49 protein-coding genes, 3 tRNA genes and 7 pseudogenes (2 of these 59 only partly in view) are annotated in these 57671 nt (G+C 59.4%); 31 read left to right on the forward strand and 28 right to left on the reverse strand.

Annotation, left to right across the window (positions count from 1 at the left end):
* The 6 genes from tgt to N4R57_08775 form a co-directional block, all read left to right on the forward strand.
* A protein-coding gene (gene tgt / locus N4R57_08750) for a tRNA guanosine(34) transglycosylase Tgt (GenBank protein ID UYV39081.1) crosses the window boundary here: on the forward strand, positions 1-1024 show its 3' portion. 107 nt of this gene lie to the left of the window's left edge; 1024 of the gene's 1131 nt are visible here — the last part of the coding sequence; its start codon lies off the left edge, out of view; its stop codon occupies positions 1022-1024.
* A gap of 446 nt (positions 1025-1470) precedes the next feature.
* Positions 1471-3879: an endopeptidase La gene (gene lon, locus N4R57_08755; GenBank protein UYV39540.1), complete on the forward strand. Its 2409-nt coding sequence runs from the start codon at positions 1471-1473 to the stop codon at positions 3877-3879.
* Positions 3880-4177: 298 nt separating this feature from the next.
* Positions 4178-4795 carry an HU family DNA-binding protein gene (locus tag N4R57_08760; protein UYV39082.1) on the forward strand — a complete coding sequence of 206 codons (618 nt, stop codon included), beginning with the start codon at positions 4178-4180 and terminating at the stop codon, positions 4793-4795.
* Positions 4796-4814: 19 nt separating this feature from the next.
* A tRNA-Val gene (locus N4R57_08765) sits at positions 4815-4889 on the forward strand.
* 440 nt (positions 4890-5329) lie between these two features.
* Complete coding sequence (locus N4R57_08770) at positions 5330-5836, forward strand: hypothetical protein (GenBank protein UYV39083.1); 507 nt, start codon at positions 5330-5332, stop codon at positions 5834-5836.
* Positions 5837-6020: 184 nt separating this feature from the next.
* Positions 6021-6593 carry a histidine phosphatase family protein gene (locus N4R57_08775; protein ID UYV39084.1) on the forward strand — a complete coding sequence of 191 codons (573 nt, stop codon included), beginning with the start codon at positions 6021-6023 and terminating at the stop codon, positions 6591-6593.
* Positions 6594-6656: 63 nt separating this feature from the next.
* On the opposite strand, the gene N4R57_08780 is transcribed toward N4R57_08775, so the two are convergent.
* Positions 6657-7121 (reverse strand): MaoC family dehydratase, encoded by a 465-nt coding sequence (locus tag N4R57_08780; protein UYV39085.1) that lies wholly within the window; start codon positions 7119-7121, stop codon positions 6657-6659.
* A gap of 135 nt (positions 7122-7256) precedes the next feature.
* On the opposite strand from N4R57_08780, the gene N4R57_08785 reads away from it, so the two are divergent.
* From N4R57_08785 to N4R57_08810, 6 genes and pseudogenes are all read left to right on the forward strand, one after another.
* Positions 7257-7332, forward strand: a tRNA-Val gene (locus tag N4R57_08785).
* Between the two features lie 116 nt (positions 7333-7448).
* Positions 7449-7982, forward strand: coding sequence for a response regulator (locus N4R57_08790; GenBank protein ID UYV39086.1), 534 nt, complete (start codon positions 7449-7451; stop codon positions 7980-7982).
* A 48-nt stretch (positions 7983-8030) separates the two neighbouring features.
* Positions 8031-8762, forward strand: a complete 732-nt coding sequence (locus N4R57_08795) for a hypothetical protein (GenBank protein UYV39087.1) — start codon at positions 8031-8033, stop codon at positions 8760-8762.
* Positions 8750-10564 (forward strand): ATP-binding protein, encoded by a 1815-nt coding sequence (locus tag N4R57_08800; protein UYV39088.1) that lies wholly within the window; start codon positions 8750-8752, stop codon positions 10562-10564. Before N4R57_08795 ends, N4R57_08800 begins: the two co-directional genes overlap by 13 nt.
* Positions 10565-10764: 200 nt before the next feature.
* A pseudogene (locus N4R57_08805) lies at positions 10765-11897 on the forward strand (long-chain fatty acid--CoA ligase).
* A 126-nt stretch (positions 11898-12023) separates the two neighbouring features.
* Positions 12024-12257 carry a hypothetical protein gene (locus N4R57_08810; GenBank protein UYV39541.1) on the forward strand — a complete coding sequence of 78 codons (234 nt, stop codon included), beginning with the start codon at positions 12024-12026 and terminating at the stop codon, positions 12255-12257.
* Between the two features lie 248 nt (positions 12258-12505).
* Here N4R57_08810 and N4R57_08815 read toward each other — a convergent pair.
* The 4 genes and pseudogenes from N4R57_08815 to trpD form a co-directional block, all read right to left on the reverse strand.
* Positions 12506-13677 (reverse strand): annotated as a pseudogene (locus N4R57_08815) (molybdopterin molybdotransferase MoeA).
* On the reverse strand, positions 13674-14150 hold the full coding sequence (moaC, locus tag N4R57_08820) for a cyclic pyranopterin monophosphate synthase MoaC (GenBank protein ID UYV39089.1): 477 nt from the start codon (positions 14148-14150) through the stop codon (positions 13674-13676). Before moaC ends, N4R57_08815 begins: the two are co-directional and overlap by 4 nt.
* A 1-nt stretch (position 14151) precedes the next feature.
* Complete coding sequence (gene trpC / locus N4R57_08825) at positions 14152-14979, reverse strand: indole-3-glycerol phosphate synthase TrpC (protein ID UYV39090.1); 828 nt, start codon at positions 14977-14979, stop codon at positions 14152-14154.
* A complete protein-coding gene (gene trpD / locus N4R57_08830; protein UYV39091.1) occupies positions 14976-15998 on the reverse strand; it encodes an anthranilate phosphoribosyltransferase in 1023 nt (340 codons plus the stop codon). Before trpD ends, trpC begins: the two co-directional genes overlap by 4 nt.
* 216 nt (positions 15999-16214) lie before the next feature.
* On the opposite strand from trpD, the gene N4R57_08835 reads away from it, so the two are divergent.
* On the forward strand, positions 16215-18239 hold the full coding sequence (locus N4R57_08835; GenBank protein UYV39092.1) for a divergent polysaccharide deacetylase family protein: 2025 nt from the start codon (positions 16215-16217) through the stop codon (positions 18237-18239).
* A 180-nt stretch (positions 18240-18419) separates the two neighbouring features.
* On the opposite strand, the gene N4R57_08840 is transcribed toward N4R57_08835, so the two are convergent.
* The 8 genes and pseudogenes from N4R57_08840 to fabI form a co-directional block, all read right to left on the reverse strand.
* Positions 18420-18992: a pseudouridine synthase gene (locus N4R57_08840; protein UYV39093.1), complete on the reverse strand. Its 573-nt coding sequence runs from the start codon at positions 18990-18992 to the stop codon at positions 18420-18422.
* Between the two features lie 241 nt (positions 18993-19233).
* Positions 19234-20040 (reverse strand): hypothetical protein, encoded by an 807-nt coding sequence (locus tag N4R57_08845; protein UYV39094.1) that lies wholly within the window; start codon positions 20038-20040, stop codon positions 19234-19236.
* Between the two features lie 73 nt (positions 20041-20113).
* The gene (locus tag N4R57_08850) at positions 20114-21076 is read right to left on the reverse strand and encodes a SurA N-terminal domain-containing protein (GenBank protein UYV39095.1); all 963 of its coding nucleotides are present in this window, start codon (positions 21074-21076) and stop codon (positions 20114-20116) included.
* An 80-nt stretch (positions 21077-21156) separates the two neighbouring features.
* Positions 21157-22328 (reverse strand): annotated as a pseudogene (locus N4R57_08855) (aminotransferase).
* Positions 22329-22585: 257 nt separating this feature from the next.
* On the reverse strand, positions 22586-23107 hold the full coding sequence (gpt, locus tag N4R57_08860) for a xanthine phosphoribosyltransferase (GenBank protein ID UYV39096.1): 522 nt from the start codon (positions 23105-23107) through the stop codon (positions 22586-22588).
* A gap of 11 nt (positions 23108-23118) precedes the next feature.
* The gene (locus N4R57_08865; GenBank protein UYV39097.1) at positions 23119-23730 is read right to left on the reverse strand and encodes a LysE family transporter; all 612 of its coding nucleotides are present in this window, start codon (positions 23728-23730) and stop codon (positions 23119-23121) included.
* Positions 23731-23775: 45 nt separating this feature from the next.
* Positions 23776-24534, reverse strand: coding sequence for a hypothetical protein (locus N4R57_08870; GenBank protein UYV39098.1), 759 nt, complete (start codon positions 24532-24534; stop codon positions 23776-23778).
* Positions 24509-25315 (reverse strand): enoyl-ACP reductase FabI, encoded by an 807-nt coding sequence (gene fabI, locus N4R57_08875; GenBank protein ID UYV39099.1) that lies wholly within the window; start codon positions 25313-25315, stop codon positions 24509-24511. The genes N4R57_08870 and fabI overlap by 26 nt, the downstream gene beginning before the upstream one ends.
* Before the next feature lie 142 nt (positions 25316-25457).
* On the opposite strand from fabI, the gene pdxH reads away from it, so the two are divergent.
* The 3 genes from pdxH to N4R57_08890 all read left to right on the forward strand — a co-directional run bounded on the left by pdxH (position 25458) and on the right by N4R57_08890 (position 27257).
* Complete coding sequence (gene pdxH, locus N4R57_08880; protein UYV39100.1) at positions 25458-26063, forward strand: pyridoxamine 5'-phosphate oxidase; 606 nt, start codon at positions 25458-25460, stop codon at positions 26061-26063.
* Between the two features lie 113 nt (positions 26064-26176).
* Positions 26177-26713 (forward strand): cold shock domain-containing protein, encoded by a 537-nt coding sequence (locus N4R57_08885; GenBank protein ID UYV39101.1) that lies wholly within the window; start codon positions 26177-26179, stop codon positions 26711-26713.
* Between the two features lie 103 nt (positions 26714-26816).
* Positions 26817-27257, forward strand: a complete 441-nt coding sequence (locus N4R57_08890) for a DUF192 domain-containing protein (GenBank protein ID UYV39542.1) — start codon at positions 26817-26819, stop codon at positions 27255-27257.
* 212 nt (positions 27258-27469) lie between these two features.
* On the opposite strand, the gene N4R57_08895 is transcribed toward N4R57_08890, so the two are convergent.
* The 6 genes and pseudogenes from N4R57_08895 to N4R57_08920 form a co-directional block, all read right to left on the reverse strand.
* Positions 27470-28417: a glucokinase gene (locus N4R57_08895; protein UYV39102.1), complete on the reverse strand. Its 948-nt coding sequence runs from the start codon at positions 28415-28417 to the stop codon at positions 27470-27472.
* A 93-nt stretch (positions 28418-28510) separates the two neighbouring features.
* Positions 28511-29593, reverse strand: a complete 1083-nt coding sequence (locus N4R57_08900; protein ID UYV39103.1) for a methyltetrahydrofolate cobalamin methyltransferase — start codon at positions 29591-29593, stop codon at positions 28511-28513.
* Positions 29594-29677: 84 nt separating this feature from the next.
* A complete protein-coding gene (locus N4R57_08905) occupies positions 29678-30181 on the reverse strand; it encodes a hypothetical protein (protein ID UYV39104.1) in 504 nt (167 codons plus the stop codon).
* 75 nt (positions 30182-30256) lie between these two features.
* Positions 30257-31208, reverse strand: a pseudogene (locus tag N4R57_08910) (methylenetetrahydrofolate reductase).
* Positions 31209-31236: 28 nt separating this feature from the next.
* Positions 31237-31533 (reverse strand): virulence factor, encoded by a 297-nt coding sequence (locus tag N4R57_08915; protein UYV39105.1) that lies wholly within the window; start codon positions 31531-31533, stop codon positions 31237-31239.
* 280 nt (positions 31534-31813) lie between these two features.
* Positions 31814-33694, reverse strand: coding sequence for a PhoX family phosphatase (locus tag N4R57_08920; GenBank protein ID UYV39106.1), 1881 nt, complete (start codon positions 33692-33694; stop codon positions 31814-31816).
* A 197-nt stretch (positions 33695-33891) separates the two neighbouring features.
* Here N4R57_08920 and N4R57_08925 point away from each other — a divergent pair.
* The 3 genes and pseudogenes from N4R57_08925 to N4R57_08935 all read left to right on the forward strand — a co-directional run bounded on the left by N4R57_08925 (position 33892) and on the right by N4R57_08935 (position 36344).
* Positions 33892-35003, forward strand: a pseudogene (locus tag N4R57_08925) (Ppx/GppA family phosphatase).
* Positions 35004-35015: 12 nt separating this feature from the next.
* Entirely contained in the window at positions 35016-35609 is a 594-nt protein-coding gene (locus N4R57_08930; protein UYV39107.1) for a LysE family translocator, read from the forward strand.
* A 13-nt stretch (positions 35610-35622) separates the two neighbouring features.
* A pseudogene (locus N4R57_08935) lies at positions 35623-36344 on the forward strand (RlmE family RNA methyltransferase).
* A 241-nt stretch (positions 36345-36585) separates the two neighbouring features.
* Here N4R57_08935 and N4R57_08940 read toward each other — a convergent pair.
* Together N4R57_08940 and N4R57_08945 are read right to left on the reverse strand one after the other, a co-directional pair.
* Positions 36586-38049, reverse strand: coding sequence for a hypothetical protein (locus N4R57_08940; GenBank protein UYV39108.1), 1464 nt, complete (start codon positions 38047-38049; stop codon positions 36586-36588).
* Positions 38050-38430: 381 nt separating this feature from the next.
* Positions 38431-39216 carry an FkbM family methyltransferase gene (locus N4R57_08945; GenBank protein UYV39109.1) on the reverse strand — a complete coding sequence of 262 codons (786 nt, stop codon included), beginning with the start codon at positions 39214-39216 and terminating at the stop codon, positions 38431-38433.
* Positions 39217-39724: 508 nt separating this feature from the next.
* Between N4R57_08945 and N4R57_08950 the strand changes: the two are divergent.
* Positions 39725-40464, forward strand: a pseudogene (locus tag N4R57_08950) (transposase).
* A gap of 141 nt (positions 40465-40605) precedes the next feature.
* Here N4R57_08950 and N4R57_08955 read toward each other — a convergent pair.
* The 6 genes from N4R57_08955 to N4R57_08980 form a co-directional block, all read right to left on the reverse strand.
* Positions 40606-41952 (reverse strand): HlyD family type I secretion periplasmic adaptor subunit, encoded by a 1347-nt coding sequence (locus N4R57_08955; GenBank protein UYV39110.1) that lies wholly within the window; start codon positions 41950-41952, stop codon positions 40606-40608.
* A gap of 3 nt (positions 41953-41955) precedes the next feature.
* Entirely contained in the window at positions 41956-42141 is a 186-nt protein-coding gene (locus N4R57_08960; protein UYV39111.1) for a hypothetical protein, read from the reverse strand.
* A gap of 113 nt (positions 42142-42254) precedes the next feature.
* Positions 42255-43823, reverse strand: a complete 1569-nt coding sequence (locus N4R57_08965; GenBank protein ID UYV39112.1) for a type I secretion system permease/ATPase — start codon at positions 43821-43823, stop codon at positions 42255-42257.
* 172 nt (positions 43824-43995) lie between these two features.
* Entirely contained in the window at positions 43996-45936 is a 1941-nt protein-coding gene (locus N4R57_08970) for a hypothetical protein (GenBank protein UYV39113.1), read from the reverse strand.
* Between the two features lie 118 nt (positions 45937-46054).
* Positions 46055-46261, reverse strand: coding sequence for a hypothetical protein (locus N4R57_08975; GenBank protein UYV39114.1), 207 nt, complete (start codon positions 46259-46261; stop codon positions 46055-46057).
* Positions 46258-47430 carry a hypothetical protein gene (locus tag N4R57_08980; protein ID UYV39115.1) on the reverse strand — a complete coding sequence of 391 codons (1173 nt, stop codon included), beginning with the start codon at positions 47428-47430 and terminating at the stop codon, positions 46258-46260. The genes N4R57_08975 and N4R57_08980 overlap by 4 nt, the downstream gene beginning before the upstream one ends.
* A gap of 1286 nt (positions 47431-48716) precedes the next feature.
* On the opposite strand from N4R57_08980, the gene N4R57_08985 reads away from it, so the two are divergent.
* From N4R57_08985 to N4R57_08995, 3 genes are all read left to right on the forward strand, one after another.
* Positions 48717-49436, forward strand: coding sequence for a response regulator transcription factor (locus N4R57_08985; protein ID UYV39116.1), 720 nt, complete (start codon positions 48717-48719; stop codon positions 49434-49436).
* A gap of 10 nt (positions 49437-49446) precedes the next feature.
* Positions 49447-49941, forward strand: coding sequence for a hypothetical protein (locus tag N4R57_08990; protein UYV39117.1), 495 nt, complete (start codon positions 49447-49449; stop codon positions 49939-49941).
* 215 nt (positions 49942-50156) lie between these two features.
* Positions 50157-51527: an efflux transporter outer membrane subunit gene (locus N4R57_08995; protein ID UYV39118.1), complete on the forward strand. Its 1371-nt coding sequence runs from the start codon at positions 50157-50159 to the stop codon at positions 51525-51527.
* Between the two features lie 510 nt (positions 51528-52037).
* Here the strand turns inward: N4R57_08995 and N4R57_09000 are convergent.
* Positions 52038-52127: transfer RNA gene (locus N4R57_09000), tRNA-Ser, on the reverse strand.
* A 146-nt stretch (positions 52128-52273) separates the two neighbouring features.
* Between N4R57_09000 and N4R57_09005 the strand changes: the two genes are divergently transcribed.
* The 8 genes from N4R57_09005 to proB form a co-directional block, all read left to right on the forward strand.
* Entirely contained in the window at positions 52274-53125 is an 852-nt protein-coding gene (locus N4R57_09005; protein ID UYV39119.1) for a DUF2059 domain-containing protein, read from the forward strand.
* A 202-nt stretch (positions 53126-53327) separates the two neighbouring features.
* Positions 53328-53939: a DUF2059 domain-containing protein gene (locus N4R57_09010; protein ID UYV39120.1), complete on the forward strand. Its 612-nt coding sequence runs from the start codon at positions 53328-53330 to the stop codon at positions 53937-53939.
* 363 nt (positions 53940-54302) lie between these two features.
* Positions 54303-54989, forward strand: coding sequence for a 50S ribosomal protein L21 (locus N4R57_09015; GenBank protein ID UYV39121.1), 687 nt, complete (start codon positions 54303-54305; stop codon positions 54987-54989).
* A 21-nt stretch (positions 54990-55010) separates the two neighbouring features.
* Positions 55011-55280 carry a 50S ribosomal protein L27 gene (gene rpmA, locus N4R57_09020; protein UYV39122.1) on the forward strand — a complete coding sequence of 90 codons (270 nt, stop codon included), beginning with the start codon at positions 55011-55013 and terminating at the stop codon, positions 55278-55280.
* 79 nt (positions 55281-55359) lie between these two features.
* On the forward strand, positions 55360-55968 hold the full coding sequence (locus tag N4R57_09025; protein ID UYV39123.1) for a LysE family translocator: 609 nt from the start codon (positions 55360-55362) through the stop codon (positions 55966-55968).
* A complete protein-coding gene (locus tag N4R57_09030; GenBank protein ID UYV39124.1) occupies positions 55965-56501 on the forward strand; it encodes a GNAT family N-acetyltransferase in 537 nt (178 codons plus the stop codon). The genes N4R57_09025 and N4R57_09030 overlap by 4 nt, the downstream gene beginning before the upstream one ends.
* 66 nt (positions 56502-56567) lie before the next feature.
* On the forward strand, positions 56568-57605 hold the full coding sequence (obgE, locus tag N4R57_09035; protein ID UYV39125.1) for a GTPase ObgE: 1038 nt from the start codon (positions 56568-56570) through the stop codon (positions 57603-57605).
* A protein-coding gene (gene proB / locus N4R57_09040) for a glutamate 5-kinase (GenBank protein ID UYV39126.1) crosses the window boundary here: on the forward strand, positions 57593-57671 show its 5' portion. The gene runs 1028 nt beyond the window's last position; the window shows 79 of its 1107 coding nt (coding positions 1-79); it begins with the start codon at positions 57593-57595; the stop codon falls past the right edge of the window. Before obgE ends, proB begins: the two co-directional genes overlap by 13 nt.

Consider the following 57671-nt stretch of genomic DNA (forward strand, 5'->3'; position numbering starts at 1 on the left):
GGGCACCGCCGCCACGGTCAAGGCGATGCTGCCCGAAAGCGTGCGCGAAACCGGCGCCGATATCCTGCTTGGCAATACCTATCATTTGATGCTGCGTCCCGGTGCAGAGCGGGTGGCGCGTTTGGGCGGCTTGCACAAGTTCATGAATTGGGAGCGTCCGATCCTGACCGATAGTGGCGGGTTTCAGGTGATGAGCCTTGCCGGGTTGCGCAAGCTGACCGAAGAGGGTGTGACCTTCAAGAGCCATATTGACGGCTCGAAACATGTGCTGAGCCCCGAGAGCAGCATGGAGATCCAGCGCCTGTTGGGCAGCGATATCGTGATGTGTTTTGACGAATGTCCGGCCCTGCCTGCGGATCGCGAACGGATTGCCGAGAGCATGCGCCTGTCGATGCGGTGGGCGGCGCGGTCGCGCGACGCGTTTGGCGACCGGCCGGGTCATGCGTTGTTCGGGATTATGCAGGGCGGGCTGGAGTCTGATCTGCGCGAGGAAAGTGCCGAGGCGTTGAAGGCAATCGGGTTTGAGGGCTATGCGATTGGCGGGCTGGCCGTGGGCGAGGGGCAGGAGGCGATGTTTGATTGTCTCGACTATGCGCCGGGGTATTTGCCCGAAGATCGCCCGCGCTATTTGATGGGTGTGGGCAAGCCGGATGATATTGTCGGCGCGGTGAAACGCGGTGTGGACATGATGGATTGCGTGTTGCCGAGCCGTTCGGGACGGACGGGGCAGGTGTTTACGCGCCGTGGTGTGGTCAACATCAAGAATGCGCGTCATGCGGATGACCCGAGGCCGCTCGATGAGGCGTGCACATGTCCGGCGTGCCGGAGTTATTCGCGGGCCTATTTGCATCATGTGTTTCGCGCACAAGAGATGATTTCGGGGATGCTTTTGACCTGGCACAACCTGCATTATTTCCAAGAGATCATGGACGGCATGCGCGGCACGATTGCCGAGGGGCGGTTCGAGGCCTGGGAGGCGGCGTTTCATGCGGGCCGGGCCGAGGGCGATATAGAGCCGCTTTGAGGTGAGAGCGGAACGGTGGGACGGCGCTCCTGCTGTGCGCAGGTCGCCCCGCCCGCCGTCCCGATGCCTCTGGCGGGGATATTTTTGGTCAAGATGAAGCGATTGGTGGGCGGATTTGCCCAGCGGGGCGAATTTGGAAGGCGTGGAAAGAGGGTGGATCTGCCGGGTTTGAGGCGGAAAACGCGCCGAAATTCGCGAAATTTGCACGAATTTTCGGGAAATGGGTAAAAAAGCGTCTGTAAAGGCGGGAAAAACACGGCTGTCTTAACTGCGAGGGCAATCGTGTCTTGCGGGCGCAGGCGTGGGCGGGCATTCTGCCGGGCAAAGGTTGAATCTGGCTCAGGCAAGGCCCAGATTAACTTTCCGGAAACGTGGAGATGCCTTGAACTGCCTCGATGAGGGGTCGGGCGTCTTGCCAAGAACAAGGACCAGAGCAAATTATGAGCATGCAAGAGCCACTGAACGCTTCTTACCCGGTGCTGCCGCTGCGCGATATTGTGGTGTTCCCACATATGATTGTGCCGCTTTTCGTTGGCCGTGAAAAATCGGTGCGCGCGCTGGAAGAAGTGATGGCCGATGACAAGCAGATCCTGCTGTCGAGCCAGATCGACCCGGCCATTGATGAGCCGGAAGCAAGTGGGATTTACAAGGCCGGGGTTCTGGCCAATGTGCTGCAACTGTTGAAGCTGCCCGATGGCACCGTGAAGGTGTTGGTTGAGGGTGTGGCGCGGGTGCGGATTACCGAATACCTTGAAAATGATAACTTTTTCGAGGCGCGGGCCGAGTATTTGACCGAAATGCCGGGCGATGCGGCGACGCTTGAAGCCTTGCAGCGCACTGTGACGGCGGAGTTTGAACGCTATGCCAAAGTGCGCAAGAATATCCCGGAAGAGGCGCTTGCGGCTGTGGCGGAAACCGATCAGTCGGCCAAGCTGGCCGATCTTGTGGCCGGGCATCTGGGCATTGAAGTTGACCAGAAGCAGGACCTGCTTGAGACGTTGAGCGTGAGCGAGCGGCTGGAGAAGGTGTATGGCCTGATGCAGGGCGAGATGAGCGTTCTGCAGGTCGAGAAGAAGATCAAGACGCGCGTCAAGAGCCAGATGGAGCGCACTCAGCGGGAATATTACCTGAATGAGCAGATGAAGGCCATTCAGAAGGAGCTGGGTGACGGCGAAGAGGGCGGCAACGAGATTGCCGAGCTGGAAGCCAAAATCGCCGAGACCAAATTCTCGAAAGAGGCGCGGGACAAGGCGGAAGCCGAGCTTAAGAAGCTGAAGAATATGAGCCCGATGAGCGCCGAGGCGACCGTGGTGCGCAACTATCTCGACTGGATGCTGAGCATTCCGTGGGGGGTGAAGAGCCGCGTCAAGAAGGACCTGCACAAGGCGCAGGACATTCTGGATCAGGACCACTATGGCCTTGAAAAGGTTAAAGAACGGATCGTTGAGTATCTTGCGGTGCAGCAGCGCAGCAAGAAGCTTAAAGGGCCGATCATGTGTCTGGTTGGACCGCCGGGCGTGGGTAAAACCTCGCTTGGGAAATCGGTTGCCAAGGCGACGGGGCGCGAATTTATCCGCATCAGTCTTGGTGGGGTGCGCGATGAGAGCGAAATTCGCGGGCATCGGCGGACCTATATCGGCTCGATGCCGGGCAAGATCATTCAGGCGCTGAAAAAGGCCAAGACGACGAACCCGCTTATCCTGCTCGATGAGATCGACAAGATGGGGCAGGATTTCCGCGGTGATCCGGCGAGCGCCATGCTCGAAGTGCTTGATCCGGAGCAGAATTCCACTTTTGTCGACCACTATATGGAAGTGGAATACGACCTTTCCAACGTCATGTTCCTGACCACTTCGAACAGCTATAACATGCCGGGGCCTCTGCTGGACCGGATGGAGATTATTCCGCTGGCGGGGTATACCGAGGACGAAAAGCGCGAGATTGCCAAGCAGCATTTGCTCGACAAGCAGGTCAAGAACCACGGTCTCAAGAAAGGCGAGTTCACGGTTGAGGACAGCGCGTTGACCGCGATTATCCGCCATTACACCCGCGAGGCGGGGGTGCGGAACCTTGAGCGTGAGATCGCCAAGATTGCCCGTAAGGCGGTGACGCGGATCGTTAAGAAAGAGGATGAGAAGATCGTCGTAAGTGACGAGAATATCGACGATTTCCTTGGCGTGAAGAAGTTCCGTTATGGGCTTGCTGAAGAAGAGGATCAGGTCGGTGTTGTGACCGGTCTGGCCTATACTTCGGTCGGCGGTGAGTTGCTGAATATCGAGGCGCTGCGTCTGCCGGGTAAGGGGCGGATGAAGACCACCGGTAAGTTGGGCGACGTGATGAAAGAGAGCATTGATGCGGCGTCATCTTATGTACGCTCGATCGCGCCGCAAATCGGGGTGAAACCGCCGCAGTTCGAGAAGTGGGACATTCACGTTCACGTGCCGGACGGGGCGACGCCCAAGGACGGGCCGAGTGCCGGTCTTGCGATGGTGACGTCGATTGTTTCGGTTCTGACGGGCATTCCGGTGCGCAAGGATATTGCGATGACGGGTGAGGTGTCTCTGCGTGGCAATGCGATGCCGATTGGCGGCTTGAAAGAGAAGCTGTTGGCGGCGCTGCGTGGCGGGATCAAGACGGTTTTGATCCCCGAGGAGAACGAGAAGGATCTGGCGGAAATTCCGGACAATGTGAAAGAGGGATTGAACATCATCCCTGTGAATCACGTCTCGGAAGTGCTTGAAAAAGCGCTGGTTTCTGCGCCCGAAGCCGTTGAGTGGGACGAGGCGGCCGAAGAGGCGGCTGCGGCTGCTGCTCTGGCGGCGAAGGGAGAGGGTTCGGGCGCGACGGCGCATTAAGCCCCGCGCCGGCTTTGCCCCGGTTTGAAAGAAATGGCTGGCCGCCTTTGGGATACTCTCCCGGAGGCGGCCGGTTTCGTTTTGGGGCTTTGGTTTGAGAGGAGGCGTTGGGGCGAGCCGCGGATACGTGATGCATAAGCGCGTGTCAGATGCATGCATCCGGTCGTTTTATGAGGAAAACCGCAGTGGAACAGGGGGCTGTGGCAACTTACCCTAGATATTGGGGGGGTAAGTTGTTAAGCTACTAGGCATAATAAAAACACCACTTCGAGTAGTTGTAACCAGAGGCGAGACAGACATGGCACCCCGCAAGACCACCGGCCGTAAGACGGCCACCACGACGCGTGCAGCGTCGAAAAAGACCACAGCATCCAAGGCGAAGAGCCCGGCCACCGCGGCGAGTGCGACGCGCAAAACGGCGGCGAAAAAGCCCGCCACGACGGCGCGTAAGAGCGCGAGCAAGGCTCCGGTCGCTGGGGGAGCGAGCGTTACGCCGGAGGTTGCGGTCAAAGACGCGGTGAAAACACCGGTAAAGGCTTCGGCCAAGGTTCCGGCGGCAGCGCCTGTGGAGCCGGTTGTGGTGAGCGAAGTCACCCCCGTTGTGACCGGCGCGACCCTGCGCAAGAAAGAATTCATTGAACTGGTGACCGAAAAGGCCGGGATCAAGCGGCGCGACGCAAAGGCGGCCCTTGAGGCGGCGCTTGAGGTGTTGGGCGAGGCGATTGCCGACGGTCAGGAAATCAACCTTCCGGGTTTTGGCAAGCTCAAGGTCACACGCAGCAAGACGCTGTCGAACGGGAAGGTGTTTACCACGCGCATTCGCCAACCTCTGGTCAAGCCGGATGAGGGCGGAACGGACAAGGCCGGGTCAGAGGCTGCGGGCGATAAAGACCCACTTGCAGAGGCTGCCGAGTAACGCTAGAAGCCCCCGCAATGGGTGATTAGCTCAGTGGTAGAGCGCTTCGTTCACATCGAAGATGTCAGGAGTTCAAATCTCTTATCACCCACCAACTATCTGGTTTTTTTGAGAGACAGCGGCAGCTGCGCGGGTTGATGGGATGACCTGCGCGTATCGCTTTTGGCGTTCCTTTTGGGGAGGGCTTTTCGGTGCGCGCATTAACGTTTTCAGGGGTCACTCAGCTTGTTCGTTAGCGTCGAAATTTAGCGGCTGAACGGGCGGGGCAACCGCACGGGCGGCGCATTGTTTTGGTCTTTTCGCGGCGTCACGCGGTTGTGAGGCGGCGTGCGAAAGGGGATTGGTTTTGGCGCGCTCCTGATTGGAAAAAATTGTTTTAAAACAGGTGTTAGGAAGGGTTTCTTTATAGGCTCTCAGCACTCCCGGCTGACGCGGGGGAAGCAATGGGGTTTGAAGTTTTATCGGAACCATCGTCGGTTGCGCACGTTGTTCGACCACAGCCTGAAACGGCACCAACGACGAATGGAGAGACCAATGAAAACCCTGATTCTGAGCGCCGCCCTGACCAGTACTCTTGCCCTGACCGGTGCAGCCCATGCAGATAAGATGATGGTCAAGGACATCGACGTGATGACCGATATGGCGGCGATTGAAAACGCCAAGGCCGCCGGTGTGTGGAAAACTGTTGATGGCACGCTGGAGGAAGCGCTTCTGGCCCGATTGACCGACCGCATCAGCGACAAAGGCGCCATCATCACCATTGATATTGACGAGGTATCGCTCGCCAACAACTTCGAGATTGCCAACAATCTCGCTGACTCGACTCTGAAAGGCTGGGTCAAGATCGAGCGGACCTATGACGAGAAGGGCGAAGTGGTTGAGCTTCCCGAAGAGCTTTATGAGCTGAGCGTGACCGCTCTGGAAGCCAAGGCCTATTACCCGGAAGGCACCGATATGGAGACGGTCAAGGTCAACAGCGATGTGTTCTACACCGCGATGATCGCCGCATTTGCCGATAACGTGGTTGAAAAGCTGCAATAACGCTTTGATGGCGTGGCGGGGGATTTGCCCCGCTGAATGAGCAATGACGCGACTGGCCCGGCTGTCTTGAATGACGGTCGGGCCAGTTCTTTTGTGGTCTTTTGTGCTGTGACGCTGCGGGTGGGGTTGCCAAGGGGGATGAGCGCGGTTTTCTTTGGGGCGAAACCTTTTAGGAGATCGAGCGATGATGACCTTGCCACCTTTATACTTTTTGCGTCACGGCGAGACAGATTGGAACCGCGACAAGCGTATTCAGGGGCAGATGGAAAGCGAGTTGAACGAGCGCGGGCAGGGGCATGCGCTGCGTCAGGGCGAGATCCTGAGCGGGTTGGCGCTGCCCGAAGAGACACGGGCCTATTGCAGTCCGCAAAAGCGCACCCGTCAGACGGCGGAGCGGGCGTTGGCGCCGATCGGGATCGAGCCGGTTTTTGATGAGCGGCTGAAGGAGGTCCATATGGGCGACTGGCAGGGGCTGTATTATCCGGATGTCATTGCCTCGTCACCGGCGCTTGGGCAGATGGGGATTGTCGAGCTGTGTCTGTCGAGCAGCGGCGAGGGGGAGGATGAGCTTTGGGCGCGGGCAGGGGCGTTTCTTCGGTCGGTGCAGACGCCGGCGATTGTGATCAGCCACGGCATTATGTTGAGTTTTCTGCGGGCCAAGGCGCGCGGGTTGAGTGTGGCGGATATGGAAACGATGGAGCGCAAGCAGGGCGTGGTTATTGAACTGCGCGACGGGGTGGAAGTGACGCACAGTTAGATAGTTAGACTGGCGGTTTGGCAGGCTTGGGGTGGCGTGTTTCTGGAAAGAAGCAAGGGCGCGTCAGAGCCGCATCAGATAGGTTTGATGACCGTCGAGCACCAGCGTGCCGGATTGGTTGTGGATGGTGATGGCGAGGGTCATCGTGCCGGTGGTGTCGCGTTTGTCCAGTTTGGTGATCGTGAACGTCGGGTAGAGTGTGTCGCCGAGGTAGACCGGGGCGCGGAAACGTGAGGATTGATCAAGAAAGCCGATCAGGGCTTCGCCCATTTGGTGGGCGAGCGGGGCGGCACCGATGGCGGCCTGAATCAGCGTTTGATAGCCATGCGCCATGAGGTCACGGTGGCCGAGCCGTTCGAGATAGGCGCGATCATAGTGGATCGGGTGATTGTCGCCGCTGGCGGTTTGAAAGGCGGCAAAGAGGGCGGAGGTCATGGTGCGCGAGGGGGCGCGAAAGACTTCGCCAAGTTCAAAATCATCGAAGGGGCGCGTCGGGTGGGTTTGGTGTTTGGTCGGATCGAACGTCATGATTTGGCTCCTGATTTCGGTTTTGCGCAGGGGAGCCGAACCGGTGACGGAAGGTCAAGTGGAATGTGATGTGCAATCGGTGTGGAAAAGGGCTTGCAAGGGACGCGCGGGCGCGGTAATCAGCCACTCGGTTCCGGGTCGTTAGCTCAGTTGGTAGAGCGCTTCGTTTACACCGAAGATGTCGGGAGTTCGAGCCTCTCACGACCCACCATTTCCCCCTCCGGTTCTTGGATGTAGGTTTGCGCCTTTGACCTGAGCGCAGCGTGCGACTTGTGCGTAGCGTGGTTGCTGCATGCTCTGGTTGATCGGCGTGGCATTCGGGCTGTGATGAGTGGCCGCGCTGATTTTTGGCATATTCCTAGACTTGTTAGTCAGTTCCCCTATGCTCGTTACAATGCATCCGCGTGTTTCTGGGGAGAGGCGATGCCGGAAATTGTGATAGCCGACGACGACTCTGGATTTTTAGAAGTGCTCTCTGCATTTAGCGAGCGTGCCGGTTGGTCGGTGAAAACCTGTTTGAATGGCGGAGATATTCTGGCGGCGGTTTCAGAAGGGCGGTCACCGGTTTTGGTGTTGATTGACATCAATATGCCGGTGATGGACGGGATCGCGGCGATCGAAGAGATCATTTTGGTGAAGCGGCCTATGCGGCTGCGTTTTATGTCCGGGGGCGCGGATGCGCCGATGTTGGCGGCCAAAATGATTGCCCAGGCGCGTGACCTGCCAGTGGGTAACAGCATTTACAAACCGGTCGAGCGCGAAAAATACGTGGCCATGTTGGGCGAAGAGGCCATTTTGTTGGATGCGATGTCCGTAACGCGAAACGGCTGGGCAGAGGGCGGCGGAGATAGCGGCGCTTGATGGGAACGGTGCGCTTGCGCGCATGATATGGAGCACGGGCGCGATTGAATGAGAGACATTGTTACTGCCATTATCCATAGTTTTCCGGCCTATCTTTTGCTTGGTGCGGCACTGTATTTCGTGCTGGTTTATCACGGCAAGACGCGCCGGGGACGGGTGCATGAGGCGCTGATTGGGTTTTCGTTTGCTGTCACTGCGTTGATGTTGGTGCATGGCGCCTATGTGATGCCGATGGGTGGTGCGATCATCAGCGGCGTTGCCGGGCCGATGTTTTTTGCAAGCTATCTGGGGGGGCCGATTGCCGGGCTTTGGGCTTTTGTCTTTAGCGGTACGGCGCGGTATTTTGTCGGAGGAGATGTGGCGATTGTGGGGATCGTCGCGCAGGGGCTCTACGTATTTGGCGGGCTGTTGGGACGCAAGCTTGCCCCGGCGGACGAGTGGTATCGCCCACCGCCGCGCGCGCTTGGTGTGGCGCTTCTTTTCTTTCTTGCGCTGCATAGTCTTTCGGTCGTGTGGGGTGTGGCGCGGGGCAGTCTTAGCGCTCTTTTGACAGAGACCGTTCTGTTGTTGGTGTCATACCTTGTGGTTGGGGCGTCGCTTGGTCTGACGTGGTTGATCATACGGCATGTGGGGACATTATCCGGCGTCACGCGCGAGAACAGCCTGCGCGGACAGCAATTGCACATGCTATATGAGGAAGCCGGGGTAGGGTCATTCCGGTTTGATGCTGAGCGTGCCGATTTTGTGCACGATCAGAGTTTTTCGACATGTATGGTTTGAACGATGTTCCGGAAAGCCAGCAGCGCGACGTCTATTTCAGCCTTTTGCACCCGGATGACCGCGAGGCCTTGAATGCCGGGATGCAGAAAGGGCTTGAGGGGGACCGCTCGGTGACGAGCGACATCGGGCGCGTTTACAAGACGAGCGGCGAGTTGATGACCGTCAAGCGGGTCTGGCGGATTGGCGGGGGCGCGGACGGGCGGCGCACGGACGGCTTTGGCTTGCATATCGACTTGACCGATTTCGAGAAACTCAACCAAGCGCATGACGAGGCTCTGGAGCGGCTGAAGCTGGCGACCGAGGGGTTTCCGGGGCTTGTTTATCAAGGGATTTGGAAGCCGGGGCAGGTGGTCAAACATCTCTATCTGAGCGAGAGATCCGAGGAATATTGGGGCGTTACCCCGCAACAGGTCTATGACGACCCGCAGTTACTGGACGCGGAAGATTTGGATAAAGACGTCGACGCGGCCGTTGCCTTGATGCTTGAGAGCGCGCGCAGTGGCGCAGCGCTCTATCGGCGTCTTGAGATAAAGACGGGGGTTGCCGATTTTCATGGCGCGGTGACCGACCTTGGTGATGGCACTTATCGGATTGATGGTGTGGTGGTGGATGTGACGGCAGAGGTTGCTGCGCTGAAAGAGGCGCAGCATCAGGCCGTGATCGCCAATCGCGCGCAACGCATGGAGAGCATCGGCCATCTGACCGGAGGTATCGCGCATGATTTCAACAACCTGTTGGCTGTCATCATGGGCAATCTTGAGCTGCTCTATGAAAGCGAAACTGATCCGCTGCGCCGCGGCCAGATCGAGGCGGGGCTGGAGGCCAGCAGGCGTGGGGCCGATCTTACCCGGTCGATGCTGGCCTTTGCGCGTGAGGCGCCGTTGAAGCCGGAGGTGCTTGACCTTAACGCGGTGGTCCGCTCGGCCCAACACTGGATGCAGCGGGCCTTGCCCGAGACGGTTGAGGTTGAGACATCGCTTTTGGCGGGTTTGTGGCGCACCGAGCTTGATGCGAGTTCGCTGGAAAGATGTCTATTGAACCTGTTGTTGAATGCGCGTGATGCGATGGACGGCACGGGCAAGTTGACGATTGAGACCACCAATGCGCGGATTGATGAGCTTTATGTCGATCAGCGCGATCACGAGCTTGAGCCGGGGCGGTATGTCATGCTTGCCGTTAGTGATACGGGCTGCGGGATCGCGCCCGAGGCGTTGCACCATATCTTTGACCCGTTTTACACCACCAAGGAGACCGGGAAAGGCTCTGGGATGGGCCTGCCGATGATTGAAGGGTTCGTCAAACAATCCAATGGCTCGGTGCAGGTGTATACGGAGCCGGGCGAAGGCACGACCATCAAGCTGTATTTTCCGGCCGTGACGGGGGCTGTAGCAGAGATGCCGCGCGCGCAGGCGGGGGAGGCGGAACGGGCCTCTCACGGGCAACATATCCTGTTGGTTGAGGATGAAGAGCAGGTTCGCAAGGTTCTGGCGGCGTCGCTGCGCCGGGCGGGGTATCGCGTTACGCCGGCGGAGAGCGGGGATCAGGTGCTTGAGATTTTCCAGAACGCCGAGGGGTTTGACTTGCTGGTCACGGATATTGTGATGCCGGGTGTTTTGCAGGGGACAACATTGGCCAAGGCGATACGCGGGCTGACGCCGGAGTTGCCGATGATTTTCATGTCGGGCTATGCCACGGAGGCGACGGTTCACGGCAATGGTTTGCGCCCTGAGGACATCCGTTTGATGAAGCCGGTTCCGAGGGCTGATTTCCTCATGGCGGTGGCGCGGGCGCTGGCGTCGTGACTGGTTAAGGCGAGGCTGGCGTGTGACTGGCTTGTGACTGGCGCGACGGTGGTGTCACCCGGGCGAGAGGTTGCGATCATGGCCACAAGGAAAAGACGTTACGGCACCGGGGGCGAAGTGGGGCGCGGCGCAGGGTGACAGACCGCGACAGGCACGTCAAAGTGGCCTGTAAGGGGAGGATGTTCATGCGTTTACATGACATGTTGATTGACGCCGCGCGCGACCGGGGAGCCGAGTGCGCGGTGATTGATTTTGACGATGTACGTTATGACTGGGCGACGATGCAGCGCGGGGCGCAAGCGGCCAGCGATGTGTTGCAGGCCAAGGGCGTGCGGGCGGGTGACCGGGTTGTGATCGTGCTGGAAAACGCGGCGGTTGCCATGGCGGCGCTGTTTGCCTGTTCGATGCTGGATGCGATTGCGGTACCGGTAAATGCGCGGCTGACCAAGGCCGAGCTTGACCGGATTTTGGCGCATTCGGATGCGGCGGCCGCGGTGTTTAGCGTGGCCACGGGCAAAGCGCCGCGCGCGCAGGCCGAGGCCTTTGACGCCGAGAGCGTGGCACTGCCGGTGGGCGAGATGGCCGTTATGGCGCGCGCCGGAGCCGTGCCGGAGCCGGTTGAGACCGACAACGCGCGCGCGATCGCGATCATGCTTTACACATCGGGGACGACCGGCGCGCCGAAGGCTGCCATGCTGAGCCATGCAACGATGTTGGCCGGGGCGGCGGCGAGCGAGGAAATGCGTGGCATCGTGGCGTCGGATGTCACCTATCTTGCGCTGCCGTTGAGCCACATCTTTGGTTTGGTGACCTTGCTGGCGGTGACGCGGGCCAAAGCCTGTGCGCGGCTGGAAGCGCGGTTTGACGTGGCGCGATTGTATCAGGCGTTGAAAGAGGATGTCACCGTTTTGCCGGCGGTGCCACAGATGCATGCGCAGTTGTTTCACTATGCGCGGGAGCGTGGTGAGGGGCGCTATAGCAAGGGGATTTTGCGGTTTGCCTCCTCTGGCGGGGCGCCGCTTGATCCGTCATGGAAGCGCGAGGCCGAGGCGTTTTATGGCATCGCGTTGCAGAATGGCTATGGGCTGACCGAGACGGCAGCGGGGGTTTGTGCGACGCGCAGCGAGAAGGGCGATCCGGATGTGTCCGTCGGCGTGCCGATGCTGGGCAGTGAGTTGCGTATCAACCTTGAGGCCCCCGGCGCACAGCCCGAGCAGGGCATCGGCGAGATCGAAATTGGCGGGCCGCAAGTGATGCTGGGTTATTTCAAGGACACCCCGAGCAGACGGCAGCGGTGATGACGCCGGACGGGTGGTTCAAGTCAGGCGACCTTGGGAGGATGGACGATAAGGGGCGGTTGTTTATCGTCGGGCGGACCAAGGAGTTGATCATTCACTCCGGGTTCAACGTCTATCCCGTAGAGGTTGAGGCGGCGTTGAGTGAGCATGACGATGTGATCATGGCGGCGGTTGTTGGTCGCAAGGTCGAGGGCAACGAAGAGGTGATCGGCTTTGTCGCCTGCAAGCCGGATGCCGGTGTGAGCGAGGACGCGATAAGGGCGTTTTTGCGCGAGCGGTTGGTGCCCTATAAGGTGCCGTCGCGGATTGTGATTGCCGAGAGCCTGCCAGCCGCGCCGACAGGGAAGATCCTTAAGTCGGTGCTGTTGGATCATTTTGCGGAGGCCTTGGGGTAGAGGGGCTGCGCGGTTTGGCATGGACTGGACCATTCGGTGGAATGGGCGGAGTTGGGTTCTTCCATCGCTGGCAAAGGTCGGGGCTAGCTCACTCAGACCGCTGACTAAGGTGGGGGGCAGCCTCCCACACCGCAGGTAAAAGTGGGGGGCCAGCCCCCCACACCCCCGGGATATTTTCAGTCAGATGAAGGGGGCCGGGTGACTCGTGAGAAAATGGTCGACGAGCGTGTGGTTTTTGGTGTCGCGGGTCAGGTGAGGGGGATGTAGGCGATCTCGCTCCCGGCGGGTTGGGCGGGGGCGTTGGGCGCGGAAATCGCGAGCGCGTTTGCTTGGGACAGGACCGTGAGGAGCGAGCTATCTTGACGTTCGAACACTGTGATCTGGCCATTTTCGACATGGGCGCGCTGGTAATGTTCGCGCGGGCCATTCGCGCCGAGGGGGCGGTGAGCGTCGCGGATTTGCGCGCGACGGGGGCAGGTTTGAACCCTTGTAGCGCGCGGATCAGGGGGGCGAGGAAAATGTGGCCGCAAACCATCGCCGAGACCGGGTTGCCGGGCAGGCCGACCATGACCGAGCCGCCCAAGCGCCCCGCCATCAGGGGTTTGCCGGGGCGCATGGCGATTTTGTAGAAGGCGCGCTCGAGCCCCATGTCGGCGGCGACTGTGCCGACCAGATCATGATCGCCCACGGACGCGCCGCCGATGGTGACGATGAGGTCGGCGTCTTTGGCGAGCGTGAGTGTGGTTTCGAGGCTTTCGCGGTTGTCGCGGGCGATCGGCAAGAGCCGGGGGGCCGCGCCGAGATTGCGCAGGAGGGCGTGCAAGCCGAAGGTGTTGGAGGCGATGATCTGATCGCGGCTTGGGGTTTCGCCGGGCATGACGAGTTCATCGCCGGTCGAGATCAGCGCGACCGAGGTGCGGCGGGTCACCGGCAGCTCGGCGATGTTCATCGCGGCGAGCAGGGCGATGTCTTCGGGGCTAAGGCGGCGCGGGGCGTCGAGCCTATGGCCGCTGGTGAAATCGGTGCCGAGTGGGCGGATGTTGGAGACGCTTTGCGGGGCGGTGATGGTGATGAGGGAGCCGCGCCGCTCGACGTCTTCCTGGATCACCACATGGCTGGCGCCATCGGGCACCGGCGCGCCGGTGAAGATGCGCACGGCGTGGCCGGGTTTGAGCGTGCCGTCAAAGCCGTGTCCGGCGGCGCTCTCTCCGATCACCTTGAACTGGGCGTGGAGGTCGACCTCTTCGGCTTTGAGCGCGTAGCCGTCCATCGCGGAGGAGGCAAAGGGGGGCTGGTCGCGGGTGGCGCTGACCGGTTGGGCAAGCACACGACCGGGCGCGTCAAGCAGCGGCACTGTTTCGCTGGCGAGCGGTGAGACCAGCGCGAAGAGTTCGTTAAGGGCGTCGGTGACGGAGATCATGATGCCTCGTAGCGGCCTGATTTTCCGCCGTCTTTCAGCACCACGCGGATGTCGGAGATGATCATGCCCTTGTCGACCGCTTTGACCATATCGTGCACTGTGAGGGCGGCGATGGAGACGGCGGTGAGGGCTTCCATCTCGACGCCGGTCTGGCCGGTGGTTTTGACCGTGGCCTCGATGTCGATGCCGGGCAAGTCGGGGTTGAGGGTGAGATCAACCGTGACCTTGGTGATCGGCAAAGGGTGGCAGAGGGGGATCAGATCGGGGGTTTTCTTGGCCCCCATGATCCCGGCGAGGCGCGCGACCGAGAGGACATCGCCCTTTTTTGCGCGCCCTTCGGAAATCAGCGTGAAGGTGTCGGGCTGCATCGACACGGACCCGCGCGCCACGGCAATGCGTGCGGTTACGGGCTTGTCCGAGACATCGACCATATGGGCATCGCCCTTGGCGTCAAAGTGGCTAAGACCAGCCATGTTATGCGGCTCCTGTGGCGGGGATCGGATTGGCGAGCAGCGTCTTGGTTGCGGCGGTCACATCCGGTTGGCGCATCAGGCTTTCGCCGATGAGAAAGCTGCGCGCGCCATAGCGGGCCATATCGGCGAGATCATCGGGCGTGGCGAGGCCGCTTTCGGAAATGACCAGACGGTCGGCGGGCACCCGGCGCGACAGGTTGCGGGTGGCGTCGAGCGTGGTTTCGAAGGTCTTGAGGTTGCGGTTGTTGATGCCGATCATCCGCGATTTGAGGGGGAGGGCGCGGTCGAGTTCTTCCTCGTCGTGGACCTCAAGCAGGGCATCCATGCCCCATTCGGTGGCGGCGGCTTCAAGCTCGCGTGCCTGCGCATCAGAGACCGAGGCGAGGATGATCAGGATGCAATCGGCCCCAAGCGCGCGGGCCTCGGCGACCTGATAGGTGTCATACATGAAATCCTTGCGCAGCGCGGGCAGGGCAGTGGCGGCGCGGGCCTGCGTCAAAAAGGGTTTGGCCCCCTGAAAGCTGGGCGTGTCGGTGAGCACCGAGAGGCAGGTTGCGCCGCCGGCTTCATAGGCGCGTGCCAGCGTAGCGGGGTCGAAGTCTTCGCGGATCAAGCCCTTAGAGGGGCTTGCTTTTTTGACCTCGGAAATGAGACCGTAGCCGGTTTTGCTCGCTGCGACGAGCGCATCCGCAAAGGGGCGGACGGGGGATGCTGCGCGCGCTTCGGCTTCGATGTCGCTTAGGGGTTTGGCGGCTTTGTCGGCGGCGACTTCCTCAAGCTTGTAGGCTTTGATGCGGTCGAGAACGGTGCCGGTGAGCGGTCCGGTCATGTGGCCTCCGATGTGAGTTTGGCGAGGGCGGTGATCTTGGCTTTGGCGGCACCGGAATCGATGCTTTCGCGGGCCATTTCGACACCTTGATGCAGGTCGGCGGCTTTGCCTCCGACTGTGAGAGCGGCGGCGGCGTTGAGCAGCACCGCGTCGCGATAGGCCGACGGGGTGCCATCGAGCAAGGCCTTGAAAGCCGTGGCATTTTCGGACGGTGTGCCGCCGATGATATCCTCGAAAGGATGCACGGGCAGGCCGAAATCTTCGGGGTGGAGCTCGATCTCGCGCACGGTGCCGTCTTCTTCGAGGGCGGCGACCCATGTGAGGCCGGTGATTGTCATCTCGTCGGTGCCGTCGCTGCCATGCACCAGCCAGGCGCGTTCGGAGCCCAGAGCGCCGAGGGTTTCGGCCATCGGGCGGATCATCGCGCGGGAAAACGCGCCGGTGAGTTGGCGTTTCACGCCCGCCGGGTTGGTCAGCGGCCCGAGGATGTTAAAGATCGTGCGGGTGCCAAGTTCTGCCCGGCTTGGCCCGACATGGGCCATCGCGGGGTGGTGCATGGGCGCCATCATGAATGCGATGCCGCACTCGCTCAGCGCCTTTTCAACCACCGCAGGGCCGACCATGACATTCACGCCCATTTGCGCCAATGCATCCGCAGCACCGGATTTCGACGACAGGTTACGATTGCCATGTTTCGCAATGGTTAACCCCGCGCCCGCCGCCACAAAAGCGGTGGCGGTCGAGATGTTGAGCGTGCCCTTGCCATCGCCGCCGGTGCCGACAATGTCCATCGCATCATCGGGCGCTTTGACCGTGTGGCATTTGGCGCGCATGACGCTGGCGGCGGCGGTGAATTCCGCGACCGTTTCACCGCGTGTGCGCAGCGCCATGAGAAAGCCGCCGATCTGGCTTGGCGTGGCATCGCCTTCGAACAGGATACGAAAGGCGGTTTCGGCTTCGCTGCGCGACAGCGCGCGTTCGGCAGCCGCACCGATCAGGGGTTTGAGGGCGTCGCTCATCTAAGCTCCGTGGGTTTCTGGGGCAAGGCAGCTGTTCGAGAACCCGGAAAATCCGAGGCGAAACAAGCGTTTGTGTCACATATGTTCTTCAACAGCAGCATCTTGCTCATTATTGGTCGCAAAGGACTGGAAGCCCATGCTTTGGTCGCGGTATACATGTTCAGGCTTGGTGCGTACCGTCAAGGGGCGCGTGGGACCTCAAGAGCAGAAAATGAGGTGATCGCAGTGGTCAAAGGATTGGTGAGCGGCGTGGTCGTGGGGGTTGTCGTCTCGGTCGGGGCGGCGGCGGGGCTTTCTGTGTTTATTGGCGGGCCAACGCCGAGCAACAAGCAACCGCAAACGGCAGCGGTCAGCGTGCCTGCGGGATCGGAATTCAACAAGCCGCGCGAAGACAAGAAGGCGAGCCTGCCTGCGAGTGAGCCGGTGGTGGCAGAGCAGGTTGCGCCCAAGGTGACCGCGCCCAAGCCCGACAGCGTGGCGCCTGTGGCCACGGTTGCCAAGGATCTGGGCGCGCAGCCCGTCGCCGGGCAGGAGCCGGGCGGGATGGCGCAGCCCAAGACCGGCGCAGAGGTGATCAAACCTCCCGCGCCTGTGGTGGCTTCTGCGGCTAAAAAGCCATTGCAAACAACGGGGTCGAGTGCGCCCAAGCCGCCAAGCGGCGAGGCGGCGCTGTCGATTTCAACCGAGCCGGCGCAGCCAGCGCCGCCTGTGGTAGAGGTTCCGAAAACCGCCTTTGAGACGCCTAAGGTTGCGCAAAAGGACGGTGGCACGCAGGCTGGTGGCACGCAGGCAGGTGGTGAGGGCGAAGTTGTGGCTTCGGTGTCGGCCCCCGCACCGAAGGTTCAAAGTGCGGCACCGATGGAGCCGCCTGCGCCGGTCGTAACGCCCGAGGCCAGCAGCGGGAGCGGCGATGTAACGGGGCAGGAGCCGCCGAAGCCTGCGATGAAGCCTGAAGGCAAACCGGCAGCGGGGCAGGTCGCCCAAGCGCCGGTTGCGCCCAAACCCGTGAGCGCGGAGCCGGTGATCCGAGTGGGGCCCCCAGCAGAGCCGAAACCAGTTGTTGACCCTGTGGCTGAGCCGGTGGTTAAGCCTGAGGTTAAGCCCGATGCGGTTGCTGGTGCAGAGCCAGCGGGCGACCCGGTGGCACCTGCGGAGACGTTCAAGAAAACCGTTCGCGAACAGGGCGTTAAGGAACCTGCGCCCAAGGTGGAGATAGCCGAAGGGGGTGCCGCACCGGTGCCGACTCCAGCGGTTGATCCAAAGCCCGGCTCCGACACGCCCAAGGACAAGGTAGCGCGAGCCGTTACCGAGCCGCCCGCCAAGCCGGTCACCGTGCCGCAAGTCAAGAGCCTACCGGCTCCACCAGAACCAGAGCAGCCGCGTCAGGCGCAGGCCGAATCCGCAGCACCCCCACCCGCCATCCGGATTGGAAAACCGGCAGGAAGCTTCAAGACCGTGGGCAGCAAACTCGGCACATCCGGCGGCGCTCTAGGGACCAAGCGGAGCAGTGGTTTGCCAACGATCGGAGCGGGCGCTGCGGCGCCAGACGGCGCCGTCAAAACGAAAGGCGCGCGGCCGATCGAACGCTATGCTGTTAATTTCAAGGCCTTGGAAAACAAGCCTAAAATGGCGATTGTGTTGATCGACGAGGGCACAGGATCGGTTGAGATCGACCAGCTTGCGGCGTTCCCTTATCCGCTGGCGATTGCGGTGGACACGGCGCGCGACGACGCTTTGGATCGCATGGCAATGTTCCGCGCGGCGGGCTTTGAGGTTATGGCCATGGTGGCGCTGCCAGAGGGGGCAACCCCAACCGACGTCGAAGTGGCGATGCCGGTGCTTATGGACAAGGTGCCAGAAGCCGTAGGCGTGATGGAAGCGCCGGGCGAGGGGATCCAGTTTGACCGCAAGGTAAGCGATCAGGTTGCGCAGATCCTTGGCGCAACGGGTCACGGTTTGCTGTTGTATTCCAAGGGGTTGAACACGGCGCAGAAGCTGGCGGCCAAGAATGGCGTGCCGTCGGCGACGATCTTTCGCGACTTTGATGCGGCGGGCCAGAATAGCCGCACGATCCGCCGCTTCCTGAACAACGGCGCGTTGCGCGCCGGCAGCGAGGGCGGCGTTGTGATGGTCGGTCGGATGCGCCCGGAAACCGTGGCGGCGCTGTTGGTTTGGGGCTTGGATGAACGTGCCGGGCAAATCGCGCTCGCGCCGATCAGCGCGCTGTTGCAGGAGCAATAAGCCAAAGTGTTAACGCAGAAATTTGGCGGGTCTGCCGGGGGGTGACCTTCGGCTGACATCCGGCTGACTTACGTGCACCGCTGCGCCGCGGCAAATTTGAACGGAAAATTAAGTTAACGCGGCGTGCGCTGACGATGAGGCACGACTAAGGGCGGTGTCTAAAACGCGCGTGGTTCCGGCTCAAGTCCGGGGCGTAGGGTGGTGTGTGGCGGAAATCGCGCGTGTCTCGCCGGGGGCGAGGCCACTGAGCGACCAGTCGCCGATACGGGTGCGGATCAAACGCAGTGTCGGGTGGCCGACGGCGGCGCTCATCCGGCGGACCTGTCGGTTGCGCCCTTCGGTGATGACAAGCTCAAGCCATGTGTCGGGCACCGATTTGCGCACCCGTATCGGCGGATGGCGTGGCCAGAGCCAATCTGGTTCCGGGACGAGACGCGCCTTGGCCGGGCGGGTTGGCCCGTCCTTGAGGGTGACCCCGATGCGCAGCGCCGAAAGAGCGGCGTCATCCGGGCGACCTTCGACCTGAATCAGATAGGTCTTGGGCTGCTTGAAGCGCGGGCTTGATATCCGCGCTTGCAGCTTGCCGTCATCGGTCAAAAGCAGAAGCCCTTCGCTGTCGCGATCAAGCCGCCCGGCGGGATAGACCGATTTTTCGCTGATGTATTCGGCCAGCGTCGGACGCGGCGGCGTGGATTTGTCGGTGAATTGCGTCAGCACGCCATAGGGTTTGTTAAACAGGATCAGCCGCGCCATCAGCTCTGCCCTCGAACCGCCACGAACGACTGCGCGCCGCGCAATCTCCCTTGTCCAACGCCGGCCGCAAAAAACCAACCCGCCCCCTTCATCTGACCGAAAATATCCCGGGGGGTGCGGGGGGCTGGCCCCCCGCTTTCCTCTGCCTCACGCGCTTGCCCGTGCCGCCATAGGACCACGCCGCAAGTGGCGTGATCCTTGAGCGACCGGTGGCAGAGCGGCGTCATGGGCCAGGCTTCCGTTACTGGAAGTTCGTCAGCACCGCGTTGATCGCGTTCTGATCAAGTTGCAGACCCGCTCGCGTTTGCACGTCATTGACAAAGAACTGGTAAAGATCCTGAGCCTGCCCATTGGCCGTCTGGGCCTTGAGCGCCTGAAGCGCGTTGGCGACTTCGGGGCTGGTCGGGTCAGGCTCGTTAACCGCATCAAGCCGCACGATGATGGCGCCGCCCGGCGTGGCAAAGGTGCGGGCCGTGCCGGGCTCCATCGCAAAGATACCATCGAGGAAGTCGCGCGGCGTCTTGTCGATGAAATCGGTGCGGGTGAGCGCGCTTTCCTGCGTTACCGTCAGGCCAAGCGCCGCCATGTCGGCGTCGGGCGTGATCTTGGGCAGCAGCGCTTCGGCTTGGGCCATCAACAGGCGCGAGGTTTCGGCCACTTTCCAGGCGGCCACCACATCGGCGCGCACAGCGTCAAGCGTTTGCAGTTCCGGTGCGACCACCTCATTCAATCGCAGCGCAAAGATGCCGCCATCTTCAAGCGCGATAAGCTCCGGGAAATCCTCGGCTTTGACCTTGGACGCTTCGGTCTGGAAGGCGGCATAGCCGGCGATGTCATCCGAGCTTTCGCGGGTCCAGTCGATCTGTGCCAGCTTCATATCGGTCTCTTTGGCCACCTCTTCGAGGGTCGCACCCGAGGCGAGCAAATCGTCGATATCGTCGCGCATCTTGTCGATGATACGCGCGGCGCGGTCGCCCACCAGCTCTTCGCGCAGCTGTTCGCGTGCGTCTTCAAAGCTTTGGGTGCGCGCAGCGAGCACGCCGTTCATCCGAAACAGCGCCGGTCCAAGATCCGAGGCAAACGGGCCAACAACAGCCCCCGCTTCGGCGGCAAAGACGCCGTCACCTGCTGCCCCAAGGGCCCTCTTTCACCATATCGCCGAGGTCGATGTCAGTGAGCGCGAGACCGCGGTCCTTGACGATGTCCTCAAAGCTTTTCTCCTTGGCGTCAATCGCGGCTTTGGCGGCTTTGGCTGTGGCCTCATCCGGGAAGACGAGGCGTTCAACAAGGCGGCGCTCGGGCTGATTGAATTCGGTTTTACGCGAATTGTAATTTTCAAGCAGCACATCGTCGCCGATCTTGACCTGATCGAGGATCATGTCGGGCGTGAGCCAGACATAGGTGATGCGTTTGCGTTCCGGCAGGGTGAACTGGGCGGCTTGTTCCTTGTGAAAGGCGGTGAGCTGTTCCTCGGTCGGGGTGGCGAGCGGCTCTTTAAGGTCGGCCTCGCCAAGGCGGGCCCATGTGAAATCGCGGGTTTCAGCAAGGTAGTCGACCAGCGTGTTGGCAACCACCGTGCCTTCGGGCATGCCAGAGAGGATCGCCTGTTGCAGCAGCCCACTGGCGAGATCATCGCGCAGGCCCTGTTCGAATTCCTTCTCGGTCATGTTGGAGCGGTCGAGGTAGAATTCATAAGCGGTGCGATCAAAGCTACCGTCAATGCCGCGAAAGCCCTGAATTTGGGTCAGCGTGTCGGCAAGATTGTCATCGCCTGCCGAAATGCCAAGCCTTGCCGCTTCGTTGTCGAGCGCGGTGGCGGCGATCAGGCGGGCAAGGGCGCGTTGGTCGATCTGAAGCGCGCGGGCGATCTGCATCGAAATCGGCTGACCGAGGCGGGCCTCTTCGGAGCGGATTTCATCCTGCACCGCGCGGGCAAAGGCGTTGGTGGTGATCTCGCGATCCCCAACCGATCCGATCGAGCGCAGGGTGCCGCCGAAGTTGGTGGCGCTAAAGCCGCCAAGGCCAAGGATCAGAAGGCCAAGGAGGATCCAGACGAGTGTTTTCGAGGTGCTGCCGCGTGCCATGAAGCGCCTTTCGCAGTATGATTGGGTCAGGTCGGATGATGTCTATTGCCTGCGCTGCGCAGGGGCAAGCCCCGCGAACGTCAGAGGGCGGGGTTTTCGAGCCGGTCAAACAGCGTGCCAATGCCGGAGCGGTCGATATTGGCAAAGGCAATGCGCAGCTGGCGTTTGCCAGAGGGCGCGCCCGCGGGCTGGAACATGGTGCCAGGCAGGAGCAACACGCCCGCCTCGCGCACCAAACGCGGGGCGAGGTCGTCGGAGCTCATCTCGAACGGGTGTTCGACATAGGCGAAATAGGCCCCGACCCCGAGCAGTTTCCAGCCTTTGGCGGCGAGGCGGGGAAAGCCGTCTTCGATGGCGGCGCGCCGGTCGAGGATTTCGTCACGCTCGCCCGCGAGCCATTGCGAGAGGTTCTGCATCCCCCAAAGTGCCGCGTGCTGGGCCAGTTGGTTGGGGCAGATGGCCACCGTGTCGAGGAATTTTTCGACCTCGGCGAGCGTGTCGGTCGAGGCGGTGACAGCGCCGACGCGGTGGCCGGTCAGGCGGTAAGCTTTGGAAAAGGAGTAAAGCTGGATCAGCGTGTCATCCCATGCCGGATCGGCAAAGAGGTCATGCGGCGCGCCGCTCTCAGAGTGGAAATCGCGGTAGGTTTCGTCCACGAGAAGCTTTAGCCCGTGGGCGCGGGCGAGTTCAAAAACGCGCGCACCAATGTGGCGGGGTATTCAACGCCGCCGGGATTATTGGGGGTGATAAGCACAATCGCGCGGGTCTTGTCGGTGATCAACGCGCGCGCCGTCTCCGGATCGGGGAGGAGCCCCGCGCCGGTGGCCAGCGGAACAGCCGTCACACCGGCCATGTCACAGGCCATCTTGTGGTTGAAATACCACGGGGTCGGCAAAAGGATTTCGTCCCCCTCGGTGGTCAGGGTTTCGAGCACGGCGCAGAACGCCTGATTGCAGCCCGAGGTGATGGCGACCTGATCGGCGCTGATTGCGCCGCCATATGACGCCTGCCATTCCTGCGCCACCTGCGCGCGCAATTCCGGCAGGCCGAGCACCGGACCATAGAGGTGCGCCTCCGGGTTGGTTTTGATCGTATCCGCCATGGCGTCAAGCATGGGCGGGGGCGGCGGTGCGACCGGCGCCGCCTGACTGACGTTGATCAGCGGACGCTCTTGCGTGAAGGTCACGCCATCAAGCCAGCGGCGCGCCTCCATCACGGGCGGAGCAAAGGTGGATTGGGTGCGGGTGGTCATGGGCTACATCCGTTCTGGTGGCGCGGGGCGGGCCTCGGGCAGGCGTATGTCGCGAAAGAGGAAAGGCCGGGCGCGGTTTTCCGGCACGGTAGCCAAGCGCAGCGGGATTGAAAAGGGGCAAGGCCGCGCGCCCGCCCGCGCCTTCATCTGACTGGAAATATCCCGGGGAGTTTGAGGGGCTGGCCCCTCAATCCCACCAGTAGTTTGAGGGGCTGGCCCCTCAATCCCACAGCGGTTTAAAGTGGCTGGCCCGTCGATCAGTCGACGCCGCGGTAGGGTTCGACATATTGCAGCGCCATGTCCCAAGGGAAGAAGATCCATGTGTCCTGCGAGACGCTGGTGATATAGGTATCGGCCTGTTTTTCGCCTTCGGGTTTGGCATAGACACAGGCGAAATGGGCGTTGGGATAGATCGAACGCACCAGTTCGAGGGTCTTGCCGCTGTCCACCAGATCATCGACGACGAGAATGCCGGTGCCGTCGCCCATCATGGCGGCATCGGGGGATTTGATGACTTCGGCGTCGCGGCGCTGATCGGCTTTGCCGCCGCCCGAATGGTAGGATTTGACCGAGATCGTGTCGACCGTTCGGATGTCGAGCTCGCGCGCGACGATCATCGCCGGGGCCATGCCGCCGCGGGTGATGGCGACGACGGCGCGCCATTCGCCGTTGTCGGGCCCGTGGCCATCCAGCCGCCAAGCAAGGGCGCGGGAGTCGCGGTGGATCTGGTCCCAGCTAACGTGGAAGCCTTTTTCGTGGGGCAGTCGGGTGTCGGTCATGGCAGATGTCCTTATCTGTCGAGCAGGAGGCGCAGGCCAAGCGCGCCAAGCACGGCGGCAGCGATGCGGTCGAAAATCGGTTTGAGGCCGAGATAGCGGCGGCGCACCGCGTTTGTCGAGAGCAGAATTGCGAGCACGGGTTGCACCAGTGCCTCGACGGCGAGGTGGTTTGCGAAGATCAGCGATTTCTCGGCCGTGGTGAGCGCGGGCGGAAAGATCACCACCAGCACGGCCCCAGCGAAGAGCACGGCTTTGGGATTAGCGAGGTTGATCAGCAACCCGGAAAAGAAGAAATGGCCATTTGACACAGGCGGGGCCGCGCCGAGCGGTTCGGCGGCGTGACGCCATGTTTGCACGGCGATCCAAAGAAGATAGAGCGCGCCGGCGGTTTTCATCGCGACAAAGGCCCAAGGGAAGAGGGCGAAGAGCGTTTGCAGGCCAAACAGCGCGGCCAACGACCAGAGAGCAGCCATAAGGGCAAGGCCAAGGCCGGCGGCCACCCCTGCGGCGCGGCCATGGGCGAGCGCGGTGCGGGTGATAAACAAAAGCGACGGGCCCGGCATGGCGATAGCGGCCAGCAGTGTGAGGTTGAAGGCAATGAAATGCGTGAGGGTGAGGCTCATGTCCGGTGCTTTCTGGTGCGTTTTTGGGCTTACTGGTGCGCGGGCTTAATCAGGCCGTTGCATGGTGAAAATGCTGAGCAGGCGGGTGGCGGGCAGGTCGGGCGCGTTTTGCAGACGGGTCAGCTGCACGCCCGCGATATGTGTGGGCGAGAGGACGGTGAGCAGGATTTGGTTGCTGATCACGGCCGCTCCGCGCTGTTCCGAGGTTTCGAGCCAGAAGTGGGGGAGCTGCTGCGCCGCGCCACAGGCACCGGGATCGAGCAGGGCGGGCGCGAGATGCTCGGCGAGCATGTCCTGCCCCGTGTTCATGAGCGCTAGGTCCTCGGGAGGGGTGTCGGCGGGTTGCTGGCGGGCAAGCGGCGTTTCGGCGGATTTGACACGCAGGGCGAGGGCGGTGGCGGCCTCGGCAGGTCGGCGCAGGAGGCTGACCGTTTGGCTGTAATCCGAGGGGCGGCTGTTGAGGTGGCGCTCGCCCAGATAGTTGCGCGTGGCCAATGTTTCGAGCCGCCAGTCCCCCGCGAGCATATCGGCGAGCTCTGTGTCGCTGGCGGTGCAGTGGCGGGTTGAGGACGGGGCTGCATGGAGCGCCGTTGGCAGGGCCGCGAGGGTGGGCAGGGCCAGTTGGGCGATCAGCAGCACCGGCGCAAGCAGGCGCGCGGCGGCAGGGCAGGGCGCAGGGGCTGGGCGGGCCGCAGGGCCACGGGCTGCGGGAGTATGCGCAGCAGGAAAGGAGGCCGGGCGACGCGGCGCCCGACCGGACTGTGGCGGAGTGGCGCGATCAGCCTTTTTCGATATCGGGCGCATCGACCGCTTTCATGCCGACGATGTGATAGCCGGCATCGACATGCAAGTTTTCGCCCGTGACGCCGGAGCCGAGATCAGACAGCAGGTAAAGCGCCGAGCCGCCGACATCGTCGATGGTCACATTGCGGCGCAGGGGCGAGTTGTATTCGTTCCACTTCAGGATATAGCGGAAATCGCCAATGCCCGACGCGGCCAGTGTTTTGATCGGGCCAGCCGAGATGGCGTTGACGCGGATGCCGTCTTTGCCGAGGTCTTCGGCCATGTATTTGACCGAAGCCTCCAGCGCTGCCTTGGCCACGCCCATGACGTTGTAATGCGGCATGACCTGTTCGGCGCCGTAATAGGTGAGCGTGAGAGCAGAGCCGCCGGGGCCCATCAGTTTCTCGGCGCGTTGCATCACGGCGGTGAAGGAATAGACCGAGATGTCCATGGTCATCAGGAAGTTATCCTTGGACGTATCGACATAGCGGCCACGCAATTCGTTCTTGTCGGAAAAACCGATGGCGTGAACGATAAAGTCGAGCTTGCCCCATTTGGCTTCGATCTCGCCAAAGGCGGCGTCGATCGAGGCGGGGTCGGAGACATCGCAATCAATCAGCGTATCAACGCCCAGTTGGTCGGCCAGAGGCGCGACGCGTTTTCGGAAGGCATCCCCCATATAGGAGAAGGCCATTTCGGCCCCGGCATCGGCACAGGCCTTGGCGATACCCCATGCGATTGATTTGTCATTGGCGAGGCCCATGATGAGCCCGCGCTTTCCTGCCATAAGAGTGTTCGACATCAGTCCCCCGGTCCGCGCCGTTTGCGACGCAATTATGCTGTTTGATTTCTTTAGGCGATTGAATAGGGTGCATCAAGGGTCGAGGGCGCAGGCCTGTATCGGCAAAGGGGAATTCCCCCCGAAGGTTTCAGGGACTAGAGTGATGGCGGACAGAACCGGTATATTCGCAGGCGACAACCCGTTTGAGATTGCGCGAGGCTGGCTTGAAGAAGCGGTGGGCAGCGAGCCCAATGATCCGAATGCGATCGCGCTGTCCACGGTGGATGCGGACGGCTTGCCCAATGTGCGGATGGTTCTGTTGAAGGACATCGAGGACGACGCCTTTGTGTTTTACACCAACTATGGCAGCGCCAAAGCCCAAGAGATTGACGGGGCAGGCAAGGCGGCCTTTGTCATGCATTGGAAAAGCCTGCGCCGGCAAATCCGGGTGCGCGGCGTGGTGGAGCGCGAAGAGGGCGCGGCGGCGGATGCGTATTTCGCGAGTCGCTCGCTCAAGAGCCGGCTGGGGGCTTGGGCCTCGCAGCAATCGCAGCCTTTGTCGTCGCGTGCGGCCTTGGTGGCGGAAGTTGCCAAAGTGACGGCGGCGCATGGCACGGCGCCGAAGCGGCCAGAGTTCTGGGGGGGCTATCGCATTCGCCCCGTAGAGATAGAATTCTGGGCGGATGGCGCGTTTCGCCTGCATGACCGGTTCCGCTGGCGGCGGGGAAATAGTCAACAAAACTGGGACGTTCAGCGACTCAATCCTTGAATTTCGCGTGACGTGAAAAGCAAGCGTCTGATTAGGAACGGATTTTTGTGCTTGAAACTGGCGGCTTCATTGCGCATGACAGGGTGTGGGGATGGAAATAGTGGACGCTTATATTGGAACAGGATGCGAAGAGCACCCGTGAAGTGTCCGGTCAGGTAAAGTGGTTTGATCCCGTTAAGGGGTTCGGGTTTGTAGTCACCGAAGACGGTGGACCGGATATATTGTTGCACGCTAACGTGTTACGCAACTTTGGGCAGAGCTCGGTTGCGGATTGCGCGCGTATCAGCATCACAGTGCAAGAGACAGATCGCGGTGTTCAAGCCGTGGAAGTATTGAAGATCGAGCCGCCCGAAGGTGTGGGGGCCGCGCCATTAGCGGATTTCGCGGACATTGATCCCGAATTGATCCGCTCGGCGCCGCTGGAACCCGCGCGGGTGAAGTGGTTCGACAAGGGCAAGGGCTTTGGCTTTGCCAATATCTTTGGTCGTTCGGAAGATGTGTTTGTGCATATCGAGGTTCTGCGCCGCTCTGGCCTGGCCGATTTGCAACCCGGAGAGGCGTTGGCCATTCGGGTGATTGATGGCAAGCGCGGGCGGATGGCGACGGAAGTTTGTGCATGGGAAGTCGCGACCGATCTGGAGGACTGCTGATTTGACGCAGGTCGGATTGCAGGGGCCTTTATTAGTATTGGTATCGGTATGGGTCCGGTTGCAATTCGGAGCCGCGTTGCGGGTTGTGCTGGCGGGGCTGCTGATGGTTGCGCTGTTTGCGGGCAGCGCTTTTGCCAATGACTGCCGCGACGATACGGTGTTCTTGCGAGGCGACTGGGGCAGTTCGCGCTTTACGGTCGACGTGGTTGATACGGTGCGCAGCCGGGCACGCGGGTTGATGTTTGTTGAGGAGATGCCGCGCAGCAGCGGCATGCTTTTTGTCTATCCCAGGCCGAGTGCCGTGTCGTTCTGGATGAAAAACACGCTGATCCCGTTGGATATGATCTTTGTGGACCCGCGCGGCGTGGTGCAAAAGGTGCATCACAACGCTGTTCCCGGTGATTTGACGCGGATACCCGGCGGGCGCGGTATTCTGGTGGTCTTGGAGATCAACGGTGGGCTGGCGCGTGATATGGGGATCAGCAAAGGCAGCGTGATGCGGCATCCGGCGTTTGGCAAGGATGCGGTTTGGGCATGCGGGTGAGGCTCGGGGTGTCGCTCGTTTGGCTCGGCTAATGATTTGCTGGTGCGGTGGTGGGTGTTTTGCCCGATCCGCAGGTGAAGATGGCGGGCAGCCCCTCGAGCCACAGTTAAAGATGGGGAATCAGCCCCCCAAGCCACAGTTATAATTGGGGGGCCATCCCCCCAAACCACTGTATAAATTGGGGGGCCAGCCCCCAAACCCCCGGGATACTTTCAGTCAGATGAAGACATGGGCGGCGCTTGGGTCATGGCCAGGGCAGCGCCGTGCAGGGGGGCGGTGTCGTCGGTGATTTGGTGCAGCGGGATGCCGGTCAGCAGGTCAGTGTAGGGGCCGCGATTGGCGTAATGGGTTTGAAAATGCGGGCTGTCGAGGTGGGCAAAGAGGGCGCGGCCAACCGATCCGGCGAGGGCGATGCCGCCAAGTGGCAGGTGGGTCAGAGCCAGAGAGCCAAGATGGGCACCAAGAACGCGCAAGGCCAGCGCCAGCGTGTCGGCTGTGCCGGGGTGGATTGAGCGGGCTGGGGTATTGGGCGCGGTCGGGGTGGTGATTGCTTCGGCGGCGATGTGCGTGCCGGTGAGGGCGAAGTGGGCGCGAGACAGGCCGGGGCCGGAGAGAATGGATTCGATCACCGGGGTGCCGTGCATGTCACCCACGTGGCGCAGCACGGCGGCGTCTGCCCCGGTGGTCAGGGGGAGGGTGGAATAGCCGCTTTCGCCCGGAGGAACGAAGACGCCATTGGCGCATGGGTGAGCCACGGCGCAATTCATCCCGGTGCCGATGGCAAGGACGAGGCGGGTCTGGGTCAGCGGGCTGCCCATGATTGCGGGCAGGGCGAGGGCGTGGCCCATGGCCTGAAGATCGTTGAGCAGCAAAACGCGGGCTGTGCCGGTGATCTGTGCGATGTCGCGGGCCGAGATGTGCCAGCTGTGATTGGTGAGCTGCACGGTCCCGTCCCGGACCGGCCCGGCGGCGGCGATGCAGACAGCGGCGGGGCGCGCATTTGTGGTCTTCAGGTAAGCGGCGAGGCGGTCTGTGAAGGTGGCGTGTTGCGCGTTTTCAGACCGTGAGATGCTGTCGTGGAGCAAGCGCGTGCCATCGGCGAGGGCGAGGCGATTATGGGTGCCGCCAACGTCGGCCACGAGGGTGAGGTTTTTGTGCATGGAGGCGAGCCTAGCGCAGGTTTGGCCAACAAAGAAACCCCGCCGATAAGGGCGGGGTTTCGGGGGAGCCTGTGGTCTATGGCTGAGGCGTGCTCAGGCGCGACGGCGGCGGCCGCCGGTGCGCCCGGCGCGACCGCGCCCTTCGTGACCGGCCTTGGGCGCGACTTTGTTAAAGGCGATCCACGCGGCGCCGCCTTCGTCATTGTTGGTGAGGAAGTTGGCGGCGCGGATGGCCTCCATCTCTTTGCCGGGGCGCGGTTTGGTCGAGCCGAGGCCGAACATCTGACAGATGGTTTCGTCATCCATATCGGCAGGCAGGATGATCCCGGCGGCTTCGATTTCGGCGCGTTTTTCGGCCAGCTTTTTGGGGCCAACCGGAAGGGCAACGGGGTTCATGATCGCCGAGGTCATGCCAGCGCCCATCGCCATCGGCAGGAAGGCGTTGTTGATGCCGTGGCGGTTGGGCAGGCCGAAGGAGACGTTCGACGCACCGCAGGTGGTGTTGACGCCCAGTTCTTCGCGCAGACGCCGCACGAGGGTGAAGACCTGTAGGCCCGCAGTGCCCATCGCGCCGATCGGCATAACCAGCGGGTCAACCACGATGTCATGCGCCGGGATGCCGAAATCGGCGGCGCGTTCGACGATCTTTTTGGCGACGGCAAAGCGCACGTCGGGGTCTTCGGAAATGCCGGTGTCATCGTTGGAGATGGCCACGACCGGGACGTTGTATTTCTTGACCAGTGGCAGGACGAGTTCGAGGCGTTCTTCCTCTCCTGTGACGGAGTTCAGCAGGGGGCGGCCTTCGGCGGCGGCGAGGCCATTTTCGAGCGCGCCGGGAACCGAGCTGTCGATGCAGAGCGGGCTGTCGGTGACGGCCTGCACGATTTCGACGAGCTGTTTCATCAAAGTCGGTTCGACAAAGTTGTTATCGGCGTAACGCGGGTCTTCGGCCATTTTGTTGGAGAACACCGCGCCGGAGTTGATGTCGAGAATGGTGGCGCCGGCGGCGACCTGTGCCAATGCGTCGGCCTCAACCCGCGAGAAATCACCGCGCTCAAGCTCTTCGTTGAGGATTTTGCGGCCGGTGGGGTTGATCCGCTCTCCGATCACGCAGAAGGGCTGATCGAAGCCGATGATCGCGGTTTTCGTTTTCGATTCAACGATGGTGCGGGTCATGAAGGATCCTTTTTGAGTGAAAGCAAGAGGGTTGGCCGCGCTCCGAAGTGGCGCGCGGTGGGAAAGACGGGCGGTGTGTCGGGGTCAGCCGATGCGTTGGCAGCGGGTGTCCACGGTTTGCCCGGTTTGCGGGTTTTGCCAAGTGTTCCAGAGATGGTTGGGATCGCCCATATAGCGCGCAAAGACCGAGAAGGTGGCGTGATCCTTGGCCGGGTAGACCTGAATCCGGGTGAACAGCCCCTGACCGTCGTCGGCGGGGCCCCAAGTCCAGCTGGCCTGACCTGTGATGTCGTAGACTTTGTTGGTCTGCACATAGATCAGAGACCCTTGGGTTGTGACATTGCCGGGTTGGGCATTGAGCAGCAGGTCGATCGAGACAATCGGTGAGTTGACGATGCAGCGCCACTGCCCGGCGGGTTGAAAGCCGTTGAGATTGGTGCCGCCGGGTTGTTGCGGTTGAAGAGCTATGCCGCCCTGTGTTCCCCCCTGTGTGCCGGGAAGCGGCGGTGGCAGGGCTTGCTGGGCAGTGGCCGCTGTGGTCAGGGTAAAGCAGGCGAGACATGCAAAAACGTGTTTGGAAAAAGCCATGGGTGTCCCCGTAAATATCAAGAAATACAGGGACAGGATAAGCCGAAACGGACATTTTGCAAAGCCTGCCGGGGGTCACGATTGCGACGCCGACGTGCCAGCAGAGGTTCCAGCCGGTGTGCCGGAGGTGCCGCCGTTGTCCTGCGCCCATTTGGCATTGGTCTTGATCCCGCCGAGCGGAAAGAAGTGGACCTGCTCGATATTGCTGTCCGGGTTGGCGGCTTTGTGGGCGGCCAGTTCGCTCAGCACTTCGGTCGGCTCAAACGGCAGGAGCAGCTTGGTCACATCCTTGGCGCGGCGTTGAAGGACGCGCAAGGAGGGGCCGACGCCGCAGGCAATGGCGAATTTGATCATGGTTTGCAGCTTCGCCGGACCGGCGATGCCGATGTGGATCGGCAGGGTGATGCCCGCGTCACGCAGCGCATCTGCCCATGCGATGATTGGCGCGGATTCAAAGGCGAATTGCGTGGCGAGGGCCATGTCCGCGTCAGTGCGTTCAGAAAATTTCTGTTTCCATTGAAGGGCGTCTTCGACGTTTTTCATGCCGCCGTCGGGGTCGATGTCGCGGTTGCCTTCGGGGTGGCCGGCGACATGCAGGCGGGTAAAGCCGGCCTTGTCAAAGAGGCCGGTTTCCATGAGCTGCATCGAGCTGTGAAAGTCGCCAACAGGCGCATCGACGCCACCGGCCAGCAAGAGCGCCTGTGTGACACCGGCTTCGCCCCGATACATGGCGATCCAGTTTTCCAAGGTGGCGGCATCAGCGATGATGCGGGCCGGGAAATGCGGCATCACGTCATAGCCTTCACGCGCCAGACGGGCGGCGGTGGCGACCATATCGTCAATCGGCGTGCCGTCGATATGGGCGATATAGACGCGGGTGCCTGCGGGCAGATGCTCGCGGAAATCCTCGACCTTGAGGGCGGTGCGGGGCATGACCTCGATCGAGTAGCCCTTGAGGAACGCCTCAAGCTCGGGGTTGAGGGGGCGTGCCGGGGCTTTCTTTCCGACGGAAGTTCAACAAGGTCATCACACTCTCCCAAACGCGCATGGGGGCTTTAGGCCCAACCATCATTGGCGATCAGGGCTTTTATCTTTTCCTGATCAAATTCAGCATCGAGACGGGCCGCTTCGCGGCTTGCGATCTCGTCTGGCTCTCCTTGGACGGAATAGGGCGGAGCTTTGCGCCATTCAGCGAGGTAAGCATCGGTGTCTTGAGCGCCGACTTTCATGGCGGCGCGGTCGATGGCTTGCTCGAAGCGTTCGGGCAGCGGCATTTTCGACCCGCGACGTCCTTTGCCCACGATGACCTGGGCCGGGATGTCGCGCCAGTAAACGATGGTTACGTCTGGCATGGCGTGGTGATTCCTTCCTGTTCCTCTTATCCCTCATACTTGAGCGTATCAGGGTTCAAGGTGCGTTTTTCGACTTCGCAAAGACGCAATGCGACCTTGCGTGACGCAGGATAGGGGGGAAGGGGGAAGGGGCCACCGGGGCGGGGTGTCGAAATCTTCATGATTATGTTGAGGTGGGGCGTGCCGTATTCGCGCCGGGGAGGAAGAAACCGGCGCGACCCTGTTCAGCAAGGCCGCGCCAGTTAAGTGCCAGTCAAGTGCCAGTCAAGCGTTCAAGGCGTTAGCCGACAAGCCCGCCGTCGTCGCGGGTGATGGCGATCACGGCGGAGCGGGGCGTTGACGCGCCGCCTGCGGGCCAATGGGAATTGCCGCGCTCGCCCGGGTGCTGGATGCCGACGAACATGGTGCGGCGATCCTGCGACCAGCAGAGGCCGGTGACTTCGCATTCGTTGGGACCAACAAGGAAGCGGCGGATTTCGCCGGTCACCGGATCACCGGCGAGCATCTGGTTGTTGCCGTGGCCTTCAAAGTCTTTCTGGTTGGAGTAATTGCCATCGGTCTGAATCCACAGGAGGCCGGTGTCGTCAAACGCCAGCCCGTCGGGCGAGTTGAACATATTGTCAGGCGTCACATTGTCCGACCCGCCATAGGCGTCGTCATGCTTGTTGGGGTTGCCCGCCAGCACGAAGAGATCCCATGCAAAGCCGTCTGCCGTGTGGTCCGCGCCATTGGGCTGCCAGCGCACGATCTGACCATAGTGGTTTTCATCGCGCGGGTTGGGGCCGCCCGCCGGGGTAAGATCACCGCCGGCGTTGGGTTTCTTGCCGCGGTTCTTGTTGTTGGTCAGCGCGCAATACATTTCAGCATTGTTCGGATTGGCGGCGACCCATTCGGGGCGATCCATAGTGGTTGCGCCCACGGCGGATGCGGCGATACGGGTATGGATGCAGATGAGCGCCGCATCCATGCCGGTTGTTTCGGGCGTCAGGGCCAGCCATTCGCCAGCGCCGGTGTCATGGAATTTGGCGGCATAGAGCGTGCCGTTTTCCATCAGCTCATCGGTATCGACGCCGGGCGCATAAACGCCGTTGGACACATAGCGATAAAGAAACTCGCCTCGCTCGTCATCGCCCATATAGATCACGAGGCGGCCATTGGCATTGATCACGCATTCGGCGTTTTCATGTTTGAACCGCCCCAGAGCGGTGCGTTTCTTGGGCGTCGCATCGGGGTTGCGCGGGTCGATTTCAACCACATAGCCGGCGCGGTTGGGCTCGTTCGGGGTGAGTTCGACGTTGAAGCGGTCGTCGATCTTTGACCAGCCGTAGCCCCAGTCGCGTGCCGAGATGCCATAGCGTTTGTGGGCCTCGGAGACCTTGTGGTCCTTGTCGGTGGCGGCGAAGTAGCCGTTGAAGTTTTCTTCACAGGCCAGATAGGTGCCCCAAGGCGTTTTGCCAGAACCGCAGTTGTTCCAAGTGCCGCGTGCCGTGGTGCCGGCGGGGTCGGCTGTGGTTTTCATCAGCGCGTGGCCACGCGCGGGGCCGGTGATGGCCATTTCGGTGCGCGGCGTGATGCGGCGGTTGAACGGGCTGTCCTTGACGATGCCCCAGCCAGAGCCGGTGTGACCAAGTTCCACCACGCTGACGCCATGGGCGAGCATACCCTTTTCGATGTCGTCATCGGTTTCGGCTTTGCCATCGGCGCGGTTGCCCCAGATGATCGAACGGTTGGTGTATTCGTTGTTCACCACCAGAAGGGTGCGGCCTTCGTGGGCGAAAATCTCCATCCCGTCGATATTGTCGCCAAAGGCGCGGGCCTGGCTTGCGGCGGTGCCGCGAGTGGCGTCATCGAATTCGGGCGCGTCGGACCACAGCGGATCGCCCCATTGCACGACGATCTCGGACGTGTAGCCGGCGGGCAGGGTGATGCTGTCGGCGGTCGAGGTGGGGATGCCATCAAAGGCAAAGCGGCTGGTCGCGGCGCGCGCGCCGGAGGGCAGGGCGCTGCCCAGCGAGGTGATGCTGCCAAGGGCGAGCACCCCGCCAAGGAACCCACGACGCGAGAGCGCGGCCTCGACTACGTCGTCGAACTGGGTGTGTTCACCGCGCGGGTGGTTGATTTCGTCAAAGTCGTCAAAGCTCAGATCATCATGGCGGGTCATGCGAGGGGGTCCTTGGGCTAGGATGGTTTCAAACTAGCAGCCACAGCGGATTCGTCGAATCGGGCGGGGCTGCTGCTGTAGGCATGGGCGCTTTGTGTGAAGCGGGTATGACGGAGCGCTGCGACGCCCCGAAACCTCTTGCGTGACGGGTGGCCCGCCCCTAGATTGAAACCAACTCGAAATGGAGGGCGTGAGTCATGGCGCCCAAGCGTCCCGAAGGTGCGGGCGCGTTCCCAAAACCGGTTGATAGCCCCGCGCCCAACCCGCCTGATCCGTCACAGCTTTATGCTGCGCTGGATCTGGGTACGAACAGTTGTCGCATGCTGATTGCCCAACCCAAGGGCAGCCAGTTCCATGTGGTCGACTCGTTCTCGAAATCTGTTCAGTTGGGCTCCGGGCTGGAACGCACCGGGCGGTTGAGCCGTGCCTCGATGGGGCGCACGGTGCAGGCGCTCAGGATTTGTCAACAAAAGCTCAAGCGTCACAAGGTGAGCCGGATGCGGCTTGTCGCGACCGAGGCGTGTCGCCGTGCCGTGAATGCGCGGGATTTTATCCGGCAGGTTGAACGCGAGACGGGTCTTGCGTTGGAGATTATCCAGACCGAGGAAGAGGCGCGGCTGGCGGTGATTTCATGCGCGCCGCTGGTCAGCACCAAGACCGAGCAATTGCTGGTGGTTGATATTGGCGGTGGCTCGACCGAGTTGGTCTGGATTGACCTCTCGAGCGTGCCGCGCCGCGACCGGCCACGTGCGATCATGCGGCTGCACAGCGGATTTTCCGTTGCGGATAACCCGTTTCCGGCGGCCAAGGTGGTGGATTGGATCAGCGTGCCTTTGGGCGTGGCGACCCTTCGCGACCAGTTCCGCGATGTTGAGGATGACAGTGCGCGCTTTGCGCTGATGAGTTGGTTTTTTGAGGAAAACCTTGCCGAATTTGCGCCCTATAAGGACGAGCAAGCCCGTGAGGGGTTTCAGATTGTTGGCACCTCAGGGACGGTGACGACGGTGGCGGCCTCGCATTTGGGGTTGAAGCGCTATGACCGGACCAAGGTGGACGGGCTGCGCATGACCAGCGATCAGATCGACCGGGTGATCACCGGCTATCTCAAGCTCGGCCCCGCCGGGCGGCGGCGTGATCCGCGGATTGGACAGGACCGGCAGGCGTTGATCATGTCGGGGTCGGCGATTTTGCAGGCTTGCTGCGCTGTTGGCCGACCGACCGGCTGAGCGTGGCGGACCGGGGCTTGCGCGAGGGGTTGCTTTATTCCCAGATGAGCGCCGATGGGGTTCTGGAAGACGGGCCGTTCTGATGGGGGGCGGGCATGGCGTTTGAGACCTGGCTGTGGTTTGCGATAATTTACGCCGCGTTTTCAGCCATACCGGGGCCTTCGGTGCTGGCGGTGGTCGGGCAAACGCTGGCGCATGGGGTGGCCAACGGGCTGCGCTGTGTTGTCGGCGATCTGGCGGGGGGCGTGATCATGGTCAGCCTCGGGTTTGCCGGGCTTGGGGCGATCCTTGCGGCGTCTGACGCAGGCTTTCAGGCGGTGAAATGGGTTGGCACGCTTTATCTGGTTTGGCTGGGGCTGCATCAACTCTGGCACGCGGGGCGCAACAAGAAGGAGACGCCGCGCGGCTTTGTTTCGGGCTTTGTGATTGGCATCGTAAACCCCAAGGCCAACGCGTTTTTCATCGCCTTCACGGCGCAGTTTATTGATCCGGCCCTGCCCGGATTGCCGCAGTTCCTGATCCTTGGGGCGACCTCGATGGGGATGGCCGGTATCGTGCTGTGTTGTTATGTGGCGGGGGCCGGGTATCTGCGGCGGTTGTTGTTTACGGCAAAGGCGCGTAAACGCACCGATCAGCTTGGCGGCACTGTGCTCGTCGGCAGCGGGGTTGCGCTTGGTTTGCGCGGCTAGGAGTTAGGGCGTCATGGTAAAGAAACCAACAGACAAGAACACATCCGGGCGCGGGCAACGCGACCTTAAGGTCAAAGTCAAGTCGGCACGGGGGCGCAAGCTTTCTTCGACGCGATGGTTGCAGCGGCAATTGAACGACCCCTATGTGGCGCGGGCCAAGAAAGAAGGGTATCGCGGGCGCGCGGCGTTCAAGATCATGGAGCTGGACGACAAGTACCGCTTTTTGGTGCCCGGTGCGCGGGTGGTCGATCTGGGCTGTGCGCCCGGCGGGTGGTGTCAGGTTGCGGTGCCACGGGTCAACGCGCTTGGCGAGAAATCGGGCAAGGCGATTGGCACCATCCTTGGGATTGATTTGCAAGAGGTCGAGCCGATTGCAGGCTGCGAGATTTACCAGCTTGATTTCATGGAAGACGACGCCGACGAGCAGGTCAAGGAATGGCTGGGCGGAAAAGCCGATGTCGTGATGAGCGACATGGCGGCGTCGAGTTCGGGCCACAAGCAGACCGATCACTTGCGGATCATGGCGCTTTGTGAGGCGGCGGCCTATTTCGCGTTTGATGTGCTGGAAGAGGGCGGCACCTTTGTCGCCAAGGTTCTGGCCGGGGGGCGGAAGGTGAATTGCAAAAGCTGTTGAAGCAGAAATTCACCAAAGTGGCGAATGTGAAACCGCCAAGCAGCCGGTCGGACAGTTCGGAAAAATTTGTTGTGGCGTCAGGGTTTCGCGGCGAGTCTTAAGGTATTTAACGCCCGAAGGTGGCGGTGACTTCAAGGGCCTGTTGCTCTTGCGGCAACAGCTTGCGATGCGCCGGCGTGCAGAGGGCAACAGCTACCTGCTCAAGGCAGGTGTCTGCTGCGTCCCGTCCGAGGCGCCTTTGGAGATGTGGCCCGACAAAAACCGCCAACAAAATCCGCCAACAATATACGCCTGTGCGACAGAAATGCGGTTTTGATGCGCTGAGGGCTCTATAGGATCACATCACCATCGGCAAATTGCAGGGACCTGGAAGTGGAGCAACGTATCGGTGCCATCGCCCGCACCCGGGCCGATATAGCGCACCACCTGTGATTCACTGAGGTTCGGGTGCTGGATGATCTCGTACTGATCGCGGTCATAGCTGAACACCGCCGTATCGGTGCCAGCCCCGCCAGTAAGCGTATCATCGCCCGCATTCCCGATCAGCGTGTCATCGCCATAGCCGCCCGACAGGAAGTTTGCCCCATGATCGCCGGCCAGCCGGTCATCGCCATTTCCTGCGGTGATGTTTTCGATGCTCAGCAATGTGTCGCCCGCTGCATCCCCGGCCCAGGCTGTGCCGCGCAACAGTGAAACGTCGTTGTCGCTGTATTCATAGCGAGACTCGCTCACCTTCAGCGTATCAGTCCCGGCACCGCCATCCAGCGTATCGGCCCCGGCCGTGGCAGTGAACAGATCCGAACCGCCAAGCCCGCGCAGCCAGTTGGCCCCCTCATCTCCGGTTAGACGGTCATGAAACGATGTGCCGGTTGCGTTTTCGAAGTTCAGGATAGTCTGGCTCGCGCTCGCGCCGTCGGCACTTTGCACAATGGCATAGTTCGTATGCAGATCAATCCGCACCCCTACCCCGTAGGCGCCGGGCCCGCTGACAGACCCGGCATAAGACACCATATCCACGCCTGCGCCGCCATCGACGCGATCGAACCCCGCCATCGGCGTAACCCAGTCATTGCCGCCAAGCGCATTGATCTGTTCCGGAGCATCGGTACCCGCGATCACCTCGCCCATATCGGTGCCGGTGATGGGTAGTAGCGGCCCCAGCACATCTTCACCGTCATAAAGCACGCCATCGAAAACGAACTCCTCAATCCGGTCCATCAGGACGATAGTCCGATTGTTCAACATCCAACGGTTCGTGCCAATCTGCTCGGCCGTAAAAGTATCGCGTGCCTGATTGAAGACAAGCCTGTCGGTTCCATCGCCTCCGGTGACCGTGGTCGCCGTCGTTACATCCAGCCCCTGTATCGTGTCATTGCCTGATCCGGCATCAATTTCGGATTGATATACACGCTCATCAGAAAAAACGAACAGATCATCGCCCGCGCCACCCTGCAGCGTGGAGTATCCTGTGCGGTTCATTGTGATGAGGTCGTTCCCGTCGCCCCCATCGAGACCCAAGCGCAAACTCTGGCTGCCGGTCAGGGTCAGCGTGTCATCGCCTTCGCCACTCGCGATGGTAGCGGATGTTGTGCCTTGCGATGATGTCAGGATGTCGTCCCCTTCCCCCAATTGCAGGGCGCCCTGACTAAAATACGCGTCAAAAATGACTGTGTCGCGGCCCGCGCCCGTATCAAGCTGTAGAGCTGTTGGAGAGCTGCGAAACTCATAACTGTCGTCGTCATCGGTGCCTTGTGGTGCGGTGGCTGGCGCGCCGGCCGCGTCGGAAATGTAGGTTATGCCAGTCATTACTTCTGCCTTTCAGCTTAAAACATCGCTTAAAGCGAAGAATCTCAAATAAATTAATCTTTAAAAATTTTGCCCGTCTTCAACGTCTGGTTCAACCCGCAATGCCGCGCGGTGAACGGGAAAGCGCGCGCGATTGGGCTTGGGGTGGCCAGACGCGTGCGTTGCAGGGCTATGCGCTACGGGATTGAAGGGCCAACGCAGTAGGGCCATCGCAGAGGTAACTTGCTGTTTTTCCTTTATTAAAAGCCGAAGGGCATCCCGAAATATGGCCCGGTCACGCACGTCGTTCGGCGAAGTAAGGACTGTCACTATTGGCGCGTATTGGCTGGCGTGTCTGCAGGAGCGCTTTGTGGCGTTGGGCTTCGTTCGCGCCCCTGAACACTACAAAAATCGGCTTACCAGTTCTTTGTTCTTCGGTTGTGCGAGATTAGTGCACAAAAAGTTCTCACCCAATTCTGAGGCCGTCAAATCTGCTTTGGTCAGAGGGGCGAGTTTATCTGTGCCAATATGAAAGATCGAATAGCCAGCATCAATCATTCTCGTGCCAAACTCCACCAAGTTGTCTCCGCCGGTTTCAACAATCCACGAGTTATTCTCGGAGTCGCTGAGCAAGTCTTTGGCCCCGTTCAGCACGTTCAATTCAAACCCCTCGACATCCATCAAGAACAAGGTTGGCTCTTGATCGAAGTGGATCTCGGAAAGAGTGAAGACCTGCGTAATTTGAAACATACTGCTGGGCTTGCGTGACTTGTTAGGGAGAAGCGTTGCCCCAGAAAAAGCGCCGTAGATTTTTGTAATATGCGAATGATCGCCAACGGCACCGTGGATGATGCGACAGGCATCCAGAAGATTATTCATCTCGAGATTGTCTCGGAGCATCTGATAGTTGGCGTCAATCGGCTCAAAAGCCGTTACACGCATTCCAAGATGGGCTGCCATACAGGCATAGTATCCATAGTGGGAGCCAACATTGACAAATGACGTGTTGATTTCCGAGTACGCCCGGACGAGTTGTCGCGTCAAAGGTTCCCAATCGGAGCGATATTGTGACTTCATGCCTTTGTAGAGGAAACCATCGGCGGTGGGTAAGGGTTTGCGCCTTAGTCTGACTTTTTCGATCCTACGCTCGTTCCAAACTTCAATACGTTCATAGAGACTGGGCGACATAAAAAGACCTCTGGATAATGATTTTTGCGTTTTTCAGCTGACATTCCCCAAGCAGAACGCCGTCCTTGTTGTTCAGCCCCGCCTTGAGGGTCAGTTTGGACGTTAGTGCATGATTGGCCGGGGTTCCATCGGGATGATGGTTGCCGGGGCTGGCGGGCGTTCCGCCGTGCTATTTACGCCAACAATAGAGTGTTTGTGCCGGTGTCTGCGCCTGTCAAATGGCGTCTATGGGCTGCATTTCTTGTCCGCAACGCGGCTTAACTTGCCGTAACTTCGCAACAATCCCTTCGGGCTTGTGACGCATGATTCCCGTCTTTGGTCCTGTGCTTCCTACCTATAGGGGCGGGTCGCGTCAGCGTGGGAAGATCAAACGCGTCACTCTCAGAAGGGAAAGGCAGCTGTTACAGAGCAACAGCTTTGTTGCACAAATGCTCTGAGGGGTTCATCTTTTAGATCCAGCGCGATAGCTGGCTGCTGTGAGTAGTTGGTCCCCACGACGTACAAGCCCATGGATTGGCCTTCGTGCAACGCGGCGCTGAACCAGTGCGGTTCCCTATCGAACTGGTTTGACTCTGAGATGGACCGACGGCTGCTCGCGACCGGCAAGCGCGGACATCAGCCAGAGTACAGCGACGCGGCGATCCAAATTTGCCCAACGATGGAAGTGCTGTCTAGGATGTCTCTTGGTCAAGCTACAGGATTTGTGGAAAGCCTGTTGCGGCTGGCTGGGCTCGACTGGAATGCGCCAGACTTTAGTACGCTTTGTCGGCGACAAAAAAGCGTTGACCGTTACCATCCTATAGCGTGGTGGAAAGGGTACATTACATCTGATGATTGATGCGACCTGGATCAAAGCCGAGGGTGAAGGAGAATGGATCGCACGCAAGCATGACGGGCCAAGGAAACGACTTTGGCGCAAGCTTCACTTCGGAATAGTTGAGGTAACGATGGAGATCCGCGCGGTTCGCCGCTCAAAACCGCTCAACTTTGGAGGTCAACTTCGGTGGGAGCTATCGCGCAAAATGAAGCTGTGAAAGCCCGCGAGTATCTCGGATGGGCACTATGGCGAAAGCTGACCGGATACACCGAAGAATCTGGGCAGAGACAAAGATTAAACGTGTCAAATTGATTGGCTAAGGCTTCATGCACCGCGACTTCGACCGACAAGTCGCTGAATTCTAGATACGGATCGCGGTGCTCAACTGCTACACCACTCTGGGGATATCCGTCACGGAACCGGTAGGATAATTGGCCTGGGGAAAGGGTAAGTGCCCTAATCCCCCCAATTTGTGCAAAAAATCCGTCCTCGGCGCTCAATGCAAAGGACGGCTGCTTTCCGCCATTCTTCCAAAATTACTGGGCATAATGTCTACGCTTCTAAGGGAAAGCTCAATCTTCTCTGAACGCGCGCGACATCGAATCTGCAATCGGTTTCGTCAGGTATTGAATGAACGTACGCTCCTTCGTTTTGATCAGTATTTCCGCAGGCATGCCTGGTGTCGGGGAAAAGTTATGTACGCGCAGTATTTCGCTGGCCGGCACATTAATCCGCGCAATATAGATTTCGCGGTCAGCTTTGCCAGGTGTGTCAGGGATAGCATCGGCTGAAATATAATATACTTCGCCGGTGAGGACAGGCGTTGTTCGTTGATTGAGTGCAACAAGCCGAATTGACGCCAGCTGGCCGACCTTAACATTATCAATTTCTTTGCGCGGTATGAGCGTTTCGATAATCAGCGGTGCACCGTCGGGAAGGATTTCTGCAATAGGGCGCCCGCCTTCGATTACGCCACCGGCTGTGTGATAGTGCATCCGCAGAATAGTACCTGAGACCGGAGACACAATTTTGGTTCTCCGAAGCACATCGTTGGCTTGCAGCACCTGTTCGCGGACACTGTCCAGCTCCGCTTCGACCGATTGCAACTCGTCCAGCGCAGCCTGACTGTAGCCATAACGCGTTTGCAGAATTTGCTTTTGGTATTTTTCAATCAATATCTCGCTTTCACGAATCTCGGCTTTGATGCGTGCAGTTTGTCCAACCCCATCAGAAAGCGCGCGTTTGAGCGCGCTGATTTCGGAACGGCGGGCCAATCCCACACTCTGCAAATCCGTGTGCGATTCAAGATCTTTGCCTAGAATTCCAATCTGCGATTCCAGCGCTGCAAGTTGCTGGGTGTAGCCCTCAATGCGAGATTTTTGCGCCTCGATGTTCGAAACAAGAAGATCTACATCATTGTCCAGCTTCTGACGTGACCCATCAAAGCTTTGCCGCTGACTTTCAAGAATCTCATGGATTTTCTTATCTGTTTGCGCACTGGCGATCAGATGGCCAGGAAATGCCAGCTTTGAGGCTTCTTGTGTTTCAGCACGTAACCTTGCGACCATCGCCTCCAACCTGCTCTCGCGCAACTGCAGTTCAGTTCGGCGCGTTTCGGCGAGTGTGGTATCGAGCAAGAGTATAGGCTGGCCAAGAGCGACCACCTCGCCCTCGTTCGCCACGATTTCACTGATAATTCCACCCTCCAAGTGCTGAATGATCTTGTTTTGGCCGGTAGCCACGAAACTGCCTTGCGTCACGACCGCCGCTGCAAGCGGTGCTGTAAACGACCAGTAGCCAAATCCGCCAAGAGCAACGATCATCAACATGATGCCGAAAGTGCCAAAACCCCGGATCCTGCGCGGCACCTCTGAATACCACTCTTGTTCGGAATAATTTGCGACCTGTTGAGTACTCATTGCTTAGATACTCCCCTGGTTGTTGGGGTTCGCATTCTGGACTTGCACGCTGTGACGCCGCTGTTGCAGCGCTTCAAGCACTTGCTGGCGGTAACCGAACATAGTGATGCCGCCATCCGCCATCAGCATGATCTTGTCGACCGAGTTCAGAACCGAGGGTTTTTGCGTAATGATTACCAATGTAATCATGTTCGCCTTGGCATGGCTTAATGCCTGCGCAAGCGCTATGTCTCCCGAAGTATCGAGGTTTGAGTTCGGCTCGTCCAAAACAATCAGGCGCGGGTTGCCGAAAAAGGTTCGCGCTAGGGCGATGCGTTGCTTTTGCCCCCTGAAAGCGGCGAGCCATCGGCGCGCACGACCGTTTCGTAACCCTCCGGTAGGTTTGCGATCATGTCGTGCACATCCGCAAGAACGGCGGCTTCGTGTATTTGCTCATCGGTTGCGTCTGTGCGCATGCGCGCAATGTTATCCTTGATCGTGCCGGGGAACAGTTGCACATCCTGTGGCAGATAGCCGATATTTTGGCCCAGTTGGCGCTGATCCCAGTTGCGCAAATCCATCAAGTCGAGCCGGACCGATCCGGATGTCGGCAAAAGAGATCCCACGAGCATCTTGCCCAGCGTCGTTTTGCCTGCGCCTGAGTTGCCAATTACAGCGAGGGATTCACCGGGAGCCAGAATGAAACTCAATCCATTGAGGACAACCCGCTTGGTCCCTTGAGGGACAAAAAGCAATCGTTCCACATCGAGCCGACCTTCGGGGTTCGGCAACAAAAGGCGTTGAGTGTTGAGGGGCGAAGCGCGCAGCAATGCCGCGATCCGGTCATAGGCCGCGCGCGAAAGTAAGAACTGGTTCCAGCCTTCGATCGCGCCTTCAACCGGCGCTAGAGCACGACCGGCAATGATTGATGCCGCTATCACCATGCCGCCCGTAATTTGGCCGTCTATCGCAAGATAGGCGCCCCAGCCGAGTAGGCCAATTTGAGTAAGAAGCCGCACGGCTCTCGAAAAAGCCGCCGAGATGATATTGCGGTCCTGCGCAGCAACCTGCGCTTTCAGGGACGCAGCCGTATCTTTGCCCCAGATCGATACGGCTTCGGGGATCATGGCCAACGCGTTGATGATCTGGCTGTTGCGCGACATCGAGTCCAGATGCAAATTCGCCCTGCTCTGGTGAACGTTTGCTTGTGCAAACCGCCCCGACGTCATGCGCTGGTTGATGAGCGCGATAACGAACAAAATAAGAGCGGTAACGATCACAATCGTGCCGAGATGCGGATGCACCAGATAGATAGCAAGGATAAACAAAGGCGCAAAAGGCACATCCAGAAACGACAACAGTGTCCCGGACACCAAAAAGCTGCGTAGTTGCTGAAGATCGCCAAGGGTTTGGTATTCCCGCCCGTTCCCATTCAGGGAGGCCCGCGCCGCTGCGCTCAGAATTGGTGAGCCGAGTTGCACCGCCAACTCGACGGCCGTTCGCATAAGGACGAAACGGCGCACCGCATCAAGAATCGCCTGCAAGATCACCGCCCCAACGATCACTGTCGTCAGCATGATCAGCGTGTCCATCGACCGGCTGGTGAAGACGCGGTCGGAAATTTGAAACAAATAAATGGGGATCGCAAGAATCAAAAGGTTTGTGGCACAGGTGAACAGCATCACCAGAAGCAAGTTGCGCCTGACAGCACGGGTTCCCATTTTGAGACTGCCGGAAAAGTCTACCGGGCCAAGCCGCTTGTGAAATATCGTTTTGTCACCGTCTTTGCCCCCACCGCCCGATGCATCTGCTTTAATCGGAGTGGCAGAAATCACCCGTTCGCCGCTGTTTGCAGGTAGCGCCGCCTTGGCATGCGTTTCGGAACCACGCATGGTTTCTGGTTTTGCCGCATCATCGATACGTTGATAAGCACTGAGGTATAGAACAGGCACATATGGCTTATGTCGGAAAGCTGGCAATTCATCGCTTAGTTTTCGGTCGTCGGAGCTTTCATTCGGATGACAATCTTTCACGTGTCCCGTCCTTCATAATTCGTAAAATAAACTACGTCACCAGCAACTGCATAGCGTCTATTGGAGTTTCGCTTGGCGCAGACGTTTCAATCCCATCACCCGCATCCGGAGCCGGCTCGGTGAGCATTCCGTCTGCAAGAAAAAGGACGGCTTCGGAAACTAGGTCAGTGGGCGCCAACGCCATCAATGGATCTGCTTCGGAAATGAACTCGGCTTGATACAACAGCGCATCGGAATAGGTCTCGCCTCCGACATAGACAGTGGAGTCGATACCCAGATCGTTGATTGTTGCGGTATTGATCAATTCGTTGGCGCCGGTTGAAACCGATACGGTCGCTCCGGCCGTGGCTTGTTGCGTGCCAACCGTTACACCAACTTGATCGGGGTCGGCGAGCACGTTCACCTGATCAATTATTTGCAGATCGGTGAAATCGCCCGCCACGTAAAGCACGGAAAGCACGCTATCCCCGATAAAGTCCGGATTGGACTGAATACCAGCGTCGAGGTTGGTGCTGCCACCTGCAATGGTTTGTGCAGCGTCGGCGTATTCGGTGGTCACCGCTTCCGCCGTGTTAACACCGAACTCGTTAATGCTCGTATGATTGAAAAGGACGTTGTCAGACGTTTCCACCGTTCCATCGAAAACTCCGCTGAACGAAACAGCATCCGCATCGAGCAGAACATTGGTTTGAGTTACGAAATTCACGTCAGTCATGTTGCCGCCGACGACAATCAGGTCATAGTGGAACCCCAGCGCCAAAATATCGAACATGTTGTATAGAATGTTTCCACCGGTCTCGATGAATGTCTCGCTAGCGCTGAATTCAACGCTGGCGTAGTCACAATCGATGCCAAAATTCACCTGCTGAATGTGGTTGAAATTGACCAGATTTCCAGTGATCGTCGTCATTGCCACAACGCTTGGCCCCGGCGTGCCGGCTACAGGTTCGGCCCCGACGTTCAGCAATTCGGTTTGGCTGACGTTGACTCCTTCGGTCGCGCTTTGGAGATCGGACACGACGCCATTGATAGTGTCGACGTCATTCCAACTGTTGCGCTGTACGATGGCGTTGCCGGTCACATAGTCGCCAAGCACTACGAACACCGGTGCATCAAGCCAGTTTGTGGTGATGACCGCGTCATTGATCAACAGGTTGCCGCCCGTTGAAACCTCGTGAAAGGAAACTTCGTCGGTTGCGGATGCTGTTGCATTTGCTTGGGTATCTGAAAAGAATTTGCTCTCACTCTGGAGTGTTGGCGCTATGTCCGCCGCTTCTCCATTAACCGTGAGGCCGTAGGTATCATCTCCGAGCGCCATATAAACGTCTTCACCTTCGGCGGAAATTGTTGTGTCAGGTGATCGCAGGTCTGAAATCGCGGTCACGATCCCGAACCCGCTCTCGGCAATTGCCGCTTCAGAGGCAGGCAAATCCGGGACGCTGAGTGGTGTCAACGAGAAGGCATGCGATGCCAGCCCAAGCAACGCGGGCATGAAAGCGTCTGACCCGAGTTGATCAATGCCGGAATTCCAAGTCGCAACAATATCCTGATCGGACATGACGTTCGACTGTAAAGAAATGGTTGCCAGTGATGATGGCGGGGGCAAAATGAAAACACTGTCTGCGCCGGCTGTCGGTGTTGAGACGCCGGCGCTGACTGCTGTGCCAAAGTGTGCCAGCAACGGCATCAGCGGACCACCGAAGAGAAACGGAGAGAAAGACATTGCAAAGCCTGCCTCGGCGATCGACAGATCAACGTCAGTTGCCGGAACGCGAATACCCGGGTTGAAATCGTTCAGAGAATATGGGGCGCTGACATTGACGGTAATATTGAGCAGTGCTCCGAATTCCGGATCAGGCATCAGTTTGGCAAGCCATTTATTGTATTCAAACCGTAGCCGGACGGATTCACTGTTCAGCTCAAATAGACCGATAAAATGTGCGATTACCTCTGTTGTGTCATCAATCGGCATATCGCAGGCTTCGCCTCCATAATGGCGTCAATTAAACTGCCTGCTCATCTCAAAATGGACTTTTATTAAGTGGACCCGCGCGAATGAACCGCGCGGGCCGGATTTATGCGTTCAGGGCTTAGCTAAGGTCATCGTCCCCGACCATGGTCGAGTTGAAGTTGCCACCAACCACCGTCATATCGACCGTGTTGCCCAGCACATTGGCACCCTGGACGATGCTCTGGTTGAACATGGCGTTGTCGACCACTGCGTCTGATGTCGCATTGGAGTAGCCGTTTACGTAACCATCATCACCGTTGCTGGAACCCCAGGTCCCACTGGTCATGCCGCTTGCGCCGCCATTGGCATGGATGGCTCCGCCATCACCGCCGCCGCCGCCAAGCCCCAGCGAGTGACTGCCCTCCGCGTAGCCACCAGTGGCCATGCCGCCGCTTGCACCGGCCATGCCGCCACTTCCACCGGCACCACCGGCACCACCGATTGAACCGGCAAGGCCAAGACCTTCGCCCGCACCCAATCCGATGCCACCTGCGTCGCCGCCAGAAGCATTGCCCGTGTTGCCCGATGCACCACCGGCGCCGCCGGTGCCTCCGGCGCCACCAGCACCTGCTGCACCTGAGCTGCCACCGGCACCACCGGCACCGCTGGCACCACCAGCACCAGCTGCACCGGACGCGCCGAGACCGATTCCACCAGCGTCACCAGACGTAGCGCTTGCCGCACCAATTCCGACACCCACGGGGATAAGGCCAAGACCTCCGAGGCCGGCACCTGCACCAAGCGCATCTGCGTCGCTGATACCCGCGCCAATGCCACCAGCATTGCCTGAGGCACCACCGGCACCACCAGCACCAGATGTGCCAGCCGCTCCACCGGCACCCGAAGTGCCGCCAGCACCGCCAGTCCCGCCAGTCCCGCCGTTTCCGCCAGCGCCCGTCGCGCCCGTCGTGCCGCCGTCACCGCCAAGCCCGACACCAACGCCGAGACCTCCAAGACCAACGCCAAGCGCAGTCGATGTACCGCCTGCGGCACCTGCTCCACCAGCGGTGGTTCCGCCGGCATTGCCCGCGTGTGCCCCCCTTGTGCGGTGGCCGCACCGGCGGTTCCGCCGGTTGCATTGCCGATCGCGCCGTTGGCCGTTCCGGTTCCACCAAGACCGCCACCGCCGGACTCGTTGTCGATACCTTCTTCCGCAGTGGATGTGCCGCCGTTCGTCGTCAGATTATTGCTGAATGCCGAACTGTTCGAAACGCTCGCATTGTTGGCAACATCGTCATCTTGCAACGTGTTCGACATGTTATTGACCGTACCGCTGTCATTGCCGGCACCGTCCAGCGCGTTTTGAAGCACATTTTCGAGCCGGGAATCATTGCCCGGGTCATAATTCATGTTTCCGTTGGCCATGACGACATCACCGATGCTCGAATTACTACCGAGATCGAAATCAGCAAAGTCGTCATCAGTCGGTTCCCAACCGGTGAGGTCGATGTCCACGTCAACATCAACGTTCGACTTGGACGTGTTTTGAACGTCGGTCGTTGACGTATTGGTCGCATCTGACGTTGCTCTACCGGTACCTGTTCCAGCAGCTGTCGACGTTGACCCGGAATTGCTGGTACTTGTCCCGGTTCCCGTTCCCTTACCGGAACCAGAGCCAGCCCCGTTGCCAGAAGCAGTTGAATTGTTGTCGTTGAAGTTGCCGTTCAGGTTCCCGTTGCCGTTCAGGTTCCCATTACCATTGCCATTCAGATTGCCGTTCCCATTGAGGTTCAAGCTTTCGCTCGATTGGCTTTGGTCCTGGCCCTGACCCTGATCTTGGCCTTGACCCTGAAGCTGGCCTTGGCCCTGTCCTTGAAGCTGGCCTTGACCCTGAAGTTGCCCTTGAAGAGCAAAAAGATTGTTTCTGTGTCCAGACATTTTCTGGTTCTCCTGTTCACAGCTCGCCGGATCACCAATCTATCTAACGTGATCATTGCCGAGCCTGGTTTTCAGTTGATTCGTTGTGTTTCGCTTAAGTTGTGCTGAGTAAGAACGGCACGCCCTTAACGTGAAACGGACGTAACATTTCTTCGCTTCACCTCCTCCCTTAAAATTATTTGTTCCGCACATCGAAGAGAAAAACAGCTCGCTTTCTCTCGGATTCTCGCAAAATATGGTTCTAAAAAAACGCCTTTTCCGCAAATTTTATGCGGCTCGAGCATCATCGCTTCCGCGCGGTTCAAAAGATAGCTGGAGATAGGATATAGATCGGAAGAGTCAGGAGCCATGAAGTGAAAAAATCTATATTAACAATTCGTTAATGCGAAATCTGCAGCCGCTCTGGGAAAATTAACGTGCGGCTTGCCGTAAATTATTACAGAAATGTCAAGCAGGGTTAGCACTGCATTAGTCTTTTGGTTAAGCCAGTCCGGAAGAGCGATTTCGCTGGTCTGGTGGCCTAGCACTTATGGGTAGTTTGCTGATCAATCGATGTATTGACCGGTCCATAAGGTCTGATTACCCTCATCCTGTCTTGCCGGTGATTGGAGTTTGCGGTGGGTGCCTCGACCAAAGCTTGCTGCGTAGGTCGAATTTGCGATCGAAATTGTCGATCGATAAGAGCTTTGGTTGATGAATTATTGAAACCACGTAATGGCGTAGTTCTTGCCGTTACTAATTCTTGTTACTTAGCGCCGAAACCGTAATTTTTAGGATGGATAACGATTTGACTATCTAAATTTTTTTAGGGGGGAATGTTACACGCGTCAACCGATCCGACGGCGGTCGATACGGACTCATATTTGTCCGAGCGCCAGTCAGAAGATGCTCCGATAATCGGATTCGTCGGACCAAAAATCCATTTCTCTAACATTCTACTTAGAAACATCGCGCATGAGATGACTGAGTTTCAAGCGCTCCGTTTCAACTCAATCGAGAAGTTTCTGAACTCCGTCGATCATGCGCTTTGCACGACATGCCTATTGGTCGTGGATGCGGACCATTGCAATTTACACTTTGATCAATGCCGCCAATTTCACAATACCTTTACCCAACAAACCAATCGGTCTTGGGCGCCGGGATTGGCCGTTTCCTATTTCGAAAAGTGCCAGGCTCTAAATCTCATGGAGCAAGTTCAGCAACTGCAATACTTACGTGGATTCGTTTCGATGAACCAAAGTATTGAGGTCGTACTCTCTGTTATCCGGTTGATGGCTCACGGGGGGACATATCTTCCGCCAGAACTCATTCAACCAAACGAACAAGGCGCGGCGCCGTCCGAAGGGAGCGATACTGACCAAACGGAGCCTGCGGCAACAAGCGGCTGTGCTGGTGCACTTACGCGGCGCGAAGCAGAAGTCATGAAACTTGTCGCAGGGGGAATGCAAAACAAGCAAGCCGCGTCATCGCTTGGGATCTCGGAACATACAATCAAACTGCATATGCACCATGTCATCGCGAAACTTGGCGTTCGCAACAGGACGGAGGCTGCAACCAAATACATGAGCCTATTGGAGAAATAGCGTGGGCCCGATGCGCAAAACCCCGGGAAAACCACCTGCTGATAAGGGCTTGCAAGACCTCATCTACCGTGTTGGACGTTTGAATTATGCCTGGACCAACACCGAAAGCTTGCTAATCCACCTTATTGCTGGGCTTTCCCGTGTCGACAAGGAAACAGCTGTCGTCATTTTTCTGACGCTCAACACGACACGGGCGCGCGTCGACCTCGTTGAGCGGCTTGCCAAGTTGCCACGCGCGCCGAAGGAGCAGCGCACTGAAATTCTCAAGCTGACAACGACACTCTCGAAACTTGGCGCTTTGCGTAACAAATACAATCACTGCATTTACTCTTTCGATCCCGAGAGCGGCGACGTGGAGACAATTTTGATGCGAATACAGGACCGCAAGGAAGAAATCCGTATGGGCAAGAAAGAACAAGTTACCCAACAGGAGTCTTCAAAAATAGATCGTTGCATTGCACAATTGGAGGGACCTCAATTCTGCCATGTGGAAGACCGCGTCTGATTTTGGGTTTCCACTCTAGAACTTTATCTAAAGCACTAATTTTACTAATTTTTTCAAAATGCCATTCTTTGCACATTCGCGGATCTACCTAGATACATTTATGCAACGGCCACTATTCTGAAGCGAACTCTGCCCAGAAAATGCCACATTTGGCGCCCTTTCTGCCATCGCACTTGGGGAAATGGCCGGTTAATCCGGCGAAGGAGTGCCGTGGTATGGGGTTAAAGCATAGACTTCTCGTTTTGAAGCTCTCGGTGTCGCTAATGGCGATAAGCGGGTGTTCTGTTGGGCCGGAGTATGAGGCGCCGACCATGAACTTACCGGCGAGTTATTCGCCGCTTGGCGTAGATGCCTCGAAAACCGATGCGCGCGCCAATTGGTGGAAAGCATTCAACGACCCGGTTCTTGATGCATTAATCGTGCGTGCGCTAAGGGATAACGTAGAGCTCAATCAGGCGCGACGCAGGGTTGAGGAAGCTGAGGCGCTTGCGCTAGCCGCGGTTCCCATGGCTGATGTAAACGGCCGTGTTGAAGCGCAGATCGGTTCGGATGATCTTGGCGGTGACCGTGTGCTCGCGTCTTTGACCCCCTTCGCAACGCTGTTCGGCGCGCAAAGGTATCGCAGCAAAGCTGCGCAAGCCCGCGTGGAAGCCGCACGTGCGCAACGTGACAATGCGAATTTGATCTTGCTGTCCAATCTCACAACGGCCTATGTCGATCTTCGTTTTGTTCAAGAACAATTGGTGCTAAAGCAACGGGAGAGACGAACGTGGGCGCGAACGTTGCGCGATATCCGTACGTTGGAGAATTCCGGCCAGGCAACAAAGTTGGACGTTACCCAAGTCCGGGCTGAAATCGCGCAAACGGAAGTGGCCATCCGCAACCTTCTGACAGAGATCGTTCGCCAGAAAAACAGAATCTCTACGCTTCTTGGATATCCGGCCCATTTCTCAAAACTCGATCTAGGATATAATGGTAAGCAGCCCCTCCCGGCACATGAAGTCAACGTAGGTGTGCCGGCTGACCTAATTGTTAACCGTCCCGACATCAGGCAGGCCGAACGTAATTACCGTGCTACCGTGGCGGAAATTGGTGCCGCCGAAAGCTTGCGGTACCCAAGCCTCACCCTATCCGGAACGATATCTGTAAGAAACGATCTATCGCCGAATTCCGGTGGCCTCGGTGCTGTCGGTCTCAATATTCCGGTGTTCGATCAAGGCGGGCGAAAGGCTAATGTCGCCGCGCACGAGCTTAAGGCTCAGACGGCACAGCTTGAATGGCGTCAACGCGTGCTTTTGGCAGTAGAAGAAGTCGAGACACTGCTGGTCGCGCTTTCAAACAGCAAACACGCTCACTCGGCTGCGTTGCGCGCGCGTTCGCTTAACAAAAATGCCGTCTCGTTGGCCCGTAGGCTATTTGAGGTCGGTGAGCTTACAGTTATCGAATTTTTGGCGTTGCAGCGGGAATCCATTGATGCGCAGTTGGCTCTGACACAGAACCGCCGCCAGCTTGCCTCTTACTACGTTGCGCTCCAAATCGCCACAGGCGCAGGCAGCAGCCTGCCTCTGGTGCCAGAAACGCACTGACTACGCCCGTCCTACCGCAGACACAAACCCTAAGTAAATTAGTTGTTCTTCTACAGAAAGCTGAATCTGGTCTACTTAATAGGTGCCCTAGTTTCCTAAACACCAGCCTATTACATTTTGGGCTGCTGCTCTGATACCTGACCTTCGGCCACCCCACGCTAGAGTTTCCAGCTATTCTTAACATGGCGGGCTGGTGTCGCCACGTGGGACTGCCAGCTTTGCCGGGGGGGGGGATGTTTCTTAAATGGACTGGTAGAACTCGTCGACGACTAACCAAGCCCTTGCGAGATAAACTGGAGCGGCATTATTTGGCCAATAGCTTACCGCCTTATGACATGGATTCTAACTGACCCTAGATCTAACTATGATGATAACGTGTCCTACCGCTGGTTCCCATCCGACGAAATAATTGAGTTGCGCCTGAATACGTTTACTGGGGGATATCAAGTGGGGTAATCGCCCAGAACCATACGTCTTTGTCAGTAAAAACGATTATATTAATCATATTAGTGGCGGAGAGACAGGGATTCGAACCCTGGGATCCCGTGAAGGATCAACGGTTTTCGAGACCGCCCCGTTCGACCACTCCGGCACCTCTCCGCGGGGGTCTGGTTTGGTGCGTTTAATCGGCTTTGGCGCAGCGTGCAAGAGGGGTTTTGAGCAGTTTTGGCCGGTTGCGGATTGTTTGTCCCCGCAAAAGGCTTAGGTTTGGGCCAAGTGCAGGGCGAAGCGGTAAGGAGAGCGGGATGGCGCGGGCATATCAGGCGGTTTGGCGGAGCGTTTTGGCAGCTGTCCTTGTGATGGGCATGCTGGGCGTGCTGACGCAAGGGGCGGCGGCGGCGGAGCGTGACCGGCTCAAGGCGTTTTTGCAGGTCACGGGGTTTGATGTGGCGCTGGAATCAATCGCGCTGTCGGCAGAGAGCGCGCCGTTGATGCTGGGCATGGAGGCGAGCGATTTCGGCTTTCATTGGACCCGGATCACCAAGGAGGTGTTCGACAAGACCAAGATGCACGCCATGGCGCTGGACCTGTTGGAAAAGACGTTGAGCGATGACTTGTTGACCCATGCGGCGGATTTCTATGCCTCGCCCTTGGGGATGCGGTTGGTTGAGGTCGAGAATGCCAGCCATCTGGTTGAGGACGAGGAGGCCAAGCGCAAGGCCGGTGATCTGCTGGTCGAAGAGATGACGCGCAACAACCCGCACCGGCTGGCCGAGATCAAGCGGATGAACGCCGCGATCGACAGTGGCGGGCATGGCGTGCGGGCGGTTCAGGAAATTCAGGTGCGCTTTATCATGGCGGCGAATGAGGCCGGGGTTTTGCGCCTGAAGATCGACGAAAAGGGGTTGCGGGCGCGGCTGCGCGAGAATGAGGCCGATCTGCGCCAGAGCATGGAGAAATCGGCGCTGTCCGGGGCGGCCTATACCTATAAGGATTCTAGCGATGCGGAGATCACCGCCTATGCCGATGCGTTGGAAGATAAGCGCATGGTGGAGGTTTACGACCTGATGAATGCGATCCAGTGGGAGATTATGGCCAACCGGTTTGAAGCTTTGGCGGCGAAGATGGTTGGGCTCGATCAGGGAGAAGAGCTGTGATGCGGGTTTTCTGGGCGGTTCTGCTTTGGCTTGGGCTGGTCGTGGGGGCGGTGGCCGATGAGCAGGCCGAGCGGGAGGCATTGAACCGCGCACTCGGGGTGCCGCAATTGCTTGAACTGATGCGCGAAGAGGGGCGCAGTTACGGCGAGACGATCGGGGCTGATTTCCTGCCGGATGGCGGGGGGCGTCCTGGGCCGGTGTGGTGGCGCGGATTTATGATGCCGAGAAGATGGCGGCGTCGGTTCAAAAGGGATTGGATGCTGAGATTGCGCCGGAGCATCTGGCGCCGCTGCTGGCGTTCTTCACCGGGCCGACGGGAAAGCGGATCGTGGCGCAGGAAATCGCCGCGCGGCGGGCGTTTTTGGATGAGGCCGCCGAGGAGGCGGCGCGGGCGGCCTTTCGCGAGGCGGGAGAGACGCTGGACGGGCGGCTCAAGCTGTTGCGCGCTTATGTTGAGGCCAACGGGCTGGTTGAGTTCAACGTCGCCGGGGCGCTTACGGCGAACCTGAGGTTTTATCGCGGGCTGGCCGAGGGCGGCGCGGTTGATATGAGCGAAGACGACATGTTGAGCGAGGTTTGGGGGCAGGAAGCGGAGATAAGGAACGACACCGAGGAGTGGTTGTTGTCCTATCTGCTGATGGCCTATGGGCCGCTGACGGATGCGGAGGTGGCCTCTTATGTTGCGCTGTCGAAAACCCCCGAGGGCAAGGCGTTGAACCGGGCGTTGTTTGCCGGGTTTGACGCGATGTATGGCGATTTGAGCTATGCGCTTGGGCTTGCCGTCGCGGCACAGATGAAGGGCGAGGATCTTTAAGGCGCGCGCCCTGCACCGTAGCAAAGGCGGGGGGCAGTTCCCCGGACCGCAGTAGAAGCGGGGGCCAGCCCCCCGCACCCCCCGGGATATTTTCAGTCAGATGAAGGGTTGGTGACGGGTGTGGAGCGGGCGAAGGGGTGGGGTGCGGTTTTGGGGTTTTGTATTGGTGGTGAAAAAGCTGGGCGGGGCACTTGACTTGGGCGGTGGGATTGAAGATAAGCGCGAACCGGTCATGGGGCGATCCCGTGGCCTGTTTTGGTTTTGAAATGACGCTCGAATGGGCGCGCTGTTCGAGGTGGGGATAAACCCCGTGGAACACCCGCAAGGGGGCCGAAGAACGCGGAAGCAAAAAGGAAGACGCGTATGTTCGCGGTTATGAAAACCGGCGGCAAACAGTATAAAGTTCAATCGGGCGACACGCTCCGGGTTGAAAAGCTGGCTGCCGACGCAGGTGAAAAAGTTCAATTCAACGACGTGCTGATGCTGGGTGGCGACAAGGTTGTCGTTGGTGCTCCGCTTGTTGAAGGCGCGGCCGTGCAGGCCGAAGTGGTCGATCAGATCAAAGGCGACAAGGTGATTCACTTTGTTAAACGCCGCCGGAAGCACAGCTCGAAGCGCACCAAGGGGCACCGTCAGCAGCTTACGCTTCTCAAGATCACCGAGATCCTTGAAGCGGGCGCAGACAAGTCCGGCGTAAAAGCCGCCGTTGGCGCAGGGTCGGTTGCTGCTGTGGCGGTTGCCGCGACAGAGGCGAAGAAGCCTGCCAAAGCGGCCAAGAAAGCCGAGCCCAAAGCCGAGAAGAAGGCCGAGGAAAAGAAAGCTGCTCCGAAGAAAGCCGCCGCCGCAGACGCGGGTGCGGATGATCTCAAGCAACTGTCGGGTGTTGGTCCGGCGCTTGAGAAGAAGCTGCATGAGAATGGTGTCACCACCTTTGCTCAGATTGCGGCATGGAATGCAGATGATATTGCTGCTATGGATGAGAAACTCAGCTTTAAAGGGCGCATCGAGCGCGAAGGCTGGGTTGATCAGGCCAAAGAGCTGACCAAGTAAGACGGATAAGGAGAGAGCGATATGGCACATAAAAAAGCAGGCGGTTCATCCCGCAACGGCCGCGACTCTGCTGGTCGCCGGCTTGGTGTAAAGAAATACGGTGGCGAAGTTGTCATCCCCGGGAACATCATCATCCGCCAGCGCGGCACCAAGTGCTGGCCGGGCGAAGGCGTGGGCATGGGCAAGGATCACACGATCTTTGCAACTGTTGACGGCAATGTGAAGTTCCACAAGGGCCTCAAAGGCCGCACCTTTATTTCGGTACTCCCGACGGCGGAGGCCGCAGAGTAAGCCGAACCTTAAGGTTTTTAAAATTAGGGGGATCGGCGATACCGCCGGTCCCTTTTCTCGTTTCTGGGAAGGGCTTATTATGCCTGTTGCAACGCTTGGGTTTCTGGCTTTTGGGGCCAGTCAGGTCGGAACGCCCGGCCCGGCGAACATGGCGTTGATGGCAACGGGGGCTCGGTTTGGGTTTCGTGCGGCTCTGCCGTTTGTGGCGGGGGTTGCTCTGGGCAAGCAGTTGATCATCTGGCCGATCGGGTTCGGCTTGATGGGGTTGGCGGCCAGTGCGCCGTGGCTGTTTGAAGTGCTGAAATGGGCCAGCGTGGCCTATATCACATGGTTGGCGTGGAAAGTTGCAAACCTGCGCTTGAGCCCGGGCGGAGAGGCGGCGCAGGCGCCGGGGTTCTTGGCCGGGCTGATCGTACATCCGCTAAACCCCAAGGCCTGGGCGATGATTGTGACCGGATTCACCAGTTTCGTGACGCCGGACACGCCGACCTTGCAGGCGACGGCGACGATTGCCATCTGTTTGTTGAGCCTACAGTTGGTGCTGCACCCGATCTGGACGTTTGGAGGCGACCGGATTGCGCATCTTGTTGCGGGAACAGCGGCGGAGAAATACCTGATGTGGGGCCTCGCAATTTTGACTGTGGCCTCGGTAATGTTCGTGCTTTTTGGAGGAGAAAAAGCGCTATGATGTTAGAAAAAGTTATAAATCAGCAAGTTATCGAAACCGAGCGGTTTGATTTGCGCCCTCTGCGGGTGTCGGATTCCGCTTTGATTGAGCTTTATGCCGGAGATGAGCGGGTGGCGCGGAATACGACGTCTATTCCGCACCCCTTGCCGCCGGGAACGACCGAGGATTTCGTGCGCCGGGCACAGACGCAGGACCGGGTTGAGGATGTTTGGGCGATGGATGCCGTCAAGGCCGAGGGGCCGGAGTTGATGGGATTGATCAGCCTGACACGGATGGACCGGGCACAGGCCGAGATCGGCTATTGGGTGGCGCCGGCGTTTTGGAACACCGGGCTGGCGCAAGAGGCGGTGGCGGCGTTGTTGCGGGCCAATCCGCTGGGTTGTGAGACGATTTTTGCCAGCGTGTTTCAGGACAATCCCGCGTCGGCGCGGGTGCTGACCAAACAGGGGTTCGAATACCTTGGCGATGCCGAGACGTTTTCGGTTGCGCGGGGGGCGAATGTCGCAACGTGGACCTATTCATTGAAATGTTGAGCATCAGGGGGCAGATTGCCCAGCCTATGCTTGCGCAGCGCCCAGAGCGGACCTAAGAGGACAGACATGAAATTTCTTGATCTTGCGAAGGTTTATCTTCGGTCCGGTTCGGGCGGGAACGGCTGTATCAGCTTCCGGCGCGAGAAGTATATCGAATACGGCGGGCCGGATGGCGGCGATGGTGGCCGGGGCGGTGATGTCTGGGCCGTGGCGGTCGAAGGGCTGAACACGCTGATCGACTTTCGCTATCAGCAGCATTTCTTTGCCAAGAACGGGCAGGGCGGCATGGGCCGTCAGCGCACCGGCAAGGATGGCGACGATATTATCCTGCGCGTCCCTGTGGGCACCGAAATTCTGGATGAAGATGAAGAGACCGTCATCGCGGATATCACCGAGGTGGGCGAACGTGTTTTGCTGGCCAAGGGGGGCAATGGCGGGTTTGGGAACCTGCATTTTAAGACCTCGACCAACCAAGCACCGCGCCGGGCCAATTCCGGACAGGAGGGTGTTGAACGCACCATCTGGCTGCGTCTCAAGCTGATTGCGGATGCCGGTTTGCTGGGCCTGCCCAACGCCGGGAAATCGACGTTTCTGGCGGCGACTTCGAATGCGCGGCCCAAGATTGCGGATTACCCGTTTACCACGCTGCACCCCAATCTGGGGGTTGTGGGCGTGGACAATGCCGAGTTCGTCATGGCGGATATTCCGGGCCTGATTGAGGGCGCGCATGAGGGGCGGGGCATTGGGGACCGCTTTCTTGGCCATGTGGAGCGGTGTTCGGTGTTGTTGCATCTGGTGGATGGCACATCCGAGACAGTGGCCGAGGATTACCGCACCATTATTGGCGAGCTGGAAGCTTATGGCGGGGCGTTGGCGGAAAAGCCGCGGGTGACCGCTCTGAACAAGATCGATGCCTTGGATGACGAGGAGCGTGCCGAGGCCAAGGCGGCGCTTGAAGCCGAAACGGGCGCGCCTGTCATGATGATGTCCGGCGTGTCGCGCGAGGGGCTGATTGATGTGCTGCGCGCGGTGCGCGGCGAGATCGAGGACGACCGCTTGCGCATCAAGTCCGCGGGCGAGGAGGCGGACCCGTGGCGTCCCTGAGCCAGGCAAAGCGGCTGGTTATCAAGATCGGCTCGGCGCTTTTGGTGGATCGCGATGGCGGCGGGT

This window comes from Rhodobacteraceae bacterium D3-12, from assembly GCA_025916135.1.
GTDB lineage: Bacteria > Pseudomonadota > Alphaproteobacteria > Rhodobacterales > Rhodobacteraceae > JAKGBX01.

Excerpts from the sequence above, each read along its gene's own strand:
- lon (UYV39540.1), top strand. The coding sequence starts at position 1,471 with ATGCAAGAGCCACTGAACGCTTCTTACCCGGTGCTGCCGCTGCGCGAT.
- N4R57_08760 (UYV39082.1), top strand. The coding sequence starts at position 4,178 with ATGGCACCCCGCAAGACCACCGGCCGTAAGACGGCCACCACGACGCGT.
- N4R57_08770 (UYV39083.1), top strand. The coding sequence starts at position 5,330 with ATGAAAACCCTGATTCTGAGCGCCGCCCTGACCAGTACTCTTGCCCTG.
- N4R57_08775 (UYV39084.1), top strand. The coding sequence starts at position 6,021 with ATGATGACCTTGCCACCTTTATACTTTTTGCGTCACGGCGAGACAGAT.
- N4R57_08780 (UYV39085.1), bottom strand. The coding sequence starts at position 7,121 with ATGACGTTCGATCCGACCAAACACCAAACCCACCCGACGCGCCCCTTC.
- N4R57_08790 (UYV39086.1), top strand. The coding sequence starts at position 7,449 with ATGAGTGGCCGCGCTGATTTTTGGCATATTCCTAGACTTGTTAGTCAG.
- N4R57_08795 (UYV39087.1), top strand. The coding sequence starts at position 8,031 with ATGAGAGACATTGTTACTGCCATTATCCATAGTTTTCCGGCCTATCTT.
- N4R57_08800 (UYV39088.1), top strand. The coding sequence starts at position 8,750 with ATGTATGGTTTGAACGATGTTCCGGAAAGCCAGCAGCGCGACGTCTAT.
- N4R57_08810 (UYV39541.1), top strand. The coding sequence starts at position 12,024 with ATGGCGGCGGTTGTTGGTCGCAAGGTCGAGGGCAACGAAGAGGTGATC.
- moaC (UYV39089.1), bottom strand. The coding sequence starts at position 14,150 with ATGGCTGGTCTTAGCCACTTTGACGCCAAGGGCGATGCCCATATGGTC.
- trpC (UYV39090.1), bottom strand. The coding sequence starts at position 14,979 with ATGACCGGACCGCTCACCGGCACCGTTCTCGACCGCATCAAAGCCTAC.
- trpD (UYV39091.1), bottom strand. The coding sequence starts at position 15,998 with ATGAGCGACGCCCTCAAACCCCTGATCGGTGCGGCTGCCGAACGCGCG.
- N4R57_08840 (UYV39093.1), bottom strand. The coding sequence starts at position 18,992 with ATGGCGCGGCTGATCCTGTTTAACAAACCCTATGGCGTGCTGACGCAA.
- N4R57_08845 (UYV39094.1), bottom strand. The coding sequence starts at position 20,040 with ATGAACGGCGTGCTCGCTGCGCGCACCCAAAGCTTTGAAGACGCACGC.
- N4R57_08850 (UYV39095.1), bottom strand. The coding sequence starts at position 21,076 with ATGGCACGCGGCAGCACCTCGAAAACACTCGTCTGGATCCTCCTTGGC.
- gpt (UYV39096.1), bottom strand. The coding sequence starts at position 23,107 with ATGACCGACACCCGACTGCCCCACGAAAAAGGCTTCCACGTTAGCTGG.
- N4R57_08865 (UYV39097.1), bottom strand. The coding sequence starts at position 23,730 with ATGAGCCTCACCCTCACGCATTTCATTGCCTTCAACCTCACACTGCTG.
- N4R57_08870 (UYV39098.1), bottom strand. The coding sequence starts at position 24,534 with ATGCGCCCGATATCGAAAAAGGCTGATCGCGCCACTCCGCCACAGTCC.
- fabI (UYV39099.1), bottom strand. The coding sequence starts at position 25,315 with ATGTCGAACACTCTTATGGCAGGAAAGCGCGGGCTCATCATGGGCCTC.
- pdxH (UYV39100.1), top strand. The coding sequence starts at position 25,458 with ATGGCGGACAGAACCGGTATATTCGCAGGCGACAACCCGTTTGAGATT.
- N4R57_08890 (UYV39542.1), top strand. The coding sequence starts at position 26,817 with ATGGTTGCGCTGTTTGCGGGCAGCGCTTTTGCCAATGACTGCCGCGAC.
- N4R57_08895 (UYV39102.1), bottom strand. The coding sequence starts at position 28,417 with ATGCACAAAAACCTCACCCTCGTGGCCGACGTTGGCGGCACCCATAAT.
- N4R57_08900 (UYV39103.1), bottom strand. The coding sequence starts at position 29,593 with ATGACCCGCACCATCGTTGAATCGAAAACGAAAACCGCGATCATCGGC.
- N4R57_08905 (UYV39104.1), bottom strand. The coding sequence starts at position 30,181 with ATGGCTTTTTCCAAACACGTTTTTGCATGTCTCGCCTGCTTTACCCTG.
- N4R57_08915 (UYV39105.1), bottom strand. The coding sequence starts at position 31,533 with ATGCCAGACGTAACCATCGTTTACTGGCGCGACATCCCGGCCCAGGTC.
- N4R57_08920 (UYV39106.1), bottom strand. The coding sequence starts at position 33,694 with ATGACCCGCCATGATGATCTGAGCTTTGACGACTTTGACGAAATCAAC.
- N4R57_08930 (UYV39107.1), top strand. The coding sequence starts at position 35,016 with ATGGCGTTTGAGACCTGGCTGTGGTTTGCGATAATTTACGCCGCGTTT.
- N4R57_08940 (UYV39108.1), bottom strand. The coding sequence starts at position 38,049 with ATGACTGGCATAACCTACATTTCCGACGCGGCCGGCGCGCCAGCCACC.
- N4R57_08945 (UYV39109.1), bottom strand. The coding sequence starts at position 39,216 with ATGTCGCCCAGTCTCTATGAACGTATTGAAGTTTGGAACGAGCGTAGG.
- N4R57_08955 (UYV39110.1), bottom strand. The coding sequence starts at position 41,952 with ATGAGTACTCAACAGGTCGCAAATTATTCCGAACAAGAGTGGTATTCA.
- N4R57_08960 (UYV39111.1), bottom strand. The coding sequence starts at position 42,141 with ATGATTACATTGGTAATCATTACGCAAAAACCCTCGGTTCTGAACTCG.
- N4R57_08965 (UYV39112.1), bottom strand. The coding sequence starts at position 43,823 with ATGCGTGGTTCCGAAACGCATGCCAAGGCGGCGCTACCTGCAAACAGC.
- N4R57_08970 (UYV39113.1), bottom strand. The coding sequence starts at position 45,936 with ATGCCGATTGATGACACAACAGAGGTAATCGCACATTTTATCGGTCTA.
- N4R57_08975 (UYV39114.1), bottom strand. The coding sequence starts at position 46,261 with ATGACCAGTGGGACCTGGGGTTCCAGCAACGGTGATGATGGTTACGTA.
- N4R57_08990 (UYV39117.1), top strand. The coding sequence starts at position 49,447 with ATGCGCAAAACCCCGGGAAAACCACCTGCTGATAAGGGCTTGCAAGAC.
- N4R57_08995 (UYV39118.1), top strand. The coding sequence starts at position 50,157 with ATGGGGTTAAAGCATAGACTTCTCGTTTTGAAGCTCTCGGTGTCGCTA.
- N4R57_09005 (UYV39119.1), top strand. The coding sequence starts at position 52,274 with ATGGCGCGGGCATATCAGGCGGTTTGGCGGAGCGTTTTGGCAGCTGTC.
- N4R57_09015 (UYV39121.1), top strand. The coding sequence starts at position 54,303 with ATGTTCGCGGTTATGAAAACCGGCGGCAAACAGTATAAAGTTCAATCG.
- rpmA (UYV39122.1), top strand. The coding sequence starts at position 55,011 with ATGGCACATAAAAAAGCAGGCGGTTCATCCCGCAACGGCCGCGACTCT.
- N4R57_09025 (UYV39123.1), top strand. The coding sequence starts at position 55,360 with ATGCCTGTTGCAACGCTTGGGTTTCTGGCTTTTGGGGCCAGTCAGGTC.
- N4R57_09030 (UYV39124.1), top strand. The coding sequence starts at position 55,965 with ATGATGTTAGAAAAAGTTATAAATCAGCAAGTTATCGAAACCGAGCGG.
- obgE (UYV39125.1), top strand. The coding sequence starts at position 56,568 with ATGAAATTTCTTGATCTTGCGAAGGTTTATCTTCGGTCCGGTTCGGGC.